This is a genomic window from Spirosoma harenae, assembly GCF_054776975.1.
Window position 1 is genome coordinate 57,672 of the sequence record NZ_BAAHBD010000039.1, and the last position, 54,405, is coordinate 112,076.

Sequence of the window (54,405 nt, forward strand, 5' to 3'; positions counted from 1 at the left end):
CTCTATATTATGGGATTCAGATTATGGAAACCGTTGGTGTTGGCCTGCAAACCATTCGGGCGGGAGAAGCTAATATGTTTCTAAGTCCACTTTTCCGGGATACGCTCGCCAATCTGACGGGCGCATCGATTGAGCTTTACAACACAGATGGTGCCCAGGGAGCTGCTCGCGGTGCCGGAATAGGATTAGGTTATTATAAAACGCCTACCGAAGCCTTTTTCGGCTTGAATGTTGTGCGTACCATCGAACCTGATATGCGTGCACAGGAAGCCTATCGCAATGCTTATGAGCGATGGCTCGCAGCTTTATCAAAATAGCTCGTACACAACTCGTTAGAACAAAATCTGACCACCCGAATTAAACAATAACGTGCCAAACTGTTTGAGAAACTTTGCCCGAACAGTTTGGCTTACTGTAACGTGATGGCCTACCGAGAGTGTGACGGTATCATAAATTGTAGGAACACAACTACAATTCCAGGTACTTGCGCTCGACCAATTTCCATCCTGTACACTGGCAATATTCCCATAAATGGTGATGCTTTTCTGCGCCGAACAACCTAGTGAAGTGCCCGTAACGGAATAAACGCCAGCCTTCGTAATAACGATGGATGAACTCGTGGCACTAGTAGACCAGACGTACGTAGTTGCCCCCGACGCCGTGAGTGTATTCGATTGCCCACCTGTGACGGTCAGGCTGGGAGTCGCCGTAATATTCAGGCTGGCGGCAGGTGTTGGATTAATCGTTAACGTAACACTGGCCGTTGGGCTTGCCATACCATTTGTAGCTGTGACCGTTAGTGTATATACCGTTGGCGTGTTGACCGTGGGAGCGGCAAAGGTTGGTGTAGCGCCCGTAGCTGTTAATCCGGTTGGTTGACTAACCCAGCTATACGAAGATGGGGTAAAATTGGCAGGCGTAGCCGTCAGGCTAAACGTACTTGCCGAGCAGACCGCAGTTGGATTAGAAGAGCTGATGCGTACAATAGGCGGGCCGAGTACTTTTCGAACGCGATTATTATCGGCATCCGTGATGTAAACGTTTCGGTTGATATCTACCGCTACGTGGATAGGATTTGCTATCGTAGCCGCGGATGCAGGGCCCCCATCACCACTAAACCCCGGACTCCCTGTACCTGCCAGCGTAGTAATGATACCCGAAGTCGATACGATACGGATGCGATTATTATCCTGATCGACAATGTACAAATTACCAATTTCATCCAGTGCTATACCACCGGCATTATTTAGGTTAGCCGCTGTAGCAAGTCCTCCATCCCCACCGAATCCCTGCGTACCATTCCCGACAACCGTCGTAATAATACCCGAAGTCGAGACTTTGCGAATTCGATTATTACCCTGATCAGCAAAATACAAATTACCGGCTCCATCAATGGCAATGCTGGATGGGTAAAATATATCCGCAGCCGTTGCCACTCCTCCATCTCCGCTAAATCCAGCCGAACCAGTACCAACCACCGTTGTAATAATGCCACTCGTTGACACTTTTCGGATGCGATTGTTCATGGCATCGGCGATATAGAGATTCCCGGCCCCATCAACCGCTACACTCGCCGGGAGATTCAGACTGGCCGTTGTTGCTAACCCGCCATCGCCACCAAAAGTAGCGTTCCCATCACCAGCAACAGTTGTAATGGTTCCGGAGGTAGACACTTTCCGAATGCGATGGTTACTCTGATCAGCAAGGTAGAGATTCCCGGCACCGTCCAGGGCCAAACCCGCAGGATTGGCTAGATTAGCTGAAGTTGCAGGACCATCATCGCCAAAAAATCCATACGTACCATTGCCAGCCACCGTTGTAATGATGCCTGCCGACACTTTGCGAATTCGATGATTCCGTTGATCAGCAATGTATAGATTATTGCCTCCGTCCACCACCACGCCAAAAGGACTGAATATACTCGCAGACGTAGCAGCCCCCCCATCACCGCCATAACTTTCGGTACCATTTCCGGCGATCGTACTGATCGTTCCCGCCGACACTTTGCGGATACGATAATTGCTTTGATCGGCGATATACAGATTGCCGCCCGCGTCCAGAATCAGCCCAGCAGGTGAATATAAAGTGGCAGCCGTAGCAGCCCCTCCATCACCCGTGAAATTTGGTGTACCATTCCCCGCTACCGTACTGATAATACCACCAGAGACCATACGAATCCGGTGGTTACTTTGATCCGCAATATACAGATTACCAACTCCATCCACCGTTACGCCCCTTGGATTATGTAAACTGGCAGCCGTAGCCACGCCCCCATCGCCACTAAAATCTGCGGTTCCGTTACCAGCGACAGTTGTAATGATTCCGGTTGATATGACTACTTTGCGAATACGGTGATTTTCCAGATCGGCAATGTACAGATTCCCGCTCCCATCCACCGTCACACTAACAGGTTTATTCAGCGTAGCCGTTGTCGACAATCCGCCATCGCCACTAAAACTCGCCGTTCCGCTACCGACTATTGTTGTGATAATTCCTCCAGCAACTTTCCGAATACGATGATTTTCCGAATCGGCGATATACAAGTTTCCACTTCCGTCAACAGCTACACCAGTCGGTTTTTTCAGGCTGGCAGCCGTAGCCGCTCCCCCATCGCCACTAAAACTCGCATTGCCGTCACCTGCCACCGTACTAATAATTCCCGAGGCTGACACTTTACGAACGCGATGGTTTTCTGAATCAGCGATATACAGATTCCCACTCCCATCCAACGCGATGCCTTGCGGGCTGGCCAGATTAGCCGATGTGGCCGCAAATCCATCTCCACTAAACCCATAAACGCCTATACCAGCTACGGTGGTTATTATTCCCGACGTTGATACCTTTCGGATCTTATGATTACTTTGATCAGCAATGTATAGATTTCCGGCCCCATCAATTGCTGTGCCAGCCGGATTATTCAGGTTAGCGCCAGTAGCCAATCTACCATCTCCTTTCAAGGAAGAACCTGCCACCGTCGAGATAGTTTGAGCGATAAGTTTGCTCGACATGAGAACTCCTAAAACCACTAAAATGGCGCATAGGATGCGTATAGGAAGTTTATAGGCAGAGCGAAGTAAAGTCATAGCATTTCTCAGAGAATACACGATCCAGATACGGCTATGTCAATTAGCAGTTATCTGTACAACAAAATACTAATACAGAGGAAGTTATATATTTATATAAGCAAAAATTGAGCCTTTATATAGCTAGTCAATTGAATTAATAGGAATAGAAATACTATTCTTATTTAATGGAGCTATTAGTAGGAGTGAATGCTTTGTTTATTAGACAGACAAGTTGCTCCCTGGAGCTGCGAAGACACAGCTCCAGGGATTTTAATCATATACATAAAAGGCTAAATAAACGGCACGACAGACTCAAGACTCATGCCACGCGAACCTTTAACAAGGAAATACGTATCCGTTGTAGGGTTATCCATCAGCCAATTGTGCAGCGAGAATTTATCCGGGAAATAATAGGCTTTCGGAAGCGCTGCCAGCGCATATTTCATGTCTTTTCCGGCCAGAATAACCAGATCGAATTTTCCCTCGGCAATCAGTTTTCCCAAAGCAGCATGTTCAGCTTCGCTCTCGCTACCAAGTTCGTACATATCCCCCAAAATCACGGCCTTACGGGTTGCGGGCATAGCTGCAAACTGACGAATCGCAGCTGCCATTGAACTTGGATTAGCATTATAGGCGTCCAACAAAACTGTATTGCTGCCTTTATAGACCACTTGTGAGCGGTTATTGGTCGGGTTATAATCTGCAATAGCGCGATTCGCTTCGTCAGGCGAAACGCCGAAATAATCGCCGATAGCCAGTGCCGCCAGCATATTGTCGAAATTGTAACGACCGGGTAAATGCGTCGTTATTTCCTGGCCCGTATTATCGCGATACATGACAACGGGCGATTCCTGAAGTAATTCAATCGGACTGTTATCCGGTTCTACAGCAGGGTAGAATATAGCTTCAGCAAACGTAGCTTCCGATCGGTGAGTTTTCAGTCGTTCGCGATACAGAGCTGTCAGAATTTTATCACGGGAATTGATGAAGACGGTTCGCCCATTAAGCGCCAGATAATCATACAATTCACCCTTTCCTTTTTTCACCCCTTCGAATCCACCGAACCCTTCCAAGTGTGCTTTCCCGACATTTGTGATCAACCCATGCGTTGGCTGGGCTATCGAGCAAAGCAGTTCAATTTCTTTCTGGTGATTTGCCCCCATTTCAACCACCGCCATTTCATATTGCTCATTCATCGCCAGCAACGTCAGCGGTACGCCAATGTGGTTGTTCAGGTTACCAATAGTCGCATAGGTTCGGTACTTCTTCGACAATACGGCTGCAATCAGTTCTTTCGTTGTTGTTTTGCCATTTGAACCAGTCAGTCCGATTACAGGAAAGGTGAATGTTTGCCGATGGTGCCGAGCTAAATCCTGCAACGCAAGCAACGTATCGGCAACGAGTAAACATGACCCAACGTTTTTCTCGCGGGTAGCCACCCCAGCGTCATCAACCAACGCATAACGGGCACCGGCTGCCAATGCCTGTTCAGCAAATTGATTGCCATCAAACTTATCTCCTTTCAGCGCCACAAACAGGCAACCGGGGGTAATTCGACGCGTATCGGTCGACACGCCCGTACATTCCAAAAATTTATGATAGAGTTCTTCGGTTGACAGCATGCCGATAGACGTAAATAGAGAATTCGTTCGTTGTTGTGAGTGAATTGTCATTCTGTTTAACAGAAACAATTCACAAAGGCCCAAAATTAGATGAAAAAGCTATTTACGCTTTGTTTTTTGACCTTTCCCTTTTTCAGCTATGCTCAGTCGGGTGGAAAAATCGGGTTTCGGTACGATCAAAGCCCAGCCGTTACGGTAAACGGGAAAACCTTGTTAAATCCCTGGGTGGGTGGACTCAATGCCACGCAATACTCAACCATGCGTCTGAACGGTGATAATCGCGATGATCTGGTCGTATTCGATCGATCAACCAGCAAGGTCAATACGTTCGTCGCTATCGATAATCCAACGGGTAGTGGTACTGTTTGGCGTTACGCGCCTGAATACGAAGCGGCTTTCCCATCCGTTTTATACAGTTGGCTGTTCCTGGTCGATTATGACGGCGACGGGAAGAAAGACCTGTTTACTTCTAGTTCGGGGGGAGTAAAAGTGCTTCACAACGAATCGCAAAACGGCCAGGTTGTCTTCAAAGTAGCTGCCGATCCACTAAAAACGATAGGATTGAGCGGACTGCTCATTCCCATATACGTGGCCAGTGTCGATATTCCAGCGATTACGGATTACGACGATGATGGCGATGTCGACATTATTACGTTCGATTCGGATGGTAATATTTTAGCCTATCAGCAAAACATGAGCGTGGAGAAAACCGGAACCAAAGGGCTGGATTTCACGCGTACCGGCGGATTATGCTGGGGCCATTTTCGCAAAGAATTCTGTAACGATTTTACGTTTGGCTTCACCTGCGATGACGGATCAGGAGGAAGAGTTGCGGCCAAACAAACCACTGTTATTCCGAGTGGAGCCAGACCTGCCCATACAGGCAATACACTGACGGTGGTCGATACCGACGGAGATGGCAACAAAGATTTACTGTTTGGCTTTGTGAGTTGCGAAAATATTGCCCGTTTGCGAAATGCAGGTCCCAACAACGATAAAGCTAATTTTACCAGCTACGACAGTCTGTTTCCCGCAGCAAACCCCATCCTGTTTCCCGCTTTTCCGGCTACGTTCTGGGAAGATGTCGATGGCGACGGGCAGAAAGATTTGCTGGCTTCGCCGAATGTGACGCTCAATGAGGGTTACGCATTCGATTTTCGAGCATCGGGCTGGTTCTATAAAAACACAGGCACAACACAGAAACCTGCATTCCAGCTTGTTCAGAAAGATTTCCTGCAAAGCGATATGCTGGATTTAGGCGAACGGGCCGCTCCTGCTTTGGCTGATCTGGATGGCGATGGCGACATGGATTTGCTGGTCGGTTTTGGCGGAGTTGGATTAGGCAGTGCGTATCGGGCTGGAATATGGCAATTTGAGAATAGAGGCACCATTCAGAATCCCGCTTTTGTTCTCGTTACGACGGATTATTTGGGCATTAGTAAATCGCTCAATCTGAAAAATATTGTCCCTTCGTTTACAGATGTTGATGGAAATGGCAGTATCGATCTGGTGTTTACTGGCGTAAGCGCTAGCGCAGTCGAAATTCGTGTGCTGTTCAATAGCGCGGCTAAAGGAGCGGCTGTACAATATAATCTGGCAGGTGCCACCCTGTGGCCCAACAAATCCATTATGGGGCCAAGTGATTTGCTGACGGTCACCGACGTAGATCGGGATGGCAAGCCTGATTTGTTAATCAGTACGTTTAGCTACGGCACCATTCAATATTACCGGAATACTGGCACAGCGACTAATCCTACGTTTCAACTTCAGAATCAGTACTTTGGTGGAATTACTACTGACGATTATATCTACGCAAAGGCCCGTTCGTTGGTCGTAGCGGATTTGAACGGTGATCATAAGAACGAACTGATAGCAGCGGCTGATAACGGTACCGTACGCGTGTACCAGTTTCCAGATCAAGCCAGTCAGGCATTTACGCTGATTGATACACTGGCCTCAATAGGAATACCTGGCAAAGGGTTAATTGCGGCTGCCGCCGATTTGGATGGTGATCAACTGCCTGATCTGATGTTGGGCAGTATTTCTGGTGGATTACGCTATCTAAAAAATACGTCTCAGAAAATAGTAGTTACGGGTGTATCGGAAGAACCTACGGCTCCGTGGGTATTTCCAAATCCAACGGATCGATACATAACGATTCGTCCGCCGTATGCCGGTCAGGCTGAGTTACTTTCGTTATCTGGGCAAGCTATGTTACCCAGCCAACCTGTGTCTGCCGATGCGGATACTGTACTCGATTTAGGTAACCTACCCGACGGCACTTACCTGCTTCGTCTAAGTAGTGCCAACCGACCGGTACAGGTACAGAAAGTAGTGGTCTGGAAATAGTTGCCAAACTCTTTTCGCAGTTTGTAGTTAGTCAATAACATTCGGGCCAATCCTAGCCAGTGCCCTAACCAACGATTACTTACAAATAGCTATGGAAAATACAAGCAACGCCGATCAACAAAGCCCTGACCAAACGTTTGGCAATTCGATGAAGGGCCTGTCGCCACAGCATAATGATATTCCTGCAAATGATGAGAGTGGCGATATCGAAGTATATACAGGTCTGGGCGTCAATAACCAGCCTGACGAATGGAATTCTGGAGATCAGGAAGCCTCAGATACGGTTCTCCACACCGATACAGCTACGGCTCGTCATGCAACGGACCAGGTTTCGAACGATGAGGAAGAAGACGAATTTCCAGATGATCTATCGGACGATGACTTATCAGATGATGAAATTGACGAGCAGATTATTGAGCTTGCTGAGGAAGAAGACGAAGGCAACGAACGGTATTAGTGGTTTCCTATCCAGAGACAACGAAGTGGATTCGACTTGCCCCGTTTTCGTATTCAATCGTCTACTTTAGCAATGAATAGCCTGCTTATTTAGTGGATAATCACCAGATGACAGCTAACCCTTCACTGGCATATTTCAGCACCTTTTCATCTTTACTAACAAGACAGTAACTGTGCTGAATAGCCTGGCAGATTAACATTCTGTCGAATGGATCGCGATGATATGTAGCAGAAAGATGGTGATAGGATGCTGCCGTTTCACCATCTAAATCAAGCACATGAAATCCGATTTGGATAGCTGCTTTCCGAAAGTCGTTGGGTTCTAATCCCTCTAAGGTTACTCTTCGAATACCCTGCTTAAGTGATATTTCCCAAAAGCTTATAGCGCTGACAATTATGTCATTATCAGGATTTTCAAGAATAGTTTTCACTACGCTGGATAGTTTCTTCGGATTCGTGATTGCCCAAATCAATGTATGCGTATCAAGCAAATAAGTCATAATCCTAGAAATTCCTCTTCTGTCATCTTGAAATCATCTGCGAACGTCACTTTCCCTTTTTTCGCTAAAATTCCTAGTTGACGTTTTTCGGTTTTTCGAGCCGATTTCGGAATTAAATAGGCTACAATTTCCTTCTTTTTTCCGAAAGCAACTGCAATTTCTTCACCTGCCTTTACCTCCTGAATCACCTCTGAAAACCGGGATTTCAAATCCCCAACAGTCATTGTTCTCATACTTTATTTTGCTTTGATCAAAGCTATATTTTTCTTGACAAGTTGTCAAGTTATAGCCTATTAATAGTGCAAAAAAACAATCATATTGACGTGATTTACAATCACCAGTATGGCTGTTTTTTGCACATATTCTCTCCTATTCCACTGTTACCGATTTAGCTAAATTACGAGGCTGGTCAACATTGCGGCCACGCATGACGGCGATGTCGTAAGCCAGCAACTGCAAGGGCACGACCGATACCAGCGGCATCAGAACTTCGTGTACTTTTGGAATTTCGATGGTGAAATCGACCATGCCTGGCAAGTGTGTATCGCCCTCGGTTGTGATGGCAATGACGCGGCCTTTACGCGCTTTCACCTCTTGGATATTCGATACGACTTTTTCGTATGACGAATCTTTCGTCGCAATCACTACGACCGGCATATCTTCGTCGATGAGCGCAATTGGGCCGTGTTTCATTTCGGCGGCTGGATATCCCTCCGCATGGATGTAGCTGATTTCCTTCAATTTTAACGCACCTTCCAGTGCCACCGGGAAGTTCAGACCACGACCCAGGTAAATAAAGTTACGGGCGTAGGTGAAGATGTAGGCGATTTCTTTAATCTTATCGGCGGCCTGTAATACTTTTTCCACTTTCGCCGGAATGCTTTCCATCTCGGCCAGCAGTTGACGGAATAACGAATCCGAAATCGTGCCTTTGCGTTTGGCCGCAGCCAAGGCCATCAGTGTCAATACGGTTACCTGTGCTGTAAATGCTTTGGTACTCGCCACCCCAATTTCCGGCCCTGCGTGTGTATAAGCCCCGGCATCCGTAGCCCGCGCGATAGACGAACCAACTACGTTGCAAACGCCAAAAATGGTCGCTCCTTTCGATTTTGCCAGTTCGATCGCGGCCAACGTATCCGCCGTTTCGCCCGATTGCGAGATAGCAATCACGATATCTCCTTCTTTAATAATCGGGTTTCGATACCGGAATTCCGACGCGTATTCAACCTCCACCGGGATTCGGGCCAGTTCTTCAAAAATATACTCAGCGACCAGTCCGGCATGCCAAGACGTACCACAACCGACAATGACAATCCGCTTCGATTTCGCCAGTTTATCCAGATAATCACGTAACCCACCTAGCTGCAACGTACCCGCGTCGGTCTGAACACGCCCGCGCATGGAATCAGCAATGGAGCGGGGTTGCTCGAAAATTTCCTTGAGCATGAAGTGGTCGAACCCACCCTTTTCGATGGCTTCGAGTTCCAGTTCAATTTTATGGACATAGGGCGTTGTAGTCGTGTTATCGAGCGTAACGACTTTCAGCGCACCGTCCTTAATCACCGCGATTTCGTAATCGTTCAGGTAAATCACATCTTTGGTGTACTCAACAATCGGTGTTGCATCCGAAGCCAGAAAGAATTCGTTTTCCCCAACACCAATCACCAATGGAGAGCCTTTCCGGGCAGCAATCAATTGCGTTGGATCGGCTTCGTTCATGATAACGATCGCATAAGCCCCAACCACTTCCTGCAATGCCAGTCGAACAGCTTCTTCCAGCGAGCCACCGTTATTTTCCCAAATGTCTTCAATAAACTGCCCTAGTACTTCCGTATCGGTTTCGCTGGTGAACGTATGTCCTTTTTTGAGAAGCGCCTGTTTAATAGCCGCGTAGTTCTCAATGATACCATTATGAATAATGGCCAGTTTTCGGTGAAACGAGTAATGCGGGTGCGCATTTACGTCGTTGGGTTCGCCGTGGGTAGCCCATCGTGTATGCCCCATACCAATCGTTGCATGGGTATCCTTACCGGCTAGTTCCTGCTCCAGTGCAACAACCTTCCCTTTTTTCTTATATACTCTCAGACCATGTCCATTCATCAGCGCCACACCAGCGCTATCGTACCCCCGGTATTCCAAACGCTTCAACCCTTTTATGACCAATGGACACGCTTCACGGTGACCCACATACGCTACAATCCCACACATAATTAGCTAACAGTTAGACAGTTGTTAATTATTATCGATTTTGTTAAGGGCGATAAATAATCGGTTCAAAAGTAAAGTAAATGCAAAAAGCCGGATTGTCCGGCTTTTTGCTAACTCGATTTAGTCATGTTTCTAAAAACGATGCCTTGCGATGAGAAGTCCTGGACGTACCAGAAACACCAATCAATTATCCCGCCAACTGCGTATAGAGATTGTAATAGCGGTCGGTTACATCTTCATCTTCGTCGAACTTATGCTCTGGCAGGTCGTTCAGGATCGCATTCAGGCTTTCGCTTGATTCTTCTTCAGCCCGTACAACGGCATCAGCATAAGCCGAACCAATCCGAATAAATCCGTTGAAATCAGCCGTTTTTAACTCAGCCAGCATTTCATCGTCAATATCCATCATGCGGGCTTTTTCGATGATGTCGCCCTCAAAGCGGTGTTCGAATGAATTGTTATAGACCGTAAAAACTGACTTCGTGTCTTTAAACATTGGGTCGTTTTTGTAGGTCGTTTTCAGATAAAGCGGGATCAGGGCGGTCATCCAGTCGTTGCAATGCACGATGTCGGGCGCCCAGCCAAGTTTCTTAACGGTTTCTAAAACCCCTTTGCAGAAGAAAATAGCCCGTTCGTCGTTGTCGTCGTAGAAGCGATTTTCTTTGTCATGGAAGACGTATTTCCGTTGGAAATAATCTTCGTTATCAATAAAATACACCTGCAATTTCGCCGTTGGTATAGAAGCCACTTTAATAATGAGCGGCTTTTCGTCGTCACCGACGGCAATATTGATACCCGACAACCGTACTACTTCATGCAACCGATTTTTGCGCTCGTTAATTAACCCGAAGCGCGGCACCAGAATCCGGATTTCCATCCCTCGCTCCTGCATGGCTTGCGGCAGTTTGCGGACGAAGTCAGCAACATCAGACGTTTTTAAGAAAGGATTGATTTCGCTGGCGACGTACAGGATGCGTAATTTGCTCATAAGTAGGGAAGCGTGTGCTATTTGAGAGAACCAAAAAACTTGCAAAATTAAACAAATTTTTCCCATATTTCAATACATTTTCCCGCAAAAAATAGACGAATCGTGTATCATTGCACCCTGAAAAAACAGGAACGTTATGAACCGATTCGACAAGGCAGAAGCCATCCGTCAGCACTTACAGAAGGTACGTATTGAGCAAACGATTGGCTTCGTTCCCACTATGGGAGCCCTACACGAAGGCCATTTAGCGCTAATTGAAGCCGCTCGTCGCGAAAATGATGTGGTCGTCAGCAGCATCTTCGTTAATCCTGTTCAATTCAATAATCCCGACGATCTGGCCCGTTATCCAAGAACACTCGACGAAGACTGCAAGAAACTCGAATCAGCAGGTTGCGATGTTGTATTTGCGCCTTCGGTTGAGGAAATGTATCCGCAACAACCGTTGCTAAAGATCAATTTTGGCGAACTGGAAACGATACTGGAGGGTGCATTCCGACCGGGCCATTTCAACGGCGTCGGCATTGTGGTTTCCAAACTGTTCAACATCGTTCAGCCGGATCGGGCGTATTTCGGCCAGAAAGATTTACAACAGGTAGCCGTCATCCGCCGACTCATTCACGACCTCAGTTTCCCGATTGAACTTATCCGCTGTCCAACCCTACGCGAAGATGATGGTCTAGCGATGTCGTCTCGCAACCGCAACCTGACACCCGACGAACGACAACAGGCTCCCGCCTTGTTTCAGGCATTAACAATGGCTCGTGACTTGCTCAATCAAGGAAAATCAGCCCTACAGGCGCAGGAAGCCGTCCTGGATTTCTTTGCCAATTACCCGGCTTTCCGATTAGAATACGTTGATGTAGTCAATGCCGATACCTTGCAGTCGGTTCAGGAGGTACTAGCACCTGGTCAAACCGCTATTTGCCTGGCCGCCCATTTAGGCAAAGTCAGGCTGATTGATAATCTGGTATTTTGAGTAAACTCTTTTATTTAGGCGTTTCATTCGCTAATAGCCAGGCCGTTTGGAATACCAACGTTGCCCGTTTCTGAAGGATATCGTAGGCTATTCGTTTAGCAGTATCGGAAGGCTGATGGTAATCCGGATGCTCACCATTTGTAAAAAATAGGACCGGGATTCCAGTTTTCGCAAAATTGTAGTGGTCGGACCGGGGAAAAATAGCCTTTAGGATCATTTTCAGTATCATATCCATCCTGATTTAAGGCTAGATTGACCGATTGTTGATTAGCGATCTCAGCTGTTCATTTAAGCTCAACGCCCTGTTTATCCGTTAATAGATAGCAATAGTTAGGCTTTTTTCTGTGTTCTTCATCGACACGACCAACCATATCTACATTCAGGTTGCAAACGAACTGTTTTAATGAAATTGGGCTGTTCTGGACAAAGAATTCGGAGCCCAAAAGTCCGTCTTCTTCACCCGAAAAAAGAGCGAATAAAATACTTCTGTGCGGCCTGATGCCCAGTTGGGCTAAACTATCGAATGTTGCTGATATGCCCAGAACCGTAGACGTACCCGATGAGTTATCGTCGGCCCCATGAAACGTACGACCGCCAGATCGTCCCAAATGGTCATAATGAGCGGATATAACGATTAATTCCTTTTTTAGATCAGTCCCCATAATTAGCCCACCAATATTATCGCCAAAGAATAATTGGGTGCTGTCTTTGGCCGTAACCGGTAAGGGAGCAAGTTCGTACCGTTTATAGGTAGAAGATCCGGTGATAGCCCGCATGGTACCAAACGTAGCCACTTCAGTGATTGCAAAGGGAAATGTCTGCCGAAAAGTACCTCGGGTAGAGTCGAGACGAAAAGCAGCGAGTAAATGATTTTGCCTAAAAATTTTCGTGCAATAAAGTGCGGCATCCTTCTGCCCTTTCGTGCCCGTTTGGCGTCCTCGTAAACTATCTGAAGCCAATATATAAACATGCCGTTTTAGTAGCGATGCCGAAACAGAAACCTGTGAGATAGCCGATTGAGCACGAGCTACTTCGTGCGTATATAGAGCAGTAAAACTAAGTACGTAAACAATTCTAAGACAAGACAAATGCATTCGGGTATCCAGCCAAAAACAATATAGCCATCACTCAATAAGATATGGATATAAGCGTCTCGTCACTTTCGCGGAAAGATTTATTTACTCAACAATCCGAAACACCATTTTTGCTTTTGCTCGTGAGATTGCGTTGAAGTGCCACCATTCGTATTCAATAGACGAAAATCCACCTGCTCGCATTGCCGTTCGGAGAATCTTACGATTATCGATTTGTTGCTGGGTCAGTTTGCCGGCTTTTAATAAGTCGTCTTCACGGGACGGATAGGCCAGTTCACCGAAGAAATCGTATTTCGTACCCATATCCAGTGGCTTCCCATCTTTCGTTGCAACAGTTAAATCAACAGCGCAGCCATAGTTGTGAATTGACCCCTCGCGCGGATCGGCTACGTATTTTCGACGTTCCCGCTCGGATAGTTTAGGCAAGGCATTCCAAAGATTCCACTGGGCGGATCGGGGTCGAGCAGCATCGTAGACGAGTAATCTTAAATTGGAGTGATGCTGCTGCAGGTAGTTACTGGCGTCTGCGAGTTTATGGGCCGCCATAGGCTGCATATATGCTTTTGTAAGTTCACCATATACGTCCTTTCCCACGAAATTATCCGTTGTTGAGTACTTCAACTCTACCAGAATAGTCGGATCAATTTCCTGAATATCTACCAATCCCTGCTTAATCATGGCCGACTCAGAAGCCTGGCCGTTGGCCATGAGCGAAAGTGTGAATGAGTGAATGAGTGAAAGTAAAACGGTTACTATTAAATTGAACTTATTCATTCGTTCGTTAACGTCAGAGTTGGTTTGTGTTGTAAGAAGCCGTAAACTTACATCATTTCAATTCATTCCTGCTGGAGCAGTCAGGCCTCTCAAGATGATTCGCTCTATCACTCATTCACTCCGCTTTGGCGGTCCGATTTCGCTCATTTTAACCGATGGCACTTAACTACATCTGGGTTGCTTTCTTTGTTATTGCATTTCTAGTCGCGCTGGCTAAGCTGATTTTTCTGGGCGATACGGAGATTTTCAAAATCATCGTCGAAGGTTTATTCGATTCATCAAAGGTTGCTGTCATGGACATTGCGTTGCCATTAGCGGGCGTCATGACCTTTTTCCTTGGGCTACTTAACATTGGGGAAAAAGCTGGTGCTATCAATTTTATGGCCCGGATTATCGGCCCATTTTTCCACAAACTATTTCCAGAAGTCCCTAAAAATCACCCAGCTAATGGGCAGATGATCATGAATTTCTCGGCCAATATGATTGGATTAGATAATGCGGCTACTCCATTCGGGCTAAAAGCGATGGCAAGTTTGCAGGAACTCAATCCGAACAAAGACACCGCTTCCAATGCTCAGATCATGTTTCTGGTCTTGCATACGTCTGGACTCCAGATCATTCCGCTCAGCATTATGGCGCAACGGGCTATTCTGGGCGCTACCGACCCCTCCGACGTATTTATTCCCTGCGTCATTGGCACTTACGTAACCACCGTAGTTGCCTTGGTAGCCGTCGGCATAAAACAACGGATTAATCTGCTGAATAGCACAGTGATCGGCTGGCTGGGTGGAATTACGGCCTTAATTGGGCTGGCGCTGTGGGCGTTGTCGGGAAGATCGAAAGAAGAGATCGAAACGTTTTCGAAGGTCTTTGGCAATGTAATTCTATTAAGTATCGTGGTGTCATTTTTGGGAGGTGCGCTTGTCAAAAAGGTACCAATTTTCGAGACGTTCATCGAAGGCGCTAAGGGTGGTTTTGAGACCACCGTAAAAATTATTCCGTATCTGGTTGGCATGCTCGTCGCGATTGGTGCCTTCCGAAACGCGGGTGCTATGGATTATCTGGTCGGTGGATTGAAATACCTGTTTGCCCTGACCGGCATCAACACTGATTTCACCGATGCGCTTCCAGTTGCGCTCATGAAACCACTGAGTGGAGCCGGAGCCCGGGCCCTAATGATCGATGCGATGAAGCAATTTGGCCCCGATTCCTTTGTGGGTCGGTTGGTCTGCATCTTTCAGGGGTCAGCCGATACCACATTCTACATTGTAGCCCTGTATTTCGGCTCGGTGGGAATTCGGAATTCACGCCATGCCATCCCGTACGGATTATTTGCCGATCTCGTCGGAGTTATTGCAGGCATTGCGCTTGGCTATTTCTTTTTTCATTGAGTCATCAAGACCACCGATCGGCTTCTATTTTTGGTTAGGATTCATCAACAAGTATTCGTTCGATGAAACCTAACCAATTTATCTTTCTATCAAGTCATGTCTCAGCATTAAAGTCACCGAATCCATATTTTTTATACTTAAAACTCTAAAAAAGACTCCAAGTAAATACACTAAGACCATATATTTACATATACATTTTTAATGGATCAGCTCACGTCATCGGGCAGTTATAAAGGTCTATACGTTCAAGGAATTATTTAATTTTAATTCGGTTTTAATCCCCATTTTACAGTCGAATCAGGTGGCCTATTCAACGATTATCCTTCCTAAATTAACGATACCCTTCCTCCGGATAAGATCACTAATGCATTATCTATATAGATCAGACAAAGCTAATCGGGCGACAAGATCAGACGTTATTCTATAAGTAGTTTTCTCAATATTATCCAACAATTAGCTGTCAATAAATAATTTCTACATTATTTCTTTTATTAAAATTTTATACCGATTTTATAATAATATACCAATTTATAGATTATAATCTATTTATTATCGTAAACAGATTCGAGATAAAAAACAATAAAATTCATTAAACTTTATTAAGTAGATAAACTCAATATGGACTCTAGACTTATCACAGTACTGCGCTCAATTTCTGATTAAACATCTGGTTTATGGCGACTTACACCATTTTGATTACCCATCAATGAAGCGACTTACCTAGGAAAGAGCGAGTAGCAGGTTTTTCTATCCTCCAGGTATGTACAATAAGCTATCCTTTTAAAAAATCTTTCGTGGGTTTATCTCCTTGTTTTAAGACTTATTAGAATATTACAAAAAAACCTTCTCGAAGGTTGACAGCAATTTGCATTCTATGCATTAACTTTGTTCTCCTATTTTTAATAGTTTTAATATAATTTAATTTCTACCTAACAAATGCGGAAAATTTTATTGGGAAGCTGTCTGCTTCTGCTTGTGTTCTGTCTGCCAGCACTGGCACAGGACCTTTCGGTAAGTGGACGCGTAACTTCATCAGACGACGGGTCAGCCCTACCGGGTGTGACTGTACAAGTAAAAGGAGCAAATCGGGGTACTACTACGGATGCACAGGGTAACTACCGAATCGCTGCTCCTGCCAACAGCCAGTTAGTTTTCAGCTTTATTGGCTACCTCACGCAGGAAGTTGCTATTGGGAATCGTTCTACGGTTGATGTTAGCCTGGCTGGCGATTCGAAACAATTGAACGAAGTTGTTGTCATCGGTTACGGTACGCAACAACGGCAACGAGTAACCTCGTCGATCTCGGTCGTTAATGGTAGCGCCATTGCTAACTTAGCCACTCCAAGCTTCGACCAACAATTAGCTGGACGGGCTGCCGGGGTGCAAGTAACTGTACCATCGGGTATTTTGGGTCAGGCACCTGTCATTCGGATTCGGGGTACAAACTCGATTTCGTCTGGCTCTAACCCACTGATCGTTGTTGATGGTATCCCTCTTATCACCGGTAACCAAAGTGGTGTTACGCCAACTAACCCATTAGGCGACATCAACCCACAGGATATTGAATCGTATGACATCTTGAAAGATGGTGCGGCAACGGCTATCTATGGTTCACGGGCCGCTAACGGCGTAATCCTGATCACGACCAAAAAAGGAAAGAAAAACTCGGGCGTTAAGGTTAGTCTCGACGTTCAGGGCGGTACTTCAGTTGCCAGCAAGCGCCTTGACTTACTTGATGCACAACAATTCGTTGCAATTTCGAACGAAAAAAGCGCCAATTCAGGGGGTGGTGTCATTGCCGCTATGGATGCCAACAATACTAATACCGATTGGCAGAATGAAATCCTGCGGACGGGTACATCGCAAAACTATAACCTGAGCGTAACAGGTGGTGGCGAAAAAACATCTTACTATTATTCGTTGGGCTACAACAAACAGGTAGGTGCTATCAAGCCAAACGATCAAACTCGTTTCTCATTCCTGACCAACATCGACCACGCGCTGAATAAGTATATTTCGGTTGGTGCTAAAGTACAGGTAGCTCGTACGCTCAACAATGGTTTGAATACAGGTTCTAGCGCACTGTCGGGTAACTTAACCGGCGCTGCTCGTCTGTTCCCGAACGTACCGGTTTACGATGCAACGACGCCAACGGGCTATAACATCTCTTCAGATGGTTCGATCCTCGGTCGTGGTGCAAACACACGGAACATCGATAACAACTATACGAACATTGCGTTCGTGATTGCCAACAACACCTTTAATGCAACCACAACCCGTGTTCTGCCAACAGGTTACGTATCGATTACGCCAATTGAAGGATTAAGCATCCGTACGCAAATCGGTGCTGACTACACGGGTGTTCGTAGCTTCCAGAAGTGGGACCCTCGTCATGGTGATGGTCGTGGTAGCAATGGTCTGGTTAGCCAGGTGTCGCGTGAAGTATTGCGTTGGAACTGGCAGAACGTGTTGAATTTCGACCGTGATTTTGCTGGTCATAACATCAACCTGACGTTAGGTACAGAGTTCCAGAAGACGAATACGTCGTCGTTCACAGCGGGTGGTCAAGGCTTTTCGGATCTGTTCTTCCAACAAAATGGTCTGATCACTGGATCGTATTCTACCCAGACCTCGAGCGGTACATTTGTGCCAAACGGATTTGATTCGTACTTCGGACGGATTCAATATAGCTACCTGGACAAATACCTGGCGTCGTTCAGTGCTCGTAACGATGGTCTTTCTTCGTTACCCGTTGCCAACCGTCGCGGTACGTTCTTAGGTGGATCGTTGGGCTACCGGATTTCGCAGGAAGAGTTTTATAAGAATTCCAGCGTAGGCCGGGTTATGAATGATTTGAAACTGCGCGCCAGCTACGCCGAAGTAGGTAACACGGATATCGGTTCGTTCCCATACGTTGGTACATTTGGTTCAGCCCAGTATGCTTCTCAGAACGGTATTGGCTTCAGCCAGGCCGGTAACCCTGATCTGCGTTGGGAGCGCAGTAAGAAATACGATTATGGTGTTGACCTGGGCTTCTTTAACAACCGGTTGACAGCCAGCTTCGATTACTTCCAGAACCAAATCGACGGTCTGATTCTAGCGGCTCCAACTCCAAGTTCGCTGGGTATCCCTAACAACTCGATCAACAAAAACGTAGGATCGATGGTCAACAAAGGATTTGAAGCGGCCGTTACGTTCGAGGCTGTTAACCGCAATAGCTTCCGCTGGAATATCGGCGCCAACTTTACGTCGCTGAACAACAAGATTACCGCTCTGAACAAAGACAACGCGGGTGTTGATCAGGACATCATTTTCACCTACAACATCAACCGTGTGGGCGAATCAGTGGGTGCTATTTTCGGCTATAAGTATGCTGGTGTTAACTCAACCAATGGTAACCCAATGTACTATAAAGCAGATGGTCGGATCGTTCAGCGTGATATTGTGTCAACGAACTATTCGTACTATGATCCATCGGCTCCCAATAGCCTAACCAATACCACGGGTGCAGCTCTGAGCCCAACGGCTGACAAGTTCATCCTGGGTAACACCAATCCTACATTCTACGGTGGTCTGACAAATTCGTTCAGCTACAAAGGATTTGATCTGGAAGTATTCGTTCGGTTCTCAGGTGGCAATAAAGTGATGAACGTAACTCGTCAGGAAACGCTGTTGAACAACGATTTCAACAACAACAGCACAGAGATTCTGGGTCGTTGGCAGAAAGAAGGTGACGTAACCGACGTTCCGAAGCTTTACCTGTCGAAGAGTGGTATTATCAACCAAACGGGTAACGCCATCAGCCGCTTCGTCGAAAATGGCGACTTTGTTCGTATCCAGAACATTTCGTTGGGCTATACCATCCCAAAAACAGTTCTGCCGAAGGGTGCTTTTGCGCTGAGCAATGTACGTATCTATGCACAGGTTCAGAATGCGTTCACATTCACCAAGTATAAAGGTCTTGATCCTGAGCTGAGCGCCAATGGTGATACCAACAGTGAGACTGGTATTGATTACAATACCAACACGCAACTGCGGGTGATGACGTTTGGCTTAAACATCGGTTTTTAAACGAATTGATTCCATGAATTTCAAAAAATCATATATACTAACTGTTCTGGGTGGGTCGCTCCTTTTGACGTCCTGCGAGGTGAACAATCTGGATCCGCAAACGGCTCTTTCGGAGACGACGGCTTTCCAAACTCCTGAGCGTATTGCCCTCGCTGTAGCGGGTGTTTACGACGGTGGTCAATCAGGTTTTTACGCAGGTGGTGCCGTTCGGGGTTATGCCTTCGGTGCTGCTCACCTCGAGCAAGGTGATATGCGGGGTGAAGATATGGCCCTGGCTGCTACGTTCTACGCTATCACGTATCAGAACAACTACGATCCAACCCAGCCCAACAACGTTTACTTCTGGCAGAATGCATATGCCATGATCAACCGGGCAAACATTGTAATCGCAGGGTTGAAAACTGCTCAACCTTCAGCTACGCTGACTCAGGCTCAAATCGATGCCTACGAAGCGGAATGCCGATTCCTGCGCGCACTGGGTCACCACTATCTGCTGGTTAACTTCTCGCGTCCGTTCAGCGATAACCCAACCGCTGCTGGTGGCGGTGTTCCTTACCGCACGACAGCCGTTACAGGTGGTAGCTCGGTTGATGAAGCGATCAAACAACCTCGCAACACGGTAGCGGAATGCTATGACAAGATCATCGAAGATCTGAACTATGCCGAGGAAAAACTGCCCGATACACGTACGGGTAACCTGAAAATTACTCGGGCTACGAAAGGAGCCGCTATTGCCCTGAAAACTCGGGTTCGCCTGCACCAGAACAACTGGGCGGAAGTCATCAAAGAAGCCAACAAACTGGTTCCTACTGCTGCTCCGTTCACCAGCCCAATCGGTGCGTATGCATTAACGAGCGGTCCTCTGGGTGCTTTTGGTGCTGCCAACAAAACAAATACCGAGTCGATTTTCTCGTTTGAAAATAACGACGTCGATAACGCACAGGTTAACGGTGCGCCTGCATCGATGTACTCTGCGGTTAGCACAACGGGCCGGGGTATTGTGTTGATTAGTCCAATTCTGTGGAATCAGCCTTTCTTCCCAGCAAACGATTTGCGGAAAGCCGCTTCGGCTATCGCAGCGGACACACCTGGCTCGGCTGGTAAAGGCGGTAATTTCACCCGCAAGTACCCAGACGTAACCACCCGTACAGAGAACGCGCCAATTATTCGCCACGCCGAAGTGTTGTTGAACCTGGCTGAAGCGTTGGCCCGTACAGGTACAGGTATTGATGCTCGTGCCGTAGCTCTGCTCAGCGCCGTTCGGAACCGTTCTGTACTGGAAGCCGCTAACCAATATACAGCTGCTAGCTTTGCAACGAACAAAGATCTGGTTAAAGCCATCATCAACGAGCGTCGGCCTGAATTCATTGCTGAAGGTATGCGTTGGTTGGATATTCACCGCCTGGCTCAGGATGCTGATTATAAGCAAGCCGATGGTATTCCTGCTAAAGCCGATATCTCGATTACCAACTTTGCTCCATTGTATACCAACAATCCGGCAACCGTGGTTAAACTACAGGCTGGTCTTCCTTATAGCGACTTCCGCTTTGTATGGCCAATTCCAGCAGAAGAAATCATTAATAACCCATCGATCAAACAAAATCCGGGTTACTAATCTCTTCCCCCATTTTTTCGACAAACGGCTCTCGGGTAATCCTGAGAGCCGTTTGTTTTTAGATCGATTCCCCCATGCATTTACGTTTATAAACTGTATTTTGGGAAAGGTAAATCAAAACAAGTATGCATTTCGTCAACTATTCTGGACTGTTCATTTCCTTCTTTTTCGCTCTTCTTACAAATGTTCAGGCACAATTGCCTATTCAAGGCACTAAATGGAACGGGCTATTAAAACTGCCGAATGAAACACGGGTGCAATTAACCTTTCGAAATGATACCCTATTGATTGGCAATGGATCTAGCTCAGCTATTCTCGAAAAGATGCAGTATGAGCAAATGGGAGATTCACTGTTTATTCAGAAAGTAAGTGGACAAAGTCCCTGTGGCACCAATGCCATTGGGCTATATCGACTGATATACACCAATAATGGAGAAAATTTTTCGCTGAAACTTATTCGTGATGATTGCCCCGAACGTCGGCAATTGTTTAACGCAGCGACAGCGTTTGTTCGGATACGTCCAAACCTAAATCAGCCTCCACGAAACTGGCCTTACCTTGATTTAAAAAGCGATTCGGTAGCCGGAATCAGTCTGTATAAAGCCTATGAATTATTAAAAAATCGTCCATCGGTACCTGTTGTCGTGGGCATTCTGGATTCGGGAGTCGATATAGCGCACGAAGATTTGCGGGATGTTATCTGGGTCAATCCGAAAGAGAGTCCCGATAATGGAATTGATGACGATAAAAACGGCTATACCGACGACCTGAACGGCTGGAATTTTATGGGTGCTAAAGACGGAACCACCTACGAATACGACCAGCCCGAAATCACCCAGACTTATCTAATCCTTCGAGCAAAATACGACAATGTCAATCCGGCTACGCTCAGCCTATCCGAAAAGCGCCAATACGACACCTACCAATCCGCTAAAAAACAATTTCTGCAACGGTATAAGATCAATCATTATAAGTACATGGCTTTCGCGGATACAGCCCAATTTTGGCGGGCCGTTAGCCAAATCCAGTCTCAACTACCCGATACCGTAACCTCACCGACAGCCATTCGCGCGGTCAATCTGGGAGCGGATTCGTTGGCAATGGCTGTCCGCACGATTGTAGCCGATGCCTATCTTACTCAATACGGGACTTTCCGCTCGTATGCTCGGCTGATTCGGCAAAATTGGCCCCGCTTCCGACAAGTAATGGGTGCCGAAGCCGACATCGCTTTTAACCCGGACTATAATCCGCGCAAAGCCGTTGGTGACAACCCAGCCGATCCAACAGAGCGTTATTATGGCAGTCCACGCCTGACCATTGGCCGATCCGAACAATTAGCTATGCATGGTAGCCACGTCGCCGGAATTATTGGGGCAAAGCGGGATAACGGGCGGGGAATGGATGGTGTAGCTGATAATGTTCGGATTATGCCCGTATCGGTCGTTCCGGCCAATGGCGACGAGCGCGATAAAGATGTTGCCAACGGCATTCGCTACGCCGTTGAGAATGGCGCTAAAGTCATTAATATGAGTTTTGGTAAACGACTGTCGCCATTTAAAGACCAGGTCGATGCTGCTATCCGATTTGCGGAAGAACACGATGTACTGATTGTTCATGCGGCTGGCAACAATGGCGAGAACTACGATTCGTTACCCGCCTATCCATCAGCTAAATACGAAAATGGGCAAATCGCTCAGAATGTACTGGTTGTTGGTAATAGTACCTGGCGTCTCGGCGAAGACTTACCTAGCCGATCATCCAATTACGGCCCTCAAACCGTAGACTTATTCGCTCCGGGAACCGCCATTCTTTCAACGTTACCGCATAATCACTACGCCAGTTTATCAGGAACCAGTATGGCATCACCTATGACGGCCGGAGTGGCTGCACTATTACGTTCTTATTTCCCCAAATTAACGGCAGTTCAGACAAAAGAGATTCTGATGAAAAGCAGCTATCGGCCTGACATTCTCGTTCGAAAGCCAGGCCGTAATCCGCAGAAAATACCGTTCAAAAGCCTAAGTCGCTCTGGTGGTCTGCTCAATGCCTACGAAGCCGTAAGGATGCTACTATCAGAACCGGGATTTTCGGGATTGAGATGATTGAGCTGATTTTGTTTTTTTGAGAAAGAAATAACTTTGGGAATAGAGGCTAATTAGTATTTTGTCATGCTGAGAAACGAAGCATCTTAAGGTTTCTTGGCTAGTTTGTTTGGGTAACTTAAGATGCTTCGTTCCTCAGCATGACAAAAAAGTGACTCTTGTAAAATCGTTTGAATACGTTCACAAAAACAAAATCAGCTCAATCACCTCAATCCCGAAAATCCCGGTCACCAGTCCACTTCCTGTTTATCATGCCAGAATTTTCCCGTTTCCGATTGGGGGGCATCGGTGGCTAACCAGACAATGGTTTCGGCCCCTTTTTCGACAGGACGACTAGCATTGAGGCCACCCATATCCGTACGCACCCATCCAGGGTCGACACAGTTTACGGAAATATTTTTTGCTTTAAGCGCCCCCGCAAATTGCCTGGTAACAGCGTTCAACGCTGTTTTCGAGATACTATACGCTGGTGCATAGGTCGTCATATCGTTAAGCGCGCCCGCTCCGCTCGATACATTAATAATACGCCCTCCCGAAGGACTTTTCTGTAAATGCTCCAGAAAATCCTGGATAACTAAGATTGGGCCAGTAACATTTGCCTTGATCGTCCGGTCGAGCATTTCGACGTTCAGATTCAGAATGGTTTCGCCGTGATCTTCAAGAATACCTGCATTATTGACAAGTACATCCAAATGATCGGCTTTTTGTGAAAACGTTCCACAAGCCGTTCGAATGCTGACCGGGTCTGTTACATCAAGCTGAATAAACGTCGATTCGTAACCAGCCTGACACAGTTCTTCCGAGGCTTCCCGACCTTTAGCAATGTCGCGGGCGCCAATAAATACCGCAAAACCACGTTGAGCAAGTTGGCGGGCTATTTCTTTACCAATTCCTTTATTAGCCCCTGTAATCAGAGCTGTGCGCTGATGGTGAGTTTTCATAAGCAGTTTGTTTGCCTATTCTAGTAAATTCGTTACGCGCCAAATTGTTTGCGAAAAAAGAGCCGTATGCTCAACCAACTGACCGTTACCTCAGAGCAATAGCGGAAATTTGTAGCTTAGCCACTAATCTTACTTAACCGATGGACCAATTATGAGCCTGATGACTTCGCTTTACTCTGTTTTCCTACTTACATGCCTATCTGTAAGCGTGTCGCTGGCACAGTCCGGAACCAACCGGCAGCAGGAACTTTATGATCAATACCACGGCATTTCTAAAAAACCGGCGACAACAGCTCCTGCTGCCACATCAGCTCCAACCAGCAATCGAGCCGGGTATGCACCAGTAGCTAGTGTGCCTCAGGTACAGGAACCGACAGCCGACAAACCGGCCCCATCAATGTCGCGGGATCAATCAATGAGCAGAGAACCTATGCAAGGACCAGAACGTATGGCAAACGCTAATTCAGGTTTCCGAATTGGCGTGCGAGGGGGCGTAACGTATCCTACATACTTAGAAAAAACAGTGGGTGTTGATCCTGTTGTTGGCTTTACGGGAGGCCTTGTTCTCAATTTTGGCAAAGGATCAATTTCGTTTCAACCGGAAGTGAACTACAGCCGCTATAGTCAAAAGGAAAAAGATCTTTTTTCTACAGATGTCTATACTGGCGCGAGCGATATGCTTGAAGTTCCTTTGTTTCTTAAAATTTCATCAGGAAGCTATTCAGGCAGTCGTTTTTTTGTAAACATTGGTCCCTATGGCTCTTATCTGTTAAGCGCTAGTGTTGATGGGAAGAAATTAAATATAGCTAACCTATCAGGACGTTTCGGTTTTGGCGCGGCAGCGGGTCTTGGCGCAGCGTTGAAAGCCGGACCGGGGCATTTTACAATTGAAGTTCGAGGGCTTTACTCACTGGGCGATACGGATAATGGCTTCAGTACCGATTCCAAGACAATTCTGGGACAGGGTGCCCTTGGCTATATTTTTCCGCTATAAAACCAATAGAAGACAAATTCTCATAGAGTGGGTTTTTGGAATGGCGGCATCCAATTGGATGTCGCCATTTTTGTTAGAAGGTGTAAGCGCCATACCGCATACATCTTCTGTTATACATCAAAACAACAGCTTCCAGCCATTGAAGAACAGGTCTTTACCAGGTTGTCCAGACCAGTTACGGGAGTCTGCTGATAGCGACTCATCGGCTTCAGTACTTACTTCCTTTTGCACGACAATGGCCGAAATTCCCTTTTCAGCCAACGAGCGGCAAATATCTTTGGTGGTGTTGGTTGCTTTACCAGCTACTAGTCCTATGGTTGCGTCGTTGGTTTTCATGGTGCTTAATTTTATTGTATGTGCAAACAAATTTTTAACTAAATTTTTAATCTCCTCCGCCTAAGGCTTTGGCAGCTTTGAATATCTGCTGCGTTAGCTGACAAACATTAGCCTCGCCAATTACCTGCGAATACCGCATTCCTACCCGATCCCATGCGTCCGATATTTCCGGTTGTATGGCTTCTCCTTCGGCAGTTGGGTAAATCAGGGTCTTCTTTCCTTCTGACTCTCTACGAACGAGTCGTTTCTGTTCCAGTTTCTCTACCAAACGCGTAATGGTCGATGGCGTCAGGCAGAGGGTTTCGCTCAATTCTGATGGTGTAACACCGGGCTGAGCGACAACTTCACACAACATGTATGCATGCGAGTAACACAATCCAAATCGGCCAAATTCTTCATCGCCAATTGCCGTAATGGCCCGCGACAACGCATTGGCTGAGAAAAGCAGACAGGCACTATACCGCGATGTTGACTTATCGGTTTGAGCTGCTACAATTGTTGCTACGTTATCCATTGATTTGATTACCGTAAGATGGATACAAAGGTATAAATGATATTTGTATGTGCAAACAAAAATTTAAAAATTTGCATAAGGCAGCGGGATAAGGGCGGGGGGTAAAGTTGCTTAGTACCCCATGCCCTTACCCCGCTGCCTTATGCTTACCTACTTTCTCGGAAGATGCACTTCGGTCATCATGCAGCGGGCTGAGCCACCGCCATTACTTTCAATAGTTGACAAATTGAAGTGGACAAGGCTAGCGTAATCGTCTAACTGGTCAATTTGTTTGGGTGTGAGTGATTCAAACGCGCGAGTCGACATCACTAGCAGTTTTTGTCCTTTTTTGGATTTAACCATCAACATGTTTCCGGCAAACTTGGCCATTTGATCCAGCGAAATGTCGATGACTCGTTTGCCTAGCTTTTCCAATTCCTGACGAATCATGAGTCGCTCGTCGGGGTCGCTGATGGCGGAAAGGCATACAACCGCAAACTGATCGGCAATACACATCACTACATTGGTGTGGTAGATGGCTTGTCCATTGGCATCAGCCGCCTTGAACGACACAGTCCGATAGCCCGTCTGACGGCCAAATTCAGCCACCACATCAGGATGTGTTCGGGGCGACAAACTGGCAAAAGCTACGCGGTTCATACGATCAAGAACAAGACTTCCTGTCCCTTCCAGGAACTTTCCTTCGTTTTCAAAGGGCGTAAGGTCAATCACACGGGCTACGTGAAAGCGCTTTGCCAGATCATCAATAATATCCTGCCGACGTTCGAGACGACGATTTTCAGCCTGCATAGGATAGAGTACAACCGTACCACTCGCATGAAACGACACCCAATTGTTCGGAAAAATTGAGTCTGGCGTATAAGGATCAGCGGTGTCTTCATAGATCATGATATCGACACCCATTGCCTGCAATTGCTTTGTCATTTCATCGAATTCACGCTGTGCATCTTCCTGGACAGTCTCTTTGGGTTTCGATGCTGCGTTGTGATCCTGAAATGCATTCGTCGCGGCTGTTTCGGTATTAAAACCAAACTGAACCGGACGGATCATCAAGACGCGGGAAGTAGCCTGTGATTGCATGAATTAGTATTCGTTTGTAAGTCAATTTGTTGCCGATACAGCTTGGCAACGTACTATTTTCTGGGAGCAAGTTAATACAATCCGGCTATTTGTTCAATGGATTTGGCTTTACGAATGCATTACCAATCCCCAATCGAACCCTTTACACATCTTCCCGTAACAATGGCAAACTCATACAGTGCGATCCACCCCGCGCCCGGCTCAACTCCGCAGAAGGAAGCATAATAAACGTATTTTCAATGGTTTCGGGCGACGATTCTCCCCTTTCGAAACGGTCGAGTAGCTTAGCCACACCAATTACCTCAAAACCAGCCGTTCGAAAAGCTTCAGCGGTCTTTTCATTTCGGTCGTATCCAATCACAACGCCATCTTTTAGTGCCAGCAGATTACACGAATCAGTCCATTGTTCACGAGCGCCGAACGGGAATTCGTTATTGCCTGAATAAATAAATTGTATGGGTTCAGTAGCGCCGAGGTCGTTTTTACTGATGTCAGTCAGCAGATCTTCGAGGTTTTCAATTTCGATGGGTTTGTGTTCCAGACCTTTGATAAACTGTAGTATTTTCAAATCTTCGGATACGTCGGTAGGAGCGAAAAAATGGATGACATCGCGTTTTTTGGCTTCGTCGCCTGTGCGGGCCAAAGCACCCAAAAGTACCCATACATTGCGTTTTACCTGAGTAAAAATCGTGTCGATGTGCATGTAATCCCGCTTTTTCGGGATCTTGATCACCGTGACGGTATCGACCAGATTTTTGGCAAATACAATCCGTATGACCTGCTGAGCCGCGTATAAAGTGGTTCGTTCGCTGACGCCAATGAGCAGATGACGTTTAGAAATCATCATCACATCACCACCTTCCAGTGTTGAGCGGGTTATATCCCGATTTGTGTCGGAATCCAACAATAAAAATGCGTGCTCATTATCCGGTATTTCAATGATTTTATCTCTGTAATCAGCGAAAAGCGGGTGATTAAAAAAGATATATTGGGTTAACAACGCTTCACGAGTACGGGCCAGTTTTGCCGGTTTGTTGAGCAGGATATGATCGTTGATAACAATACCAATGTCGCGCGTAAAAATAAAATTAGGCAGGGGTGCAAACAGCATGGTATAATCTGGCAACGAGCCCGAAATCATGATTTTCGCCAATTCAGCCGGATCATATTCATTTAGTTGTTGCTGCGTTCGGAACGAGGTTCGTTCGATTCCGCAAATAGCCGCAATTAACTGCGTACGTATGGTTTCATCGGCCAGAATATCGACCAGTAGCGACTGAATATCAATAACTTTATCAGACTTAAAATAGTCGGTATGGTCGGGTTTGAAAAAGCCCCGATCCGAGCCCGGAGCGAGCGCATTAATTTTCCCGCGCACCTTGTCGGGGTCCAGAAAATAGAGCAGCAATTTAACGTAGTAATCGTACTCATCCCGGCGCATCATGTCCAGATGCACAATATCTTCGAAGAGCCAGTCCTGTGCTTTAGACGGAACAACCTTGCCCAATCCGCGGTCGGGGCTATGGATCAATAATCGTTTAAGGGTGCCAATTTCGGATGAAACCTGAAGGCCAACAGGCGTTTTTGTTTGCTGATTAGTTTCGGTCATTGGTCAAGTAATTATTGTCGATCGTGTATTGCACTTCCCGAAAGATAGGGCGTCATCCATAGCAGGTCGGGTTTGCAAGGTACTCGTTTGGCTATAGAAATGAAATTAGCGCTTCACTCACATAAGGTGAAAAACATACGTAGTTATCGCTCAACTACAATCGATTTACGCACCTGCGCACAAATTTGAGTATCTACCTAATTCTTACGAACAGCTCTTTTTAGCTAGCATATATTAACTATTAACTAGTAAACGAATCGATTAACTATTCAGAATACACTATACGGTTACGTAAAAGATTTAAGTAGAATCTACTATCCAGTGGCACATTATTTGAGAAGGAAACAATAAGTACACAAACAAACTATTTATGGTACACTAAAATTCTGTTTTCTGCTAATTTTTAACCTATAAACAGTTATTTTTCAAATTATCGGAATTGTAAACAGTCGGAAGGCACATTTTTTGACCACCCATAGTCAAGTTGATTAGATGTGACTTGAATATGCCGACTTCTACCTCCAAAAAAAATCTTTGGCTTATACTTACCCTGATCGGGGTAATTGCCTGTTCATTGCCAAGTTTAGGCCAAACCATTTCCGGAACAGTCTTCCGGGACTTCAATAGTGATGGTGTTTACGCTACCATACCGACCTCTGGGACGTTCACTTATGGTGAACCAGGAATAGGCGGAGTCACAGTCACCGCCTATAATGCTGCCGGAGCGGTGGTTGCAACCACTGTCAGCAGTACACTCACGTCCTCACTGGGTAGCTATACCCTTACAGGAATAAGTAGTAGTACTGCAGTAGCCTATAGGGTGGAATTTACGAATTTACCGTCAGGCTATTTTGAGTCATTTAGAGGATCTCCAGGCGGAGCTTTTGTTGCCAGTCGGTCATCTGTCCGATTCACGACAGGAGGAATCCCTGTAGGAGCAACGGCCAACACACTCAACTTTGGTATTAATTATCCCACTGACTACTGTCAGGCAGTTCCTGATTTTGTTGTTCCCTGTTATGTAAATGGTAACCCAGCTGGAGCAGGTACATCCGCTACGGAACCTGTACTGGTCACTTTACCCTATACAGCTACCAGTGGTGTGGGAAATACACTACAGGAAACAACTGTAGCCACCAATGTTAATATTGGTACTGTATATGGTGTTGCTTATCAAAAAGTAGCTAAAACGATATTTACCTCGGCCTTCGTTAAGCGGCACTCAGGTTTGGGAACAGGTGGAGCAGGGGCTATTTACGTTTCTCGGCCTTCCGGCACTACTTATGTCAGCACCTTATTTACGTCACTAACTACGGCGACGACAGCTCAATCGAGTTCAGCCATATCGGGTACTACCACTGTTGGCACAAACACAGCCAGAGGGCTTCCCGCTAATACCATCACCCCGAACAATGATCCAACTGTTTTTGACCAGGTTGGTAAGGCAGGCCTGGGTGATCTAGAAATTTCGGACGATGGTACTGAATTATACACGGTCAATTTAAGTGACCGACGATTATATCGAATTCAGATTCTTAATCCGAATACAACGACACCAACAGCGGGTACCATTACCAGCTATGCTATAACGCTTCCTACATCGACGACAACAGGCAGTCGATATCGCCCTTTTGCCTTGAAATATTACCGGGGCAAAGTATACGTGGGTGGTGTACATACTAATGAAGCCGTATCCACGACCATTAGTTTGGGGACAGGGTCGACGGGTGGCTCTACACCTTTGGTTGTTCGGGATACCTCGGGCATGAAAGGGTATGTGTATGAGTTCGACCCAAGTAACGGGTCATTCACCCAAGTGCTGGTATTTCCACTTACGTATCGTAAAGGAGCAACTAATAACGACCAGACAGGGGTTAGCCGTGCCGATCGCTGGCTTCCCTGGATGAGCCAACACCCAGGAACCGGAACGATCCCTAACCGTTTAGCTCGTAATGATGGAACCACTAGTATTAATGCCAGCTATCCACAGCCGCTCTTGGCAGGGATTGAATTTGATGTAGATGGCTCTATGATTATTAGCATACGAGACCGCTTTGGCGACCAATATGGTAATGAAAACTATCCTCCTAGTGGTACAAGCCCTCTAATTAGAGCTATTGCGGCTGGGGATATTTTACGGGCCGGCAAATGTAACCCTGCTGTTAATCTGTGGACTCTCGAGAACAACGCCAGTGTTTGTGGTGGAGTAGCGACAGCGGGAGCTAGTACGACACAAGGGCCTGGTGGTGGTGAATATTATTATGGTGATGCAGTAGCGCCTGGAGACAACGGTGGCCCTGGAGGAACGTTTAGAGCATATCACCTGGAGATGAGCGAGGGTGGTCTGGCCTTGCGTCCTGGCTCTGGCGAAGTCGCTTCTATCGTTATGGACCCAACGTTCAATTATGACGCGGGTGGTATTCGTCGCTTTAATAATACAACGGGTTGGGGAAGCCCTGCTACCAGTGTACAGATCTACCAAAGTGGGGATATTTCTACATACGGAAAAGCGAACGGGCTGGGTGATCTGGAGTTAAGCTGTAATATAGCACCTGTTGAAATTGGTAACCGTGTCTGGCTCGATTCCAATAATAATGGGATGCAGGATGCTGACGAACCGGCTCTAGCAAACGTCGTTGTTACCTTATCAGGACCGGGACTGAGTTCTCCGGTTAGCGTAACCACCAATACGGCAGGTGAATATTATTTTTCCAATTCCACCGATGCGCTCCCATCAGTAACGAGTACGGCTCATAGTCTGACAGGTCTAGTTTCTGGCGCTACCTATACCCTAACATTCCCGACCAGCGTTACAACGAGCAATGCCTATATCAGCAGCAAACCTAATTCAGCTACTGGGGCCAACGCGGATAATATTGATACAGACGCCAGTATTAATGGTATTATTACTTTTACACTTGGTGAGGCCGGTGAAAACAACTTCTCTTTCGATGTAGGCTATGCCCCTTGTGCTCCACCTTCGCTAACGGCAATTGCCAGTAGCGCCAGTGTCTGTCAGGGAGCAACCGAAACGTTAATCGCTCAGGTTAGCCCGGCGGATAGCTATACATATGCCTGGAGTGCGCCAGCTGGTGTTGTTCTGACTGGGGCCAATACGGCGACGGCAACGACATCGAGTTTGACAGCAACGGGTACCCGAACGTTTACCGTAACGGTTAGCAGCAGCCCAATCTGTTCGACTACAGCAACGGTATCAATTGTTGTGAATGCCTTACCAACACCAGCTCTAACATCGGCTACGATCTGCGCCGGACAAACGGCAACATTAACGGCCAGTGGAGGAACTTCCTACACGTTCTCAGCAGCGGGTGGTAGCGGCAGTTCACTAATCGTAAGTCCCACAATCACGACGGTTTACACAGTCACGGCAGTTAATGCAAATGGTTGCAGGAGTACAACGCCAGGCAGTGCCACCGTTACGGTCAATCAATTACCGACGGTGACGTTATCGTCGGCTACGATCTGCGCCGGACAAACGGCCTCGATCAGTGCTACAGCTGGCTTGACGTCGTATACATTAACCTCATCGTTGGGTTCCGTTACCAACACCTCTGGTGTCTTCTCTGTAACACCAACTGCGAACACGTCCTTTACGGTGGTCGGTCGAAACAGCAGCGGCTGTTCAGCGACGGCAACGAATACAGTGGTGGTCAACCCAATTCCAGTAGCTTCAGCAACCAGCACAACAATTACCTGTACCAGTTCAGCTACGGTTAGTGGTACTTCCAGCCTGACAGGTTCTACATACGCCTGGTCTGGGCCAAGTGGTTTCAGTTCGTCTTCGCAAAACTTTACGACAACCACCGCGGGTACATACACACTAGTTGTTACCAGCAATGGCTGTAGCAGCACTGCCGTAACGACGACGGTACTGTCTAACACGGCCGCACCCACGGTATCGGTTAATAACCTAACCTTGACCTGTGCGCAACCAACGGGTACACTCTCCGCAACGGTTTCGAATGCGACTTCACCGACTTACTTATGGAGTACCGGCGAGACTACATCATCTATTACTGTAAGCGCGGCTATCCCCTACTCGGTGACGGTCACCTCCAGCAACGGTTGCCGGGCAACTACATCGACAACCGTACAATCAAATACTGCGGCACCATCATTTTCTGTTAATAGTCTGACACTGACCTGCTCGCAACCAACGGGTTCACTGACGGTCAATGCTGTAGGTGTTGGCTATCTGTGGAGCACGGGAGCGATTTCCCAATCGATTAGTGTGAGTGCGGCTGGTCCGTATTCAGTAACGGTTACTGCACCGAATGGCTGTACGTCTACGACCACTTCCAATGTCGTGTCGAATACACTGGCGCCAACGGTATCGGTCAACAGTCTAACGCTGACTTGTGCTCAGCCAACGGGCATCTTATCAGCAACGACCACCAATGCGACCAACCCTACTTACCTGTGGAGTACAGGTGCCACCACCTCAACCATTGCCGTAGGTAGTGCTATTCCTTATAGCGTGACGGTGACGTCAACCAACGGCTGTTTCGGAACGACCTCGACGACAGTTCAGTCTAACACGACCGTACCTGCCGTATCTGTAAACAGCTTAACATTAACCTGCGCGCAACCAACGGGTACGCTATCAGCAACGGCTACGAACGCAGTCAACCCTACTTATTTGTGGAGTACGGGCGCCATTACCTCAACCATTGCCGTAGGCAGTGCCGGACCCTATAGCGTGACGGTCACTTCCAGCAACGGTTGTCAAGCCACTACGTCTACTACAGTGCAATCAAGCACGGGTGTACCAACGGTATCGGTCAACAGTCTAACGTTGACCTGCGCTCAGCCAACGGGCATCTTATCAGCTACGGCCACTAATGCAACCAACCCTACTTATTTGTGGAGTACGGGCGCGACCACGTCGACGATTGCAGTAGGTAGTGCTGAGCCATACTCCGTGACAGTAGCCTCGTCGAATGGCTGTTTTGCAACGGCTTCCACTGTAGTGCAGTCTAACACAACTGCTCCAGCTGTCTCTGTCAATAGTTTAACATTGACGTGCGCACAAACAACGGGTACGCTTTCGGTCACCGCTACGAACGTCACTTCACCTACGTATCTATGGAGTACCGGTGCGATAACGGCTTCGACTAGTGTCAGTGCAGCGGGGGCCTACTCGGTAACGGTAACCTCAGCCAACGGCTGTTCAGCAACCACTAGTACCACCGTACAATCCAATACAACCGCGCCATCCGTGTCGGTCAACAGCTTGACGCTGACTTGCGCCCAACCAACGGCTACCTTATCGACTACCGTTACGAATGCCACCTCTCCAACGTATCTGTGGAGCAACGGCGCGACCACGTCAGCCATTTCTGTATCGGCATCGGGTCCCTATTCGGTAACGGTCACTTCAGCCAATGGCTGCCGAGCGACCACCTCAACCACTGTCCAGTCGAATACAACTGTACCGGCAGTGAGTGTAAACAGCTTAACATTGACGTGCGCCCAACCAACGGCTACTCTGTCCGCGACGGCGACCAACGCAACTAACCCCACCTATTTGTGGAGTAACGGAGCCACAACGGCATCGATCAGTGTAAGTGCGGCTGGACCGTACAGTGTGACGGTCACCTCAGCCAACGGTTGTGTCGCCACCACTTCCACGACGGTTCAGTCCAACACGACGGCACCAGCCGTATCGGTTAACAGTTTGACGCTGACTTGTGCGCAACCAACGGGTACGTTGTCAGCTACGACGACCAATGCGACCTCTCCAACTTACTTATGGAGCAATGGTGCGACAACGGCCTCCATTAGTGTCAGTGCAGCGGGACCCTATAGTGTGACAGTAACTTCGGCCAATGGCTGTTCAGCGACCACCTCAACCACTGTGCAGTCGAATACGACAGTACCAGCGGTAACTGTAAATAGCCTGACCTTGACTTGCGCTCAATCATCAGGCACGCTCTCAGCCACCGCTACGAACGTTACTTTACCTACTTACCTATGGAGTAATGGCGCAACCACAGCCTCCATTAGCGTGAGCGTGGCTGGACCGTATAGCGTGACGGTCACCTCAGCAAATGACTGCTTCGCAACGGCTAGCACGACAGTACAGTCGAACACAGCGATTCCAACGGCAACAATTTCGGGCAATACGACCATCTGCCAGGGTAGCCTAACTACACTGACAGCTTCGGGCGGCACCTCTTATACATGGAGCACTGGCCAGACTACGAGCAGCATCTCAGTTAGTGTTAGTAACACATACTCAGTGACTGTTGCCACGGCTAATGGCTGTAGCAGCACAACTTCAGTTGCAGTAACGGTTAATCCGCTCCCAACCATTGCGATGACCTCCGCTACGATTTGTGAAGGTCAATCCGCAACGCTGGTCGCTTCGGGTGGTACGTCGTATACATTCTCGACAGGACTTCAGAATACGAACGGTCAGCTGGTTGTTACGCCGGGTACGACAACAGTCTATTCCGTAACGGCCACTGATAGCAACGGTTGCATAGGTTCTACCTCTCCGACTACTTCAGGTACGGCAACCGTCAATTCATTACCGGCTGCCAATGTAACGGCTAGTTCGACGACTATATGCGCTGGCGCATCGGTTACACTGACAGCCAGTGGCGGTACATCATATAGCTTCTCGACCGGTTCGTCAAACAGTGATGGCGTGCTGGTAGTGAGTCCGTCGACGAATACGATCTACTCAGTAACAGTCGCTAATTCGAGTGGTTGCCTGAGTACCACAAGCATCACCGTAACGGTTAATCCGGCCGCAACAGCAACCTTTGGCTCAGCTACGATCTGTGCGGGTGAATCGGTTACGCTGGTCGCTTCGGGTGGTACGTCGTACACGTTCTCGACCGGACTTCAGAATACGACGGGTCTACTGCCTGTGACTCCAGGGACTACGGCTGCATACTCCGTAACGGTAGCGAATGCGAGCGGTTGTCAGACTACGTCAGCGTCGCCAGGAACGTCGGCTACGGTAACTGTCAATTCATTGCCAGTGGCAGCTATGACGGCTAGTTCGGCAACGATCTGCGCAGGTCAGTCGGCAACAATCACAGCTAGTGGTGGTACCTCGTACAGCTTCTCGACGGGTGAAGTAAATACGACGGGCATATTGGTTGTCAATCCAATGACTACAACGCCGTACTCCGTAACGATTGCAAATGCGACTGGTTGCGAAAGCAGTACGTCGATCACGATCAACGTGAATCCTGTACCAACCCCAGCCTTTACGTCTGCTACGATTTGCGCAGGTCAATCGGCAACGCTGACAGCCAGTGGCGGTACGTCATACACCTTCTCGACAGGTGATGTCAATACAACAGGTACGCTGGTAGTGGATCCAACGACGACCACGACGTATTCAGTAACAGTGGCTAATTCGAGCGGCTGCATCAGCACCACCACATCGACAGTGAAGGTGAATGATTTGCCAACGCTAACGTTATCATCGGAAACGATCTGCCAGGGTCTGACAACGACGCTGGTCGCTACCCCAGGTTTCGAAACCTACATCTTCTCGGCTGGTTTAACACAGATCGGAAGCTCTAATCAGGCATCAAGCTCAACGGCTGGCACGTACTCGGTAACAGCCATCACAGCAGACGGTTGTTCAGCAACAGCGATCGGTTCGATCACGATCAATACGAATCCAGTGGTTCAGCTCACGTCAGCTACGATCTGTACAGGTCAGTCAGCAACGCTGACCGCCACGGCAGGATATACGACCTATGTATTCTCAGCCGGATTAATTCAGATCGGTTCGTCGAACGCAGCCGTCGGAACAGTTGCGGGTACCTATAGCGTGACAGCTACTTCCGTTGGCTGTAGCGGAACAGGTGTTGGTTCGATTACGATTGCACCATACCCAACCGCAACATTAACCTCCGCTACGATCTGTGCAGGTGAATCGGTTACGCTGGTTGCTACGGGTGGTACGCTCTATACGTTCTCCAATGGCACTTCAAATACCACGGGTCTGTTAGAAGTGACGCCAACCATTACGACAACCTATTCCGTAACGGTAGCCAATGCGGCTGGCTGCGAAAGCACTACGATTGGTTCAGTTGTCGTCAACGATCTACCGATTGCCGAAATGACCTCAGCGACGATTTGCGTAGGTCAGTCGGCAACACTAACAGCAACAGGTGGTACCTCGTACAGCTTCTCGAATGGCACAAGTAACACAACGGGTCTGCTAGTTGTGGATCCGACGGCAACGACTCCGTACTCGGTAACGGTAGCTAATGCTAGTGGCTGTATCAGCACCGCGACAGGAACCGTGGCAGTCAATAGCCTGCCAATCGCGAACCTGACATCAGCGACTACCTGCGAAGGTCAATCCGTTACGCTAACGGCTTCAGGCGGCACGTCGTATGACTTCTCGACGGGTGATAGTAACCTGACGGGCCTACTCGTTGTAAGTCCAAATTCGACAACGGCTTATTCAGTGACGGTGACGACTGCCAGTGGTTGTGTGAGCACGACAACAGCGACGGTGATGGTGAATCCAATACCAACGATTGTGACGAGTGTATCCTGCAATGGCATTGCAACCTACACAGTTAACTTCACCGCTACAGCGGGAGCTTCTGTTTCGGCTTCGGCAGGTACATTGGCAGGTAACCAAATTACTGGAATCCCATCTGGCCAGATCGTGATGATTACGGTAACACTTAATGGATGTACGGAAACACAGCAAGTTTCTCAAAACTGTTCTTCCAATGCAGCAAGTCTGGGCAACTACGTCTGGAATGATCTGGATAAAGATGGTATTCAAGATGCTGGCGAACCACCCATTCAAGGAGTCACGGTTACATTGTATGTCAATGGCGTGGCCTCTCTGACCACAACAACAACGGACGCTACGGGTAGCTATTCCTTCACCGGATTGACACCAGGCAGCAGCATTAGTTATGCGGTAGGATTCACCACGCCAGCAGGTTACACAGCTACACTGGCCAATCAGGGAAGTGATGATGACGAGGACTCTGACGCCGATCCGATTACAGGCATTACTCAATCGGTAACACTGGCCAATGGTGAAGCCAACCTGTCGCTGGATGCAGGCTTCTATATCAAACCGGCTAGCATTGGTGACTATGTCTTCCAGGATAACAATAAAGATGGTATTCAGAATACAGGGGATACACCGCTGGAAGGCGTAACGGTAACACTGTATGTCAATGGAGTACCAACGTTAACGACGACGACCAATGCTTCTGGATTCTACTCCTTCACCGGACTAACTCCGGGCAGCAGCACAACGTACTCGGTTGGTTTCACGGCTCCATCAGGCTACACCGCTACCCTACCGAATCAGGGTGGCGATGATGAAAAGGACTCTGATTTTGATCCGATTACAGGCCGAACACAGTCATTCACACTGGCACCAGGTCAGGTTGACAATTCGATTGATGCAGGCTTCTATCCGCTGTCAGCTGGCCTGGGCAACTTCGTCTTCGAGGATGTGAATCACAACGGGCAGCAGGATACGGGTGAGCCGGGTATTCCGAACGTAACGGTGAGTCTGATTTCTTCAGGTACACTGGTTGCTTCTACGATAACCGATGCCAACGGCGCATACACCTTCCCCGGCTTGACGCCAGGTATACCGTACTCCGTGAGCTTTACAGCTCCGACCGGCTACTCAGCTACCTTGCAAAATACAGGCAGCGATGTAACTGACTCAGATGGCGATCCAGCAACAGGTCTAACCGGCGTGTATAGTCTGACAGCCAACGAGTACAATCCGACGGTCGACATGGGGTACTATCGACCTGCTTCCCTAGGTGACTATGTATTTGCTGATAGGAATAATAACGGCATCCAAGATGGACCAGATACTCCGTTGCAAGGAGTGATCGTCACGCTGATCAGTAATGGTACGGTAGTCGCTACTACGACCTCGGATGTGAATGGTGCTTACTCCTTCACTGGATTGACAACAGGTACCCCCTACTCGGTGAGCTTCACGGCACCAGCAAATTACACCGCGTCGACTCCGCTGTCAGGCACCAACAATGCGCTTGACTCAGATCCGATCAACGGTATCACCGCTTCGCTCACACTGGCTTCAGGCGAGAACAACACCACGATAGATGCGGGCTTCATTCCACCAACGGCCGGTCTGGGCAACTATGTCTGGAACGATGTTGACCACGATGGTATCCGCGATCCGAGTGAACCTGTACTGGCCGGTGTAACGGTAACGCTTTACATCAATGGAGTCGCTTCGATGACCACGACGACGGATGCAACGGGCTTCTACTCCTTCACCGGATTGACGCCGGGTAACAGCTTGAGCTATGCAGTTGGATTCTCCGCACCCAACGGATTTACAGCGACGATTCCAGGACAAGGGCCAGATGATACGCACAACTCAGATATCAATCTGAATACGGGTATTACGCAGCCAGTCTTCTTATCGCCAGGTGAGTTCAACAACGATCTGGGTGCTGGCTTCTACATCCCAACGGCCGGTCTGGGCAACTATGTCTTCGCTGACAATAACCAGAATGGTATTCAGGATGCGGGCGATACGCCAATTCAAGGAGTAACCGTGACCTTGCTGTCATCAGGTACGGTAGTCGCAACGACGATAACGGACGCTACGGGTAGCTATTCCTTCACTGGATTGACGCCGGGCACACCGTACTCAGTCAGCTTCACAACACCTGCTGGCTACTCGGCAACCCTACAGAACATCGCCAATGATGCTACCGATTCGGATGGCGATGCAACGGGTCTGACGGGTGTGTATAGCCTCACGGCGGATGAGTATAACTCAACGGTCGACATGGGATATTACCTGCTCACCCCGACCCTCAGTCTGGATAAATTTGTCAGCCGATCGAAAGCAGAGGTTGGCGAGATTCTGAGCTACACCGTTGTACTGGCCAACTCAGGCAATGCCATCGCGTCGAACATCGTAGTTCGGGATTCGAGTACAATTGGCTTAGCGTATGTAGCTAACTCGGCTTCGGCTCCGGCAGGTACAACCTTCACACAAGGCATCCCTGTCAGCACCTGGACCGTAGGCACGATCAATCCTGGACAAAGCTTAACGCTGACCTTCCAGGCCAAAGCGGATAGTACGGGTATCCTATACAATACGGCTACCATCCCTGGCGATACGGCTCGTGTTTGTACGTCGATTCCTGTACATATATGTGCCGGTACACCGTACACGTTCCAGTTGAGTGTTCCTGCCAGTCGATCCAGCTACCAGTGGTATAAAGATGGTATCGCAATACAGGGCGCAACCAGCAATACGCTGGATGTAAGTGCACCAGGTTCGTATAGTTTGAGCGTCGACAACGCCGTTGGTCTGTGTTCTGACTTTAGTTGCTGTCCGTTTATTGTTGTAGAGGATTCGGTGCCAAGCTTCACTGCGAAAGCCATACCGGCGACCTGTATTGGCAATACGGTACAGTCTAACGGGCAGCTTGTGTTGAGCGGATTCCAGGTGGGTAATACCTGTCAATTCTCGGAAGGCGCTACATTCAACCCAGCGACGGCTTCGCCAGTTGCAACGATCCCAGCGAATGGCGTCATCGCAAACAATCTGGGTACTCCAGCAGTCGCTCAGCCATACACGATTCGGGTTTACAATGCTTCGGGTTGTTACTCAGACGTTACCGTGTTGCTGCTGCCAACCATCTGCGGATGCGCTCCGGACATCTGCGTACCATTTGTGATTCAGCAGACCAAACGCCCGGCACGTATTGGTGATCCTCGCTAATCGCAGCATTAACTAAAGCAGAACCCCCACGGAATCGACTGATTTTGTGGGGGTTCTGCTTTAGCTGAACCATGAGTTCTGTATTTATTACTCAGCCCTCGAAGAGGATTGTTTACTAAAACGATTCTCTTTTTACTGATTTAATACATTCAACTTGTAATATTCATTTATTCGATAACAGTATATTATATGGCACACTATTTGAGCATACAATAGTTACAAAATTATCTATACAATAAAATTTACTCCGCATATAACTTTACCAATATACCGATTAGTAAGTACACCATCTTTAACAATTTATTACTGAAAGGCATTCTTTTTGTCAAGACTATAGATGAGTATCCATCGTGTAGCTTGAACATCTATGCCTATTTTTACTAAAAGAATTTTCTATTCTTTTTTGCTTTTTTTTATTGCCTGCGAAGTAACCCCACTCACCAGTTTAGCCCAAACCATAAGCGGAACAGTATTCCGAGATTTTAACGCGAACGGCACCCAACAAACTTATGAACCGCCTATTGCAGGAGTCGAAATCCGTGTTTTTAATGCATCAGGTGCAAACGTTACGCCCGGCACAGTTGGCACATCTCAGGCCAACGGTAGCTATTCAATAACCCCGACTACGGGGGCGGGTAATTATCGAATCGAGTTTACCGTTCCTACATCTCTCAACTTCCTTTACGAAAGCTTTCACCAGGTAGCAGGCGCAGGAACCGCCATTCAATTTGTCAGTACAGGAACATCAGGCATCAATTTCGCCCTAAGTGCCCGTACGGATTACTGCCAGGATGCTCCCCCACTCACGACATCCTATTATGTCAGTGGCGATCCATTGGCAATGGGAAGTTCGATTGCCAATGAGCACACGATGGTCTCTCTACCCTTCTCAGCTACTGGTGCCACGCCGTCTGTTTCTCCCCTTGCCGATGCCTATCAGATTGGTAGTATCTGGGGATTAGCTTTCCAGCGAGAAACCAATAAACTTTTTTCAGCCGCTTTTCTAAAGCGACATACAGGATTAGGCCCTGCCGGACTAGGTGGTATTTATGTAACGACAACGAGCGGTACACCTTCTACATCGACCTATGTTGATCTGGAAGAAGCGCCGTTCAGTCTGACCTTAGGTGCGTCAGTAGTTGGCACCCGAACATTACCCTCAAGCGGTACGGTATCGAGTAACGACGACACAGCATTCGATGCCGTTGGCAAGGTTGGATTGGGGGGATTGGCCTTATCGTCCGATGGAGCTACGCTATACGCAGTTGATTTATTTAACCGTCAGTTGCTTGCTCTCGCTGTTGGCAATCCTGTAAAAGCGACACTCACAGCCTCCGACTTAACTAAAATCTCTATCCCTGACCCAGGATGTACGAATGGTGTTGCCCGTCCTTTTGCGGTTCATGTTCACGATGGGAAAGTGTACGTGGGAGTTATTTGCACTGGGGAGACATCGGGTACCAATGCTGACTTGTTTGCGCATATCTACATAATGCCTGAACAGGGTACAATGCTTTCGACCAGCCCGACGTTTAGCTTCCGACTCAATTACTCCAAGGGGAAGATTCATACGAATGATGCTGTTCTAGGATCTGCCTGGGAAACCTGGACAACTACGTTTAGCGGCTTGCATCTGGGCGCGCAAATTACGGCTGGAACTCGCATTGCTCGTCCTCAGCCTATTCTTTCTGACCTGGATTTCGCCGATAATGGCGATATGATCCTGGGGTTCATGGATCGTGGCGGGCATCAATTAGGTTATAAACAGCGTAATCCTACTCAGCCTTCAGTTCCCCCTTATTTTAATGGCTATATCGGAGGAGATCTGTTACGGGCTCATTTCGATGGTACAAACTGGGTTCTGGAAAATAATGGCGTAGTCGGATCACTGGTTACCGCGAGCGACAGTACGGGTCAGGGACCGGGGCAGCCTATTGCTGGGGGATATACGTCCGGGAAAGAATTTTTCTACGAAGAAAACTATGCCGAAGCATCCGATATTCATCAGGAAACAGCAATGGGTAGTATCGCTATTGTACCCGGTCATAATCAGACGATAGCTACCGTTATTGACCCAATCAGTATTTGGGCCGGCGGTTTCACCCGATTCAATAACACGACAGGGGCCGGTCCCACGGAAGAGCGGGTGCAACTTTACTCTACAATCGCTACGGGGACGGGGCCAGCTGAAGGTGGCAATCCAGCTACTTTTGGGAAAACCAATGGTTTAGGTGATATCGAACCGCTTTGTTCGCCCGCGCCGATTGAAATTGGTAACCGGGTCTGGTTTGACAAGAACGACGATGGGATACAGGGGCCTGATGAGCCGGGTCTTGCAGGTCTGCGCGTTACATTATCTGGCACCGGGCTAAGTTCACCGGTCAGCGTTACGACGGATGCCTATGGCGAATATTATTTCACAAACAATACGGGTACAACCACAACAGGCTACGCCTATAGCCTTTCGCTAACCAGTGGAGGTTCGTATACAATCAGCTTTCCGACCAGCTTTAGCACGTATAATGTAAGTACCAAACCCAATTCTGCTTCAGGTAGCAACGCCGATAATATCGATACGGACGCCAACGGAACCGGTCTTATTTCCTTTACGATGGGCGGATCGGGTGAAAATAATTACTCATTCGACGTTGGTTACACATCCATTGAACCAGTTTGTAATCTAGTTACCACAGCCATTCCCGGACCTTGTGTCAATGAGGTGTATTCCACCACTATCGTCGTCCAGATGACCAATCCACCCAATGGCATACTGAACGTCGCTGATAATCAGTTCCGATCTACCTATGCGGTCGACGAGGCTACGGGTACTGTTAGCCGGATCGTAGTATTCAATAACCTACCTGCCAATGGAGCTATTCATGCGGTAGGTGCGGTGATTAATGGAAGCACTCGAACCTGTACCACACAAGGCACTTCTTACACAGCTCCTACATCCTGCTTACCACGCGTCGCCGTAACCGCCAATCCGGGAGCGTGTAGTCCAGCAACCAATACTTATAGTGTAACAGGTAGTATCTCGCTGACCAATGCCTCAGCAGGCACCGTAACTGTCTACCTTGATAATGTACGCTCAGCTACGATTGCTGTTAGTGCGGGGGCTACTTCGGTTCCTTACTCGCTGACAGGATTGCTTTCGGGTACGGGCAATCATACAATAGCGGCTGAATTTGGATCAGTAGATAATACAGCTACATACTCGGCACCGGCCTCCTGCTCCGTAACTCCGGTTTGTTCAATCAGTGCCGTAGTCAATCCGGGATCATGCCAGGCGGCTACCAATACGTTTTCCAATACGGTTGTCGTAACAGTCTACAATCCAACAGCAGGATCAATTACTATTCGCGATGGCAACCAGTCGGCCATATTTTCTACCACAGCCAATATACCGAACTCATTTACAGCTGTGTTTCCGGGATTCATAGCCAACGGAGCCAACCGGAGTGTTATCACTACGCTTCCCGGCTGTTCAACAACGACAACTGCCTACTCAGCCCCGAACTCCTGCTCAGTGTCTCCTATATGTTCACTGACTGCCACAGTCAGCCCTGGTATATGTCACTCGGCGACGAACGCGTATGATGCAATCGTGGTCATCAATCTGACTAATGCCAGTTCAGGAACACTTTCGGTGAGCATTTCTGGAGTGGCCCCGATTAGACAACGAATAACTGCGGGTACGACTTCACTAACAGTCATTGTCCCTAATTTAATGTCTGATGGGGCTACTCATATTGCAACAGTTAGTTTACCAGGGTGCAGTACTACAACGGCAACGTATAACGCCCCCGAATCCTGTACACAACCAACAGGCAACCAACTAATTATAACTAAAGTTGTCGATAAAACCAGAGCCAAACAAGGCGACATTCTCACCTATTCCCTAACGCTGACCAATATAGGTTCTACTACGGCTACCAACGTCGTCGTGCGCGATTCGGCCTCTACGGGACTAACGTATCTTGCCAATTCATCACTTGTTCCTACCGGAACAACCTTTAATTCGGGGATTCCAGTTAGCACCTGGGTTGTAGCTCAGGTAAGTCCGGGTCAGAGTTATACGGTTAGTTTCCAGGCACGGGTCGATAGTACAGGAATCCTTTACAGCCGGGCCACCATCCCCGGCGATACCGCTGTTACCAGTACGTCAGTGCCTGTAATTGTCTGCAAGGGTGATACTTACTTATTTCGGCTCTCCGTGCCAGCGGGCAAAACTTCTTACCAGTGGTTTAAAAACGGCGTTGCCATTCCCAATGCAACGACCAATACGCTGGATGTGAGTACGCCAGGTAGTTATAGCCTGGCCGCCGATAGCCTGGCCGGACAATGCCCTAGCTTCAGCTGTAGTCCCTTCATCATTGAGGAAGATACTCTGCCTACGTTTCAGGCAATAGCCTATCCCGTCAGTTGTCTGAGAGCAACTCCCCAGACGAATGGGCAAATCGTTTTGACTAATTTCCGGACGGGCTACACCTACCAATATTCCGCAGGGATCAATTTTAATGAATCGGCGGTGTTGTCAGGCGTAGCGAAATCGATTCCGGTCAATGGAATCATCGCCAATAATCTAACTAATCCATCTTCTGTCCAGGCGTATACAATTCGGGTTTATAATAGTTCAGGCTGTTATACCGATGTCACAGTAACACTTAATCCGACTGTATGTACCTGCCCAGCGGAAGTCTGTGTTCCGCTGGTTATCAAACAAACAAAAGGGACAAAACCCAAACGGTAATCGTACTTAGTGCTGGTAAACGCACGAAAGCCTGTCTGAAATTTCGGATAGGCTTTCGTGCGTTTAAGGAGTTGACTACCCTGGTTTTATGTGAATAAATCCATTTCAAAATGTGAAGATTCATTCATACAAGGCTTTTTTATAATCTTTCTTACATTTTAAAAGTACTAATTAGTTTACTATATACCTGTTTTACTATCTTAAAAAATACTGGCACGGCATTTGTGGTATGGGCTTCTCGATAAACAAAACGATTGTTTGTTGACATAACCCAGCAACGCTACGATATGCCTAACCCAGTGATTGTACTTCACTATCCATTCAGGAACAAGGCCATACTGAAAGCCAGTACTGAATCGATTCCTGCAATTGTGACCTATCCATATCGAGCGATAGGATGTGTGCTGTTGACTCCAGTAGTCCAGATCCTGGCAACAAAATCAGGACTACTTACCAAACCCTGGCGACCAACTACCGGCTAGCGACTCAATTCATCAACTTTTCTTGTAGGCTTCATTATTAGCCCGATAAACTCGGCGGTTAACTTTTCATCCCATTACTTTAAATTATTTACATATGCTCACTTATACAATTATATCGTATTCGTATGCACGAGCAAAACAGAAACGGCCTTTTTTTCTAACCAGATTCTCTCAAACAGCCCGTTTTCTGTTCGCATTGCTCCTGCTTATGCAACTACCTGTCGTGAGCATAGCGCAATGTATTTCCAGCTCAACGTTAACAGCGGCCTTAACGTCCAGTAATGACGATGCCATTCAATCCGGTGCCAATGTTTCTACAGAAACCTCTTCATTATCCTTTGCTAATCAATACATTGGCCTGCGTTTTCCCTCAGTCTACATTCCTAAATCGGCAACCATTACCAGTGCCTATATCCAGTTTACCGGTAGTAGCCCTGCAACGGGTGCCAACGTGTCGAACGTGGGAATCCGAGGACATAGTGTAGCTAATTCATCCTCCTTTACAGCTGCTACTGGCTCGAATGAACTTTCTACTCGTTATCTGACTGCTCCCACATCGGCTTCGCTTAACTGGTCAGAAGATACACCCTGGGCTAGTGGAGTGCAAGGTGCCAGTACACCTGATCTTGCAGCGATTGTCCAGGAAATCGTTAACCGCTCAGATTGGAAACCAAACAACGCCATTACGATTCTGTTTGATGCAACTTCGGCCACAGGAGGGCCTTCTGCCAGAGCTTATGATGACCCTCTTCACAAATCGCCCAGACTGATCGTCACCTTCAAAGCGGCTACTTCTTTATCGATCATTCCCACTGTATCGGGCTGTTTTAATACCACCGCCGGGAGCCGGGCAACGGTTAGTACCGAGATTCGATGGACAGATGCGCCAGCAAACGATAGCCTTATCGTTATGCTGGGAAGCCAACGCCTATCCATTATGCCCGGAGTCGATACGATTGGTTTCTATGATGCCGGTGACATGCCTTATATGACGCTGGTTCGGTTCGAATTTGCATCTCCCCAAGTCCTTACGTTCGAAATTCCCGCCGATGGATCAGCAGGAACGGTCACTACATTTTTCAAAAGCAATACCGCTTGCACAGCCTCAGCGACTTACACGGCCCCAGCGGCCTGTCCCGCTTTTGTCTGTACGCCCGGCACTGATCTGAGTGGCACAGCTTTCAATGACTTCAATGCTGATGGTATTAAAAATGCCGGAGAAATAACGGGCATACCGGGTGTCACGGTGAAGGCTTATGACTGTGCCGGTGGGGTTTATACGGCTACTACCGATGCAAATGGCCAATACAAACTGACAATTCCGGTAGCCAATTATCCGGTACGGGTAGAATTTACCAATCTGCCTGCAGGGTATCTTGCCCAAGGTACACCGAATGGTGCAGATGGTCGTACAACGGTTCAATTCCTGACAGCTCCCGATTGCGGAGTTGATTTTGGTATGTCGGACCCAACGAATTATTGTCAGAACAATCCGAAGATTTTTGTTCCCTGCTACGTAAGCGGAGATCCATTAATAGCCGGAGCTGCCAATGCGAGCGAACTACCTGCTTTTGTATCAGTCAATTACGCCGATTACTCCATCGCTACCAGTTCGAATACCTATTCGAATTCAAACCTTTCAAACCCGCTGGCGATTGCGAAAGCCAAGCAAGTTGGTTCGCTATGGGGTACGGTTTATAATCGCCAAACCAAAACTATTTTTACATCCGCTGTTTTGCGTCGGCAATCTGGCCTGGGACCTTTAGGATTGGGTGGTATCTATACCATCAACCCGGCCACAAATACGGTCACCAATTTCCTGGATGTCACTAGCATTGGTATCAATGTGGGTTCGAATTCGGTAAGCTCGAATTCGGTTCGGGGCTTATCGAGTAACCCCGCAACGAACAGTCACGATGCCACTGTTTTTAGTCAGGTTGGTAAGTTCGGTATTGGTGGAATTGCCCTCTCCTCGACTAACAATCAACTGTATTTCGTCAATCTGTTCGACAAAAAAGTTTATGGTCTGGACATCACCGCTTATAACACAGGTGGAACTGCCCCGACTACCTTTACGTCATTTCCTATTCCCAGCGGCTGTTCAGCAGGCAGCAATTCACGTCCCTGGGCTATAAAATACCACAGTGGAAAAGTATATGTTGGCGTCGTTTGCGACGGTGCTGAATCCGATAACCGATCCGATTTGCGGGCTTTCATCTATGCCCTCGATCCAACCAGTGGTTCGTGGACCACGGCCTTCGATTTCCCACTCACCTACCCCAAAGGTCCATCTATTTTGTTCGATAACCCCAGCAATGGGACAACGTCCAGCAACTGGCGCACCTGGACAGATACGTTCAGCGAAGTAGTCAATACGGATGGCTATTATTTAACGCGTAGCCAGCCAATTCTATCATCTATTGAGTTCGATGTCGATAATTCGATTGTCATGGCTTTTGCCAACCGGACGAGCTTACAGGGTGGGGCTGAAACCTTCAGTACAAATACAAATGATGCGAATGTTTACTATACGATCAGTGGAGGAGACATTCTGCGCGCTGCGAATAAAAACGGAATTTATACACTGGAGAACAATGCCAAAGCAGGAGGTGCTACGGGTTCTTTTCCTAATAATAACCAGGGTCCGGGATTAGGGGAGTTTTACGATGACAACTTCTTTCATTACTCGATTTTAGGGTATGCGGAAAATGCACTCGGAGGATTGGCCCTGCGACCTGGTTCTGGAAACGTAGTCACCTCTGCCATGAGTCCCCTGAACGAATTTCAGGATGGCACTGCCGGTTATGGTTTCCGCCAGTTGTCGAATACAACCGGTGCTGTACAGTCGTCTTACATTGTTTATCAGGATAATAATTCTCAAAAATCGGTAAGTCTGGGCGATTTTGATTTAGGTTGTTCTACGCCTTCTTTTATCGAGATTGGAAATCGGGTTTGGATCGACACGGATAGTGATGGGCTTCAGGATCCCTGCGAGTCAGCATTAGCAGGGGTGAATGTATCGCTCTATAAATCAGGCACTCTCATTGCCTCCACCACCACGAATGGAAATGGGGAATATTATTTCTCATCGAAAAGCAAACTCACCAGCGGCACATGGAGCGGCACTGGTGCTGACACAACTTTATTGGCCAATACGGCTTATCAGATAGCGTTTGGCAATGGACAATTTACTAACAACGGGCTTACAATCGGCAATTTCCGGTATCAGCCTGCCACAGCGTTTAGTACAACCCCAACTGCCAGTACATTGAATGATTCCAATGTTCAACTCGCAAGCATTGGTGGCAATACACTTCCTGTTGCCAATGTTACTACGGGCGATCTGGGTTCGGTCAATCATACGATCGATGCAGGATTTGTTTGTCTGCCTCCTTCTGTAGCGACTATAAGTGCGACGCCTGCCATCTGCGCTGGTCCTTCGGCAAGCCCGAACAGTGCCCGCATTGATTTGAGTGGTCTTCAAAACGCCGAAAAAGCGTATCTATACACAACAGGCCCTGCCCCTGCCTACACCGCTGTCGGTGGACAACCAATATCGACGTCGGCCGTTTCATTTACTGGCCTGGCTGATCCAGCAACAGTTGCGGGTCAGAGTTACTCAATTATTATTTACAATACTCCTACCTGCTCGACAATTGTGACGGTTAACTTACCTCAGGCGGTTTGCGGCCCCTGTGCCATGACGTTAACGGCTAATCCACAGGCTTGCCAGGGTGCAACGAACAGCTATGCTCTAACCGGTACCATCAGCCTGACCAGCGCTGTACCAGGAACTATTACAGTAACTGACGGAAGTACGACAGTTACCCTCTCCGTAACGTTAGGCCAAACGTCAGTGCCTTATTCATTGACTGGCCTACTGGCTGGTACTGGCAGCCATACGGTCACAGCCTCTCTCCCGAACTGTAGCACAGTTAATTCTACTTATTCAGCTCCAGCCTCCTGTTCAGTAGCTCCCGTTTGTTCGATTAGTGCCGTGGCTACGGCGGGTATCTGTGCTTCAGCAACCAATACCTATGATGCACGAGTAGTAGTCAACCTGACCAATGCTACTTCTGGAACACTCTCGGTGAGCATTCCCGGCGCAGCGCCAGTCAGCCAAACAATGACGGCAGGCACGACTTCGTTAACCGTAGTCGTGCCTGGCCTAACATCAGACGGAGCCATCCACACCGCGACCATCAGTCTGCCCGGTTGTGGATCGACCACCGCTAATTACTCAGCTCCAGCCTCCTGTTCGGTAGCGCCGGTTTGCTCGCTAACGGCGACCGCTACGGCAGGCATCTGTGCTTCGGCGACCAATACGTATTCAGCCAATGTGGTCATCAATCTAACCAATGCTAGTTCTGGTACACTTTCGGTGAGCATCCCCGGTGCGCCTTCTGTCAGTCAGTTGGTAACCAGCGGCACTACCTCGTTAACGGTAATCGTTCCTGGCCTGACTTCCGACGGAACCAGCCACACCGCAACGGTGAGTCTACCCGGCTGTGGGTCGACGACGGCCAATTATACATCCCCAATCTCCTGCTCAGTAGCGTCTATCTGTTCGATTAATGCTGTGCCAACGCAGAGTTTATGCCAGGCGGCTACCAATACGTTTTCCAATACGGTTGTTGTGACAGTCAACAATCCAGTAGCGGGATCGATCACTATTCGCGATGGTTCCCAGACGGCTACGTTCTCCACGACAGTCAATATGCCGAATACATTCACGGCTGTCTTTCCGGGAATTGTTTCTAATGGAGCCAGCCGGACTGTGGTTACTACATTACCCGGCTGTTCAACTTTGCTCACGACCTATACGGCCCCAACTTCCTGTTCGGTAGCGCCGGTTTGTTCGCTCACGGCAGCCGCCACAGCAGGCATCTGTGAGCCAGCCACCAATACGTATTCAGCCAATGTGGTGGTCAATCTGACCAATGCCATATCAGGAACGCTCTCAGTAAGTATTCCGGGCGCAGCGCCAGTCAGCCAAACACTGACGGCAGGCACGACTTCGCTAACGATAGTCGTGCCTGGCCTAACATCAGACGGAGCCATCCACACCGCGACCATCAGTCTGCCCAGTTGTGGGTCTACCACCGCCAACTACTCAGCTCCGGCTTCCTGTTCGGTAGCACCGGTCTGCTCATTGACTGCCGCAGCTACGGCGGGCATCTGTACGCCAGCCACCAATACTTATTCGGCTAATGTGGTGGTGAATTTGACCAATGCCATATCAGGAACGCTCTCGGTGAGCATTCCCGGCGCATCTGCTGTTAGCCAAACGCTGACGGCAGGCACGACTTCGTTAACCGTAGTCGTACCAAGCTTGACGTCGGATGGCGCGATTCATACAGCTACTATCAGTCTGCCCGGTTGTGGATCGACCACCGCTAATTACTCGGCTCCAGCCTCCTGCTCAGTAGCACCTTGTTCATTGACTGCCGCTGCTACAGGGGGTATCTGTGCTTCTGCGACGAATACGTATGATGCACGAGTGGTAGTCAACCTGACCAATGCAAGTTCCGGTACCCTTTCGGTCAGCATTCCGGGAGCCTCACCCATCAGTCAAACTTTAGCTGCGGGAACGGCTTCGTTGACAGTAATTGTGCCCAGTCTAACTTCCGACGGAGCTATCCACACGGCTACGATTAGCTTACCCGGCTGTGGTAGCACTATTGCGACCTATACCGCTCCGGCTTCCTGCTCAGTAGCTCCGCCTGTCTGCGCAGTTTCGGCCACAGCAACTGCGGGTATGTGTGCCTCGGCGACGAATACCTTCACAACTACAGTGAAGATTAACGTAACAAATCCTGTTGCGGGAACACTTACAGTCACAGATGGTGCTTTGGGACAGACTATTGTCGCGACAGCCAGCAGCGGAGTAACGGCATATACTGTTGTTTTCCCTGGAATAACCTCCGATGGTGCTAGCCATACCGTAACGATTAGTCTCCCGGGATGTTCAACGACTTCTACTACCTATACCGCCCCTGGGTCATGTACTCAACCCGTTGGCACACAGTTATCTATTAGCAAATCGGTTAGTAAAGCCAAAGCTAAATTAGGCGAAACCTTAACGTATACTCTTATCCTTACGAACGCAGGTTCGACCACGGCTACTCATGTTGTCGTGAAAGATTCTACGTCTACGGGCTTAAAATATGTTGCCAACTCGGCGACTGCCCCCGTCGGTACAACGTTCGTTCAGGGTTCGCCAATTAGTACCTGGACTGTAGGTGCCATTGCACCAGCGCAGAGCCTTACGCTAAGTTTCCAGTCTAGTATTGATAGTACAGGTATTCTCTACAATCAGGCGTCTATACCAGGCGACACCGCTACCGCTTGTACATCAGTGCCTGTCCAGGTTTGCACAGGCGATACATACCTATTCCGTCTTACTGCTCCAACGGGTCGACTTAGTTACAAATGGTATCGAAACGGCGTACAAATTGTCGATCAAACGACCAATATTCTAAATGTTACCACGCCAGGTAGTTATAGCCTGGCCGCCGACAGCCTGGCCGGACAATGTCCCAGCTTTAGTTGCTGCCCATTCATCATTGAGGAGGATACCCTACCAACGTTCCAGGCCATGGCGATCCCTGTCAGTTGTGCGTCTAACACTCCCCAGGCAAATGGTCAGATTGTCTTAACTAATTTCCGAACGGGTTATACGTACCAATATTCGGCAGGCCTTGATTTTAATGAAAGCAGTCCTTTATCAGGAGCGGCACAAGTGATTCCAGCGAATGGTGTGATTGTGTCTACTTTGGCCAATCCAGCTTCGAGCCAACCATATACGGTTCGCGTTTACAACAGTTCCGGCTGTTATACAGATGTCACGGTAACGCTAAACCCAATAACCTGCAGTTGCTCGCTCACTGCAGTTGCTACAGCAGGGATCTGTGCCTCAGCGACCAACACCTATTCAGCTAATGTGGTGGTAAATTTGACCAATGCGAGTTCGGGAACGCTCTCGGTGAGTGTTCCTGGCGCAACGCCTGTGAGCCAAACAATAGCCGCGGGCACTACGTCTTTAACCGTAGTAGTGCCTGACCTGGCATCGGATGGAACCAGTCATACGGCGACCATCACTCTGCCCGGTTGTGGGTCTACCACCGCCAACTACACCGCACCGGTTTCCTGTTCAGTAGCGCCGGTTTGTTCGTTGACAGCCGCAGCTACGGCGAGCATCTGTACTCCAGCTACGAATATGTATGATGCCCGTGTGGTGGTCAACCTCACTAACGCTACTTCCGGTACGCTCTCAGTGAGTGTTCCGGGAGCCTCACCCGTCAGTCAAACAATGACAGCCGGTACTACTTCGCTAACGGTAGTCGTACCAGGCTTGACGTCGGATGCTGCGATTCATACAGCGACCATCAGTCTACCTGGTTGTGGCTCGACTATTGCTACTTACTCAGCTCCGGCATCCTGCTCAGTAGCGCCGGTTTGCTCGTTAACCGCAGCAGCTACCGCTGGCATCTGTGCTTCGGCGACCAATACGTATTCAGCTAATGTGGTCGTCAATCTGACGAATGCCACCTCAGGTACTCTTTCGGTCAGTATTGCAGGAGCCTCGCCTGTCAGTCAAACAGTGGCGGCAGGTACCACTTCACTAACGGTAGTCGTACCCGGTCTGAATTCTGACGGAGCGATTCATACCGTGCTCCTCAGCCTACCCGGTTGTGGTACGGCCTCGGCCACCTACATGGCTCCGAACTCTTGCTCGGTAACTCCAGCATGCTCGTTGATTGCAGCAGCTACAGCAGATATCTGTAATCCGGCGACGAATACCTATTCGGCTAATGTGGTCGTCAATCTAACCAACGCGAACTCGGGTACACTCTCAGTCAGTATTCCTGGTGCAGCACCTATAAGCCAGTCAATAGCCAGCGGTACGACTTCGTTGACGGTGGTGGTAGCGGGCTTGAACTCCGATGGAGCCATTCATACAGCCACAATTAGTTTGCCTGGTTGCGGTTCAACGATAGTTACCTACACAGCGCCAAACTCCTGTACAACAGCCCCCGTCTGTTCACTGACGGCTGCGGCTACCGCTGGAATTTGTGCCTCGGCCACCAACACCTATGATGCAAATGTGGTGATCAGCTTAACAAATGCCAGCTCAGGGACGCTTTCAGTAAGCATTCCGGGAACTGCGCCAGTTACTCAAACAATAGCGGCAGGCACTACTTCCCTAACGGTAATCGTTCCTGGACTAATATCGGATGGAGTTAGTCATACGGCAACGATCAGTTTGCCGGACTGTAGCACGGCCATAGCAACGTATACTGCTCCGGTTTCCTGTTCGGTAGCACCAGTCTGTTCGCTCACTGCTACGGCTACCGCTGGAATTTGTGCCTCGGCGACCAATACTTACTCAGCTAATGTAGTCGTCGCTCTGACCAATGCGAGTTCGGGTACTCTTTCGGTGAGCATTCCCGGCACAGCTCCTGTCAGTCAGACAATAGCTGCGGGGACGACTTCGCTGACAATTGTAGTCCCAGGGCTGGTTTCTGATGGCGCCAGTCATACGGCGACGGTGAGCCTGCCCGGTTGCGGAACGACTACAGCGACCTACACCGCTCCGGTTTCCTGTTCAGTGGCTCCAGTTTGTTCGCTCACTGCTACGGCTACCGCTGGAATTTGTGCCTCGGCGACCAATACCTATGATGCAAATGTGGTGATCAGCTTAACAAATGCCAGCTCAGGGACGCT

Annotated in this window: 26 protein-coding genes (1 of these 26 cut by a window edge); 12 read left to right on the forward strand and 14 right to left on the reverse strand. The window is 48.3% G+C overall.

The window, feature by feature from the left end; genetic code table 11:
• Positions 1-317: the end of a xylulokinase gene (locus ACYVE4_RS30150; protein WP_461044139.1), read on the forward strand. The gene continues 1,162 nt to the left of window position 1, outside the view; only the last 317 of its 1,479 coding nucleotides appear in the window; its start codon lies off the left edge, out of view; the stop codon is at positions 315-317.
• Positions 318-332: 15 nt separating this feature from the next.
• On the opposite strand, the gene ACYVE4_RS30155 is transcribed toward ACYVE4_RS30150, so the two are convergent.
• Positions 333-3,083 (reverse strand): NHL domain-containing protein, encoded by a 2,751-nt coding sequence (locus ACYVE4_RS30155; protein WP_461044140.1) that lies wholly within the window; start codon positions 3,081-3,083, stop codon positions 333-335.
• A gap of 272 nt (positions 3,084-3,355) precedes the next feature.
• Positions 3,356-4,687, reverse strand: a complete 1,332-nt coding sequence (locus tag ACYVE4_RS30160; protein WP_461044290.1) for a UDP-N-acetylmuramoyl-tripeptide--D-alanyl-D-alanine ligase — start codon at positions 4,685-4,687, stop codon at positions 3,356-3,358.
• Between the two features lie 90 nt (positions 4,688-4,777).
• Here ACYVE4_RS30160 and ACYVE4_RS30165 point away from each other — a divergent pair, with 90 nt between their 5' ends.
• Positions 4,778-7,036 (forward strand): FG-GAP-like repeat-containing protein, encoded by a 2,259-nt coding sequence (locus ACYVE4_RS30165; RefSeq protein ID WP_461044141.1) that lies wholly within the window; start codon positions 4,778-4,780, stop codon positions 7,034-7,036.
• Positions 7,037-7,127: 91 nt separating this feature from the next.
• Positions 7,128-7,493, forward strand: a complete 366-nt coding sequence (locus ACYVE4_RS30170; protein WP_461044142.1) for a hypothetical protein — start codon at positions 7,128-7,130, stop codon at positions 7,491-7,493.
• 100 nt (positions 7,494-7,593) lie between these two features.
• On the opposite strand, the gene ACYVE4_RS30175 is transcribed toward ACYVE4_RS30170, so the two are convergent.
• The 4 genes from ACYVE4_RS30175 to ACYVE4_RS30190 all read right to left on the reverse strand — a co-directional run bounded on the left by ACYVE4_RS30175 (position 7,594) and on the right by ACYVE4_RS30190 (position 11,188).
• A complete protein-coding gene (locus tag ACYVE4_RS30175) occupies positions 7,594-7,992 on the reverse strand; it encodes a type II toxin-antitoxin system VapC family toxin (protein WP_461044143.1) in 399 nt (132 codons plus the stop codon).
• Entirely contained in the window at positions 7,989-8,225 is a 237-nt protein-coding gene (locus ACYVE4_RS30180; protein ID WP_461044144.1) for a type II toxin-antitoxin system Phd/YefM family antitoxin, read from the reverse strand. Before ACYVE4_RS30180 ends, ACYVE4_RS30175 begins: the two co-directional genes overlap by 4 nt.
• A gap of 136 nt (positions 8,226-8,361) precedes the next feature.
• Positions 8,362-10,200 carry a glutamine--fructose-6-phosphate transaminase (isomerizing) gene (gene glmS / locus ACYVE4_RS30185; protein WP_461044145.1) on the reverse strand — a complete coding sequence of 613 codons (1,839 nt, stop codon included), beginning with the start codon at positions 10,198-10,200 and terminating at the stop codon, positions 8,362-8,364.
• A gap of 187 nt (positions 10,201-10,387) precedes the next feature.
• A complete protein-coding gene (locus ACYVE4_RS30190) occupies positions 10,388-11,188 on the reverse strand; it encodes a glycogen/starch synthase (protein WP_461044146.1) in 801 nt (266 codons plus the stop codon).
• Positions 11,189-11,324: 136 nt separating this feature from the next.
• Between ACYVE4_RS30190 and panC the strand changes: the two genes are divergently transcribed.
• The gene (gene panC, locus ACYVE4_RS30195) at positions 11,325-12,164 is read left to right on the forward strand and encodes a pantoate--beta-alanine ligase (RefSeq protein ID WP_461044147.1); all 840 of its coding nucleotides are present in this window, start codon (positions 11,325-11,327) and stop codon (positions 12,162-12,164) included.
• A gap of 10 nt (positions 12,165-12,174) precedes the next feature.
• Here the strand turns inward: panC and ACYVE4_RS30200 are convergent, their stop codons facing one another.
• The 3 genes from ACYVE4_RS30200 to ACYVE4_RS30210 form a co-directional block, all read right to left on the reverse strand.
• Positions 12,175-12,393 (reverse strand): M28 family peptidase, encoded by a 219-nt coding sequence (locus tag ACYVE4_RS30200; RefSeq protein ID WP_461044148.1) that lies wholly within the window; start codon positions 12,391-12,393, stop codon positions 12,175-12,177.
• A 55-nt stretch (positions 12,394-12,448) separates the two neighbouring features.
• Complete coding sequence (locus ACYVE4_RS30205; protein WP_461044149.1) at positions 12,449-13,252, reverse strand: M28 family peptidase; 804 nt, start codon at positions 13,250-13,252, stop codon at positions 12,449-12,451.
• Positions 13,253-13,342: 90 nt separating this feature from the next.
• Positions 13,343-14,032 (reverse strand): M15 family metallopeptidase, encoded by a 690-nt coding sequence (locus tag ACYVE4_RS30210; protein ID WP_461044150.1) that lies wholly within the window; start codon positions 14,030-14,032, stop codon positions 13,343-13,345.
• A gap of 155 nt (positions 14,033-14,187) precedes the next feature.
• On the opposite strand from ACYVE4_RS30210, the gene ACYVE4_RS30215 reads away from it, so the two are divergent.
• The 4 genes from ACYVE4_RS30215 (at position 14,188) to ACYVE4_RS30230 (ending at position 23,211) form a co-directional block, all read left to right on the forward strand.
• Positions 14,188-15,423: a nucleoside recognition domain-containing protein gene (locus ACYVE4_RS30215; protein ID WP_461044151.1), complete on the forward strand. Its 1,236-nt coding sequence runs from the start codon at positions 14,188-14,190 to the stop codon at positions 15,421-15,423.
• Between the two features lie 936 nt (positions 15,424-16,359).
• Positions 16,360-19,494 (forward strand): SusC/RagA family TonB-linked outer membrane protein, encoded by a 3,135-nt coding sequence (locus tag ACYVE4_RS30220; RefSeq protein ID WP_461044152.1) that lies wholly within the window; start codon positions 16,360-16,362, stop codon positions 19,492-19,494.
• A gap of 13 nt (positions 19,495-19,507) precedes the next feature.
• Positions 19,508-21,109, forward strand: a complete 1,602-nt coding sequence (locus ACYVE4_RS30225; protein WP_461044153.1) for a RagB/SusD family nutrient uptake outer membrane protein — start codon at positions 19,508-19,510, stop codon at positions 21,107-21,109.
• A gap of 125 nt (positions 21,110-21,234) precedes the next feature.
• Complete coding sequence (locus tag ACYVE4_RS30230) at positions 21,235-23,211, forward strand: S8 family peptidase (protein WP_461044154.1); 1,977 nt, start codon at positions 21,235-21,237, stop codon at positions 23,209-23,211.
• Between the two features lie 227 nt (positions 23,212-23,438).
• Here the strand turns inward: ACYVE4_RS30230 and ACYVE4_RS30235 are convergent, their stop codons facing one another.
• A complete protein-coding gene (locus ACYVE4_RS30235) occupies positions 23,439-24,152 on the reverse strand; it encodes an SDR family oxidoreductase (protein WP_461044155.1) in 714 nt (237 codons plus the stop codon).
• A gap of 160 nt (positions 24,153-24,312) precedes the next feature.
• On the opposite strand from ACYVE4_RS30235, the gene ACYVE4_RS30240 reads away from it, so the two are divergent.
• Positions 24,313-25,146 carry a porin family protein gene (locus ACYVE4_RS30240; RefSeq protein WP_461044156.1) on the forward strand — a complete coding sequence of 278 codons (834 nt, stop codon included), beginning with the start codon at positions 24,313-24,315 and terminating at the stop codon, positions 25,144-25,146.
• 117 nt (positions 25,147-25,263) lie between these two features.
• Here the strand turns inward: ACYVE4_RS30240 and ACYVE4_RS30245 are convergent, their stop codons facing one another.
• The 4 genes from ACYVE4_RS30245 to ACYVE4_RS30260 all read right to left on the reverse strand — a co-directional run bounded on the left by ACYVE4_RS30245 (position 25,264) and on the right by ACYVE4_RS30260 (position 28,685).
• Complete coding sequence (locus ACYVE4_RS30245) at positions 25,264-25,482, reverse strand: hypothetical protein (RefSeq protein WP_461044157.1); 219 nt, start codon at positions 25,480-25,482, stop codon at positions 25,264-25,266.
• A gap of 46 nt (positions 25,483-25,528) precedes the next feature.
• Entirely contained in the window at positions 25,529-25,996 is a 468-nt protein-coding gene (locus tag ACYVE4_RS30250) for a MarR family winged helix-turn-helix transcriptional regulator (protein WP_461044158.1), read from the reverse strand.
• Between the two features lie 150 nt (positions 25,997-26,146).
• Entirely contained in the window at positions 26,147-27,076 is a 930-nt protein-coding gene (gene ctlX / locus ACYVE4_RS30255; RefSeq protein ID WP_461044159.1) for a citrulline utilization hydrolase CtlX, read from the reverse strand.
• Between the two features lie 142 nt (positions 27,077-27,218).
• The gene (locus ACYVE4_RS30260) at positions 27,219-28,685 is read right to left on the reverse strand and encodes an arginine deiminase family protein (RefSeq protein ID WP_461044160.1); all 1,467 of its coding nucleotides are present in this window, start codon (positions 28,683-28,685) and stop codon (positions 27,219-27,221) included.
• Positions 28,686-29,190: 505 nt separating this feature from the next.
• Here ACYVE4_RS30260 and ACYVE4_RS30265 point away from each other — a divergent pair.
• The 3 genes from ACYVE4_RS30265 to ACYVE4_RS30275 form a co-directional block, all read left to right on the forward strand.
• Positions 29,191-40,443: an SdrD B-like domain-containing protein gene (locus tag ACYVE4_RS30265; protein ID WP_461044161.1), complete on the forward strand. Its 11,253-nt coding sequence runs from the start codon at positions 29,191-29,193 to the stop codon at positions 40,441-40,443.
• A 367-nt stretch (positions 40,444-40,810) separates the two neighbouring features.
• Positions 40,811-45,196 (forward strand): SdrD B-like domain-containing protein, encoded by a 4,386-nt coding sequence (locus ACYVE4_RS30270; protein ID WP_461044162.1) that lies wholly within the window; start codon positions 40,811-40,813, stop codon positions 45,194-45,196.
• Positions 45,197-45,772: 576 nt separating this feature from the next.
• The coding region (locus tag ACYVE4_RS30275; protein WP_461044163.1) for an SdrD B-like domain-containing protein at positions 45,773-54,405 on the forward strand (8,633 nt) is incomplete at its 3' end.

Bases quoted from the DNA above. Each gene is read 5' to 3' on its own strand.
- ACYVE4_RS30155 (WP_461044140.1), bottom strand. From the start codon at position 3,083: ATGACTTTACTTCGCTCTGCCTATAAACTTCCTATACGCATCCTATGC.
- ACYVE4_RS30160 (WP_461044290.1), bottom strand. From the start codon at position 4,687: ATGCTGTCAACCGAAGAACTCTATCATAAATTTTTGGAATGTACGGGC.
- ACYVE4_RS30165 (WP_461044141.1), top strand. From the start codon at position 4,778: ATGAAAAAGCTATTTACGCTTTGTTTTTTGACCTTTCCCTTTTTCAGC.
- ACYVE4_RS30170 (WP_461044142.1), top strand. From the start codon at position 7,128: ATGGAAAATACAAGCAACGCCGATCAACAAAGCCCTGACCAAACGTTT.
- ACYVE4_RS30175 (WP_461044143.1), bottom strand. From the start codon at position 7,992: ATGACTTATTTGCTTGATACGCATACATTGATTTGGGCAATCACGAAT.
- ACYVE4_RS30180 (WP_461044144.1), bottom strand. From the start codon at position 8,225: ATGAGAACAATGACTGTTGGGGATTTGAAATCCCGGTTTTCAGAGGTG.
- glmS (WP_461044145.1), bottom strand. From the start codon at position 10,200: ATGTGTGGGATTGTAGCGTATGTGGGTCACCGTGAAGCGTGTCCATTG.
- ACYVE4_RS30190 (WP_461044146.1), bottom strand. From the start codon at position 11,188: ATGAGCAAATTACGCATCCTGTACGTCGCCAGCGAAATCAATCCTTTC.
- panC (WP_461044147.1), top strand. From the start codon at position 11,325: ATGAACCGATTCGACAAGGCAGAAGCCATCCGTCAGCACTTACAGAAG.
- ACYVE4_RS30200 (WP_461044148.1), bottom strand. From the start codon at position 12,393: ATGATACTGAAAATGATCCTAAAGGCTATTTTTCCCCGGTCCGACCAC.
- ACYVE4_RS30210 (WP_461044150.1), bottom strand. From the start codon at position 14,032: ATGAATAAGTTCAATTTAATAGTAACCGTTTTACTTTCACTCATTCAC.
- ACYVE4_RS30215 (WP_461044151.1), top strand. From the start codon at position 14,188: ATGGCACTTAACTACATCTGGGTTGCTTTCTTTGTTATTGCATTTCTA.
- ACYVE4_RS30220 (WP_461044152.1), top strand. From the start codon at position 16,360: ATGCGGAAAATTTTATTGGGAAGCTGTCTGCTTCTGCTTGTGTTCTGT.
- ACYVE4_RS30225 (WP_461044153.1), top strand. From the start codon at position 19,508: ATGAATTTCAAAAAATCATATATACTAACTGTTCTGGGTGGGTCGCTC.
- ACYVE4_RS30230 (WP_461044154.1), top strand. From the start codon at position 21,235: ATGCATTTCGTCAACTATTCTGGACTGTTCATTTCCTTCTTTTTCGCT.
- ACYVE4_RS30235 (WP_461044155.1), bottom strand. From the start codon at position 24,152: ATGAAAACTCACCATCAGCGCACAGCTCTGATTACAGGGGCTAATAAA.
- ACYVE4_RS30240 (WP_461044156.1), top strand. From the start codon at position 24,313: ATGACTTCGCTTTACTCTGTTTTCCTACTTACATGCCTATCTGTAAGC.
- ACYVE4_RS30245 (WP_461044157.1), bottom strand. From the start codon at position 25,482: ATGAAAACCAACGACGCAACCATAGGACTAGTAGCTGGTAAAGCAACC.
- ACYVE4_RS30250 (WP_461044158.1), bottom strand. From the start codon at position 25,996: ATGGATAACGTAGCAACAATTGTAGCAGCTCAAACCGATAAGTCAACA.
- ctlX (WP_461044159.1), bottom strand. From the start codon at position 27,076: ATGCAATCACAGGCTACTTCCCGCGTCTTGATGATCCGTCCGGTTCAG.
- ACYVE4_RS30260 (WP_461044160.1), bottom strand. From the start codon at position 28,685: ATGACCGAAACTAATCAGCAAACAAAAACGCCTGTTGGCCTTCAGGTT.
- ACYVE4_RS30265 (WP_461044161.1), top strand. From the start codon at position 29,191: ATGCCGACTTCTACCTCCAAAAAAAATCTTTGGCTTATACTTACCCTG.
- ACYVE4_RS30270 (WP_461044162.1), top strand. From the start codon at position 40,811: ATGCCTATTTTTACTAAAAGAATTTTCTATTCTTTTTTGCTTTTTTTT.